This window comes from Pseudomonas ulcerans, assembly GCF_036324125.1.
Classification (GTDB): domain Bacteria; phylum Pseudomonadota; class Gammaproteobacteria; order Pseudomonadales; family Pseudomonadaceae; genus Aquipseudomonas; species Aquipseudomonas ulcerans.
The window spans coordinates 1-57671 of the sequence record NZ_JAZDQN010000014.1 but is presented as its reverse complement, the minus strand read 5'-3'; the positions used below and the strand labels follow the sequence as shown (position 1 = coordinate 57671).

General features: G+C 63.9%; 29 protein-coding genes and 2 pseudogenes (1 of these 31 running past the window's edge). 20 read left to right on the top strand and 11 right to left on the bottom strand.

Going from position 1 to position 57671, the window contains the following annotated elements; translation table 11 throughout:
• From V0R59_RS14920 to V0R59_RS14875, 10 genes are all read left to right on the top strand, one after another.
• Positions 1 to 619, top strand: the 3' end of a protein-coding gene (locus V0R59_RS14920; RefSeq protein ID WP_330075603.1) for an efflux RND transporter periplasmic adaptor subunit. 710 nt of this gene lie to the left of the window's left edge; only the last 619 of its 1329 coding nucleotides appear in the window; its start codon lies off the left edge, out of view; its stop codon occupies positions 617 to 619.
• Positions 616 to 2715 (top strand): HlyD family efflux transporter periplasmic adaptor subunit, encoded by a 2100-nt coding sequence (locus V0R59_RS14915; RefSeq protein WP_330075604.1) that lies wholly within the window; start codon positions 616 to 618, stop codon positions 2713 to 2715. The genes V0R59_RS14920 and V0R59_RS14915 overlap by 4 nt, the downstream gene beginning before the upstream one ends.
• 119 nt (positions 2716 to 2834) lie before the next feature.
• On the top strand, positions 2835 to 3335 hold the full coding sequence (locus V0R59_RS14910) for a GNAT family N-acetyltransferase (RefSeq protein WP_330075605.1): 501 nt from the start codon (positions 2835 to 2837) through the stop codon (positions 3333 to 3335).
• Positions 3332 to 3667: a DUF6916 family protein gene (locus V0R59_RS14905; protein ID WP_330075606.1), complete on the top strand. Its 336-nt coding sequence runs from the start codon at positions 3332 to 3334 to the stop codon at positions 3665 to 3667. The genes V0R59_RS14910 and V0R59_RS14905 overlap by 4 nt, the downstream gene beginning before the upstream one ends.
• A gap of 29 nt (positions 3668 to 3696) precedes the next feature.
• The gene (locus tag V0R59_RS14900) at positions 3697 to 4239 is read left to right on the top strand and encodes a phage tail protein (protein WP_330075607.1); all 543 of its coding nucleotides are present in this window, start codon (positions 3697 to 3699) and stop codon (positions 4237 to 4239) included.
• Positions 4240 to 4272: 33 nt separating this feature from the next.
• Positions 4273 to 4857, top strand: a complete 585-nt coding sequence (locus V0R59_RS14895; RefSeq protein ID WP_330075608.1) for a phage tail protein — start codon at positions 4273 to 4275, stop codon at positions 4855 to 4857.
• 48 nt (positions 4858 to 4905) lie between these two features.
• A complete protein-coding gene (locus tag V0R59_RS14890) occupies positions 4906 to 5451 on the top strand; it encodes a phage tail protein (protein ID WP_330075609.1) in 546 nt (181 codons plus the stop codon).
• A gap of 90 nt (positions 5452 to 5541) precedes the next feature.
• A complete protein-coding gene (locus tag V0R59_RS14885) occupies positions 5542 to 15018 on the top strand; it encodes a DUF4347 domain-containing protein (RefSeq protein WP_330075610.1) in 9477 nt (3158 codons plus the stop codon).
• A 50-nt stretch (positions 15019 to 15068) separates the two neighbouring features.
• Positions 15069 to 16544, top strand: a complete 1476-nt coding sequence (locus V0R59_RS14880; protein WP_330075611.1) for a TolC family protein — start codon at positions 15069 to 15071, stop codon at positions 16542 to 16544.
• Between the two features lie 301 nt (positions 16545 to 16845).
• A complete protein-coding gene (locus V0R59_RS14875) occupies positions 16846 to 18417 on the top strand; it encodes a TerC family protein (protein ID WP_330075612.1) in 1572 nt (523 codons plus the stop codon).
• On the opposite strand, the gene rarD is transcribed toward V0R59_RS14875, so the two are convergent.
• Positions 18380 to 19267 (bottom strand): EamA family transporter RarD, encoded by an 888-nt coding sequence (rarD, locus tag V0R59_RS14870; RefSeq protein WP_330075613.1) that lies wholly within the window; start codon positions 19265 to 19267, stop codon positions 18380 to 18382. The genes V0R59_RS14875 and rarD overlap by 38 nt on opposite strands.
• Before the next feature lie 43 nt (positions 19268 to 19310).
• Positions 19311 to 20891, bottom strand: coding sequence for an EAL domain-containing protein (locus V0R59_RS14865; protein ID WP_330075614.1), 1581 nt, complete (start codon positions 20889 to 20891; stop codon positions 19311 to 19313).
• A gap of 375 nt (positions 20892 to 21266) precedes the next feature.
• Between V0R59_RS14865 and hppD the strand changes: the two genes are divergently transcribed.
• Positions 21267 to 22343 carry a 4-hydroxyphenylpyruvate dioxygenase gene (gene hppD, locus V0R59_RS14860; protein WP_330075615.1) on the top strand — a complete coding sequence of 359 codons (1077 nt, stop codon included), beginning with the start codon at positions 21267 to 21269 and terminating at the stop codon, positions 22341 to 22343.
• A gap of 54 nt (positions 22344 to 22397) precedes the next feature.
• Here the strand turns inward: hppD and V0R59_RS14855 are convergent, their stop codons facing one another.
• Positions 22398 to 23198: a CSS-motif domain-containing protein gene (locus tag V0R59_RS14855; RefSeq protein WP_330075616.1), complete on the bottom strand. Its 801-nt coding sequence runs from the start codon at positions 23196 to 23198 to the stop codon at positions 22398 to 22400.
• A gap of 126 nt (positions 23199 to 23324) precedes the next feature.
• Positions 23325 to 24038, bottom strand: a complete 714-nt coding sequence (locus V0R59_RS14850) for a type 1 glutamine amidotransferase domain-containing protein (protein WP_330075617.1) — start codon at positions 24036 to 24038, stop codon at positions 23325 to 23327.
• A 133-nt stretch (positions 24039 to 24171) separates the two neighbouring features.
• Here V0R59_RS14850 and V0R59_RS14845 point away from each other — a divergent pair, with 133 nt between their 5' ends.
• Both V0R59_RS14845 and V0R59_RS14840 read left to right on the top strand, forming a co-directional pair.
• A complete protein-coding gene (locus V0R59_RS14845; RefSeq protein WP_330075618.1) occupies positions 24172 to 24639 on the top strand; it encodes a nucleoside deaminase in 468 nt (155 codons plus the stop codon).
• Positions 24640 to 24660: 21 nt separating this feature from the next.
• On the top strand, positions 24661 to 26730 hold the full coding sequence (locus V0R59_RS14840) for an ATP-binding protein (protein WP_330075619.1): 2070 nt from the start codon (positions 24661 to 24663) through the stop codon (positions 26728 to 26730).
• Here the strand turns inward: V0R59_RS14840 and V0R59_RS14835 are convergent.
• The 5 genes from V0R59_RS14835 to V0R59_RS14815 all read right to left on the bottom strand — a co-directional run bounded on the left by V0R59_RS14835 (position 26679) and on the right by V0R59_RS14815 (position 32428).
• Positions 26679 to 27647, bottom strand: coding sequence for a lysylphosphatidylglycerol synthase domain-containing protein (locus tag V0R59_RS14835; RefSeq protein ID WP_330075620.1), 969 nt, complete (start codon positions 27645 to 27647; stop codon positions 26679 to 26681). The genes V0R59_RS14840 and V0R59_RS14835 overlap by 52 nt on opposite strands.
• On the bottom strand, positions 27644 to 28858 hold the full coding sequence (gene clsB, locus V0R59_RS14830; RefSeq protein ID WP_330075621.1) for a cardiolipin synthase ClsB: 1215 nt from the start codon (positions 28856 to 28858) through the stop codon (positions 27644 to 27646). The genes V0R59_RS14835 and clsB overlap by 4 nt, the downstream gene beginning before the upstream one ends.
• Positions 28855 to 29625 carry an endonuclease/exonuclease/phosphatase family protein gene (locus tag V0R59_RS14825; RefSeq protein WP_330075622.1) on the bottom strand — a complete coding sequence of 257 codons (771 nt, stop codon included), beginning with the start codon at positions 29623 to 29625 and terminating at the stop codon, positions 28855 to 28857. The genes clsB and V0R59_RS14825 overlap by 4 nt, the downstream gene beginning before the upstream one ends.
• Positions 29622 to 31253: an ATP-binding protein gene (locus V0R59_RS14820; protein WP_330075623.1), complete on the bottom strand. Its 1632-nt coding sequence runs from the start codon at positions 31251 to 31253 to the stop codon at positions 29622 to 29624. Before V0R59_RS14820 ends, V0R59_RS14825 begins: the two co-directional genes overlap by 4 nt.
• A gap of 119 nt (positions 31254 to 31372) precedes the next feature.
• On the bottom strand, positions 31373 to 32428 hold the full coding sequence (locus V0R59_RS14815) for a tetratricopeptide repeat protein (RefSeq protein ID WP_330075624.1): 1056 nt from the start codon (positions 32426 to 32428) through the stop codon (positions 31373 to 31375).
• Between the two features lie 165 nt (positions 32429 to 32593).
• Between V0R59_RS14815 and V0R59_RS14810 the strand changes: the two genes are divergently transcribed.
• The 5 genes from V0R59_RS14810 (at position 32594) to V0R59_RS14790 (ending at position 54291) form a co-directional block, all read left to right on the top strand.
• Entirely contained in the window at positions 32594 to 33007 is a 414-nt protein-coding gene (locus V0R59_RS14810) for a hypothetical protein (RefSeq protein ID WP_330075625.1), read from the top strand.
• A gap of 159 nt (positions 33008 to 33166) precedes the next feature.
• On the top strand, positions 33167 to 34873 hold the full coding sequence (locus tag V0R59_RS14805; protein WP_375547383.1) for a ShlB/FhaC/HecB family hemolysin secretion/activation protein: 1707 nt from the start codon (positions 33167 to 33169) through the stop codon (positions 34871 to 34873).
• Between the two features lie 30 nt (positions 34874 to 34903).
• Complete coding sequence (locus tag V0R59_RS14800) at positions 34904 to 44299, top strand: two-partner secretion domain-containing protein (RefSeq protein WP_330105842.1); 9396 nt, start codon at positions 34904 to 34906, stop codon at positions 44297 to 44299.
• Positions 44300 to 44389: 90 nt separating this feature from the next.
• On the top strand, positions 44390 to 53857 hold the full coding sequence (locus V0R59_RS14795) for a hemagglutinin repeat-containing protein (protein WP_330105841.1): 9468 nt from the start codon (positions 44390 to 44392) through the stop codon (positions 53855 to 53857).
• A complete protein-coding gene (locus V0R59_RS14790; RefSeq protein ID WP_330078272.1) occupies positions 53857 to 54291 on the top strand; it encodes a hypothetical protein in 435 nt (144 codons plus the stop codon). Before V0R59_RS14795 ends, V0R59_RS14790 begins: the two co-directional genes overlap by 1 nt.
• A gap of 13 nt (positions 54292 to 54304) precedes the next feature.
• On the opposite strand, the pseudogene V0R59_RS31940 reads toward V0R59_RS14790, so the two are convergent.
• Positions 54305 to 54460: pseudogene (locus V0R59_RS31940) on the bottom strand (IS4 family transposase); the annotation flags it as partial.
• A 185-nt stretch (positions 54461 to 54645) separates the two neighbouring features.
• On the opposite strand from V0R59_RS31940, the gene V0R59_RS14785 reads away from it, so the two are divergent.
• The gene (locus V0R59_RS14785; protein WP_330078273.1) at positions 54646 to 54876 is read left to right on the top strand and encodes a hypothetical protein; all 231 of its coding nucleotides are present in this window, start codon (positions 54646 to 54648) and stop codon (positions 54874 to 54876) included.
• A 73-nt stretch (positions 54877 to 54949) separates the two neighbouring features.
• On the opposite strand, the gene V0R59_RS14780 is transcribed toward V0R59_RS14785, so the two are convergent.
• Positions 54950 to 55246 (bottom strand): DUF3077 domain-containing protein, encoded by a 297-nt coding sequence (locus tag V0R59_RS14780; RefSeq protein WP_330078274.1) that lies wholly within the window; start codon positions 55244 to 55246, stop codon positions 54950 to 54952.
• Between the two features lie 519 nt (positions 55247 to 55765).
• Here V0R59_RS14780 and V0R59_RS14775 point away from each other — a divergent pair.
• Positions 55766 to 57663 (top strand): annotated as a pseudogene (locus V0R59_RS14775) (hemagglutinin repeat-containing protein).
• Positions 57664 to 57671: the final 8 nt, after the last annotated feature.

The following is a 57671-nucleotide window of genomic DNA, read 5'->3' as shown; positions in this document are numbered from 1 at the left end:
GCTGGTGCGCTTCGACGCCACCAGCCTCAGGGCCCAGGCCGATGTCGCCGAACGTACCCTGGGCGTGGCCGAGGCGGAACTGAAAGCCAATACCCAGCGCGCCTTTTCCGATGCCGACTCCAGTGCCCGCATCGACCTGCTGGCCGCGCGGGTCGAGCAGAAGCGCGCCGAACGCGATTACGCCCGCGACCTGCTGGCGCGCAGCGAAGTGCGCGCCGAGCGCGATGGCATCGCGGTGTTCGCCGATGCCCAGCGCCTGGTCGGCAAGCCGATGCGTACCGGTGAGCGCCTGATGGAAATCGCCGACCCGGCCCAGGCCGAGCTGCGTATCGAACTGCCGGTGGCCGACGCCATCGGCCTGGAGAAGGGCGCCGAAGTGGCGCTGTTCCTCGACAGCGATCCGCTCAACCGGCATGACGCCGTGCTCGAACGCGCCGCCTACCAGGCGCAGAGCAACCCGGCCGGCCAGTTGGCCTATCGTCTCGACGCCAGCTTCGCCAACGCACCGCCACGCATCGGCCTGCGCGGGACCGCCAAGGTCTTCGGTGACCGCGCGCCGCTGGCCCTGTACCTGCTGCGCCGGCCGCTGGCGGCCCTGCGCCAGGCGGTGGGCCTGTGAACCTGCCGGCGCTGCGTCCTGACCTGCAGCTTTCGGCGGGTGCGCCGGGCCTCGACGGCTCGCCGCAATGGACCCTGGCCGATCCCCTGCGCGGGCGTTACTTCAAGCTCGGTGCACCGGCCATGCGCCTGCTGCGCCACTGGGCGCTGGGTGATCCGCAGCGGGTGCTCAATGCTGCCAACGCCGAGCCGGGCATCCCCCTGACCGGGCAGGCAGTGGAGGAGTTGTTGCGCTTCTTGCGCGGGCACGACCTGGTCAGTGCCGTCGACGCCGAGCAGCGTGCCGGTTACGCGACCAAGGCCGCCGCACAGCGCCAGGGCATCTGGACGCAGATCCTGCACAAGTACCTGTTCTTCCGCATTCCGCTGTGGCGCCCGGATGCCTTCCTCAACCGCACCTGGCCCTGGCTCGAACGGCATGGCCCGAACCTGCTGCGCTTCGGCCTGCCGACCGTGCTGCTGCTCGGCCTGTTCCTGGTGATGCGCGACTGGGAACGTTTTCTCTCGACCTTCCCGCACCTGCTCAGCCTGGGCGGCATGGCGGCGTTCGGCATCGCCCTGGGCTTCGCCAAGCTGTGCCACGAATTCGGCCATGCCTACATGGCCAAGCGCGCCGGCTGCCGGGTGCCGAGCATGGGGGTGGCGTTCATGGTCCTGCTGCCGATGCTCTACACCGATGTCAGCGATGCCTGGCGCGTGCAGGACCGCCGCACCCGCCTGCTGATCGGTGCCGGCGGCGTGCTCGCCGAGCTGGTGCTGGCCTGCATCGCCCTGCTGGCCTGGTCGCTGCTGCCGGACGGGGCAGGGCGCACGGCGGCGTTCATGCTTGCCAGTGCCACCTGGATCACCACCGTGGCGATCAACGTCAACCCGCTGATGCGCTTCGACGGTTATTTCCTGCTCAGCGACCTGTGGGGTGTCGACAACCTGCAGGGCCGCGGTTTCGCCCTCGGGCGCTGGCACCTGCGCGAACTGCTGTTCGGCTACGGCGAGCCGATGCCCGAGCGCTGGTCGCCCAAGCTGCGCCGGCGCCTGCTGTGCTGGAGCTATGCCTCGTGGATCTGGCGTGCGGTGCTGTTCTTCGGTATCGCCCTGGCGGTGTACCACCTGTTCTTCAAGGTGCTCGGCATCTTCCTGATGATGGTCGAGCTGGTGTGGTTCATCGGCCTGCCGATCTGGCGCGAGTGGGGGCACTGGTGGAAGCACCGCAGCCAGGCCCAGCCGCGCAAGGTCCTGCTGCTCGGCGGCGGCTTGCTGGCCGTGCTGGCGGTGCTGGTGGTGCCATGGCGCGGCGGCGTCGAGGTGCCGGCGATGCTCGAAGCGGTGCGGGTCAGTGCCTTGCATGCGCCGGTAGCGGCGCGGATCAAGGATGTGCGGGTCAGGGACGGCGAGCCGGTTGCGCAAGACCAGGTGCTGGTGGAGCTTGAGTCCCCGGACCTGACGTCACGCATGAGCATCACCCGGCGCGAGATCGAGATCCTCCAGTTGCAGTTGCGCCGTCAGTCGGGGCGCAGTGCCACGGCGGCCGACAGCGGCATCCTCGAACAGCGCCTGGCCGAAGCGGTGGCCGAGTACCGCGGCCTGTCGGCCCAGCGCGAGCGCCTGAGCCTGCGCGCGCCGCATGCCGGGGTGGTGCGTGACCTGGCGGACAATCTCGTGCCGGGTCGCTGGATAAGCGTGGACCTGCCGCTGGCCCAGGTGGCGGAGGGCGGTTTGCGCCTGCGCGGCTATCTCGCCGAAGCCGACCTGTGGCGCGTGGCGCCGGGTGCTTCGGGGCATTTCGTGGCGGACGACGTGCTGCGCGATTCGCTTCCGGTCACGCTGGAAGATGTCGACGCCAACGGCGTCTCGTTCATCGACCAGGAAGCCCTGGTCTCGGACCAGCACGGGCCTATCGCCGTGCGTCGTGACGAGGACAAGCGGGCACAACCGCTGGAGGCCCAGTACGGGGTGCGTTTCGTGCTCGAAAACAGTGCGCCGCAGGCGGTGTCCCACCCGCTGCGAGGCCTTGTGGTACTTGAGGGAGAGGGTGTGTCGCTTTTGGGATCCGCCTGGCGACGATTGGCCGCTCTGGGCGTAAGAGAAAGTGGATTTTAGTAGTGCGATTGTAAGACAGTTAAGATAATCTGCTGTCAATTAGCCACATTGTTCACTGTGAACTAAGTCACACAAATAGTTTGCCCACCAAGTTATTGATTACAGGGAAGTTTGCTTTGATGTCGAAGTACGCTGTGACACTCCGTGCGCTGGAAACAACCGACATGGCGTTCTCCGAACATGTCTATGCCACCAGCCGTGCCGATGAAATGTCCCATAGCGGCTGGCCAGCCAGCGAGATCGCGGCTTTCCTGAAGATGCAGTTCAACGCCCAGCACACCTACTACCAGGAACACTTCCGTGGTGGTGACTTCCTTATCGTCGAACTCGACGGCCAGCCCATCGGCCGCCTGTACCTGTACGCCGGTGAAACCACCCTCACCATCATCGATATCGCCCTGCTTCCCGAGTTCCAGGGGCAGGGCATCGGAACCGACCTGATCCACCAGCAACTGCAGCGCGCCGACGACCTCGGCCTGGCGGTGGAGCTGTCGGTGGAAACCTACAATCGAGCGCAGCGCTTGTACGCTCGCGCCGGCTTTCACGTGATCAATGAATCCGGGGTCTACCTGCGCATGCGCCGGGAAGCCCTGGACCCTTCCCGAAGGATGGCCTCATGAGTGACCTCGATTTCCGGATTCCCACCCGGGAAGACCTGACCAACGGCGCCGCAGCCGGCGGTTTCACCCTGCAGGTCGGACCCGAGGAACATCTGCCGGTGGAACTGGTGGACCTGCGCGACGGCTCGGCGCTCAACGCCGGGTATGACTGCTACATGGCGACCTTCGCCTTGCCCCAGGGTGTCAACCTGCCGCAAGCGGTGTTCCGCCTGACCGGCCCCGACGCCCGCCAATGGCTTTTGATGTTGACCCCGGTGATGCCTGAGCCCGATGGCCGGCAAGCACTGGAACTGGTGATCCACACCCGCCGTGAGACCGCAGCGGCCAACTGAAAGCCTGTAGCAGGCGAGAAGGACTTCCCATGGCGTTTCCTTTTGTTGGTGAGATCAAGATGTTCGGCGGCAGCTATGCACCGAACGGTTATGCGCTGTGCAACGGCCAGCTCCTGCCCGTCGCGCAGAACAAGGCCTTGTACAGCGTGCTCGGTACCCAGTTCGGCGGCGACGGCGTGAACACCGTCGGCCTGCCCAACTTCAACGGCCGCTCGCCGGTGGGTACCGGTACCCTGGAAGGCAATCCCGTGGCTTTCACCCAGGCCAGCACCGGCGGGGCGGAAACCGCCACCCTGACCACCGCCAACATGCCCGGTCACAACCATACTCTGTATATCTCGACGGGCGAGGGAGACAGCGACAGCCCGATGGGCAACTTCCTGGCCACTGCCAACGACGGCAGCGGTAACCAGTTGCTGATCTACGGCAGCCAGAGTTCCGGCTCCATGGTGCCGATGTCTCCGATGTCGATCAGCACGACCGGGGGCTCGCAGCCATTCAACGTGCGCAATCCGTACCTGGTGGTGACCTTCATCGTCGCGGTCATCGGCGTGGAACCCCAGAAGTCATGAGCGCAGACAGCAGGCACGCAAGGAAGATGCGAAATGAGTGATCCGTTCATTGGTGAGATCAGGCTGTTCGGCGGCAAGTTCGCGCCCAATGGCTTTGCCTTCTGCGACGGCAAGGTGCTGCCCATCGCGCAGAACGTGGGTTTGTGGAGCGTGCTCAGCAGCAACTACGGTAGCGGCACGCCCAGCGGCACCTTCGCCTTGCCCAACCTGTGCGGGCGCATGCCGGTGGGCAGCGACGTCGGTACGGGCAACAACAACTACCCGCCGGGCAGTTCGGGCGGGGTCGAGCAGGTGACGCTGAGCGCCGGCAACATCCCGGCCCACAACCACCTGGTCAACGCCTACAACGGCGCGGCCACGGGAGCTTCGCCAAGCACCGTGTCGGCGGCAGGGGTGCGTACTCCCTATCCGCTGCTGGCCAACTCGACCAACACCGACCACGGCCCGGTGAATATCTACGGTACCGGCCTGGAGGATCCCTCGGTGCTCAACGAGGACGCCCTGCAGCCGGCGGGCAGCGACCTGCCCGTGCCTGCGGCGTTCTCGGTACGTAACCCGTACCTGGCCATCAATTTCATCATCTGCACCTCGGGGCAGGTGCTCGCGCGTGCCAACTGACGGCGCGAAATCAGGAATATCCCAACCACGCAACAAAGGAAGTGTTCGATGAGCGATCCCTTTATCGGCGAGATCAAGATGCTGGCGAGCAACTATGCTCCGCGCGGCTATGCCATGTGCTACGGCCAGTTGCTGCCCATCTCGCAGAACAACGCGCTGTTCGCCCTGGTAGGCACTGCCTACGGCGGCGACGGCCGCACCACCTTCGGCCTGCCGCACTTCGGCGGCCGTTCGCCGATCGGCCAGGGTGCCGCAGCACCGGGCGTGCCAAGCGTCTACCAATTGGGTGAAAGCGGCGGCAAGGAAAGCACCACCCTGCTGCAAAGCAACATGCCTATGCACCAGCACTTGCATAAAGTCTCGACCTCCCCGGCGACCACCGACAAGCCTGATGCGAACAGCTACCTGGCCGCGGCAGTGGATGGCAGCGGCAACGCCGTGAACATCTACGGCACCGACATCTCCGCTCCGACCACCCTGGCGCCGCAGTCCATCGTGCCAACCGGTGGTTCCCAGGCATTCGATATCCGCAACCCCTACCTGGCCGTGAGCTTCGTCATTGCCCTGGTGGGTGAATACCCGAGCCGCAACTAACCGCAGCAATCGGCGACGACCCACGGGTCGTCGCCACTTTTTCCGACCGCCTTGCCAGACGGGCAAGGCGGGCACACCAGGAGGTGCAACATGAAATTCATCGAACGCTTCTCGCGCAAGGCATCCGTACGGCCGGTAGCGGCCGGCGATGGTCAGCCGCCGCTGCTGATGGCCCTTGAACCGCGGATCATGTTCGATGCGTCCGTGGGCGTGGTCGCCCAGGATGCCGCTCAGGCCACCGCCGAGCCGGCCAAGGACAGCACCTCCGCCGATCAGGCGAGCCAGCAGGACAGCCAGGTTTCCGCCAGCGCCGATACCCGTTCCACGCAAAACGACCAGCGCCATGAAGTGGTGTTCGTCGACGGCCAGGTGGCCGATGTCGGCAAGCTGCTCGAAGGCTTGTCGGGCAATGCCGAGGTGGTGATCCTCGACCCGAACAAGGACGGCCTGCAGCAGATGGCCGACTACCTCAAGGGCCGCGAGGGCCTGGACGCCATCCACCTGTTGTCCCACGGTGCCGACGGCACCGTGCAGATGGGCAACCTGTGGCTGGCCACCAACAACCTCGCCGAGCACCGCGAAGCCCTGCAAAGCATCGGCGCCGCGCTCAAGGCCGACGGCGACCTGATGCTCTACGGCTGCAACGTGGGTGAAAGCGGGCAGGGCCAGGCTTTCCTCGACCAGCTGGCACAGATCACCGGCGCCGACGTGGCTGCCTCCGCCGACGATACCGGCGCCGCCAGCCTGGGCGGCAACTGGACCCTGGAGCGCAGCAGCGGCGTGATCGAGACCACTGCTCTTGGCGCCCAGCTCGAAGGCTATGACGGCCTGCTGGCTGCCACCTTCACCGGCGGCTCCAACCCCACCGCGCCGACCCTGCTCTCCGGCCAGTTGCCGCGCTACGTGGTCGGCGACTTCAACAACGATGGCCGCGACGACATCCTGTACCAGATCGGCGGCGACAACACGGCGTGGAAGTTCGCCGCCGGCAACGCCGACGGTACTTTCAGCATCGTCGACCAGATAGCCTCGCCGTTCGCCAACGTGACCCTGATCAACGCTGCGACCAACGGCACCAACTACTACGCCGCCGACTTCGACAAGGACGGCGACATCGACCTGCTGGGCGTAACCGTCACCAGCGGTGCGGCCTACCTGTACCGCAACGTCAACGGCGTGTTCACCCGTGAGGTCGCCACCGGCTTCAACGGCACCCAGTACGGCGTGCGCCTGGTGGTCGGCGACTTCAACGGCGACGGTGCCGCCGACATTCTCTACCAGCCCGGCAACGTCGACGCCGGCAACGCCTGGCGCTATGCGCTGAACAACGGCGACGGCACCTTCACCGACATGGTGCAGTCGGCCTCGCCCTTCGCGGCCTTCACCCTGGCTACCTATTCGTCCTTCAACTACCGGGTGATCGACTTCGACGGCGACGGCGACCTCGACATCCTCTACCAGGCCAACAACAGCACCGGTGCGCTGTATCTGAACAACGGCAACAACACCTTCAGCCAGGCCTCGACCGCAGCCTTCCCGGTGCCGGCCTATGGCCCGCGCACCCTGTGGGGCGACTTCGATGGCGATGGCGACGCCGACGTGTTCTGGCAGGTGGGTGTCAACGGTACCGACTGGAACTACGCCACCAACAATGGCGACGGCACCTTCACCATCGTCAGCCGGGCCAACTCGCCCTTCGCCGGGCTGGTCATGACCGACTACGGGGTCAACAACTTCCGCATCGGTGACTTCGACGGCGACGGCGACACCGACGTGATCGGCAGCTCGCCGACCACGAATGCCTTCGTCTACTACCAGGCCGGCTCGCCGCCGACCCTGGTCAGCGCCACCCCGGCCGACAACAGCCTGAACGTGTCGCCGAGCGCCAACATCGTCCTGACGTTCAGCCAGAGCGTGACCAAGGGCACCGGCAACATCTACATCGTGCGGACCTCCGACAACCAGATCGTGCAGACCATCCAGGCCAGCAGCAGCCAGGTCACCGGCTCCGGCACCACCTGGACCATCGACCCGAGCGACCTGGACCAAGGCACCGCCTACGCCGTGCGCATCGACAACAAGGCGTTCGCCAACGCCGACGGCAAGGTGTTCAAGGGCATCAGCAACAACACCACGCTGAACTTCACCACCTCCACCGTGCAGCCGCCGGTGATCGGCAACTTCAATGGCGACGCCGTTGCCTACAACGAAGGCGCGGCCTACGTGCTCCTCGATGACGGCGGCAACGCCACCGTCACCGATGCCGACTCCGCCAACTTCAGCGGCGGCAAGCTGACCGTGCAGGTCACCACGGGCCTGGCCAGTGGCGAAGACGTGCTGTTCATTCGCGACGAGGTCGCCGGCGCCAACAAGATCATCCTGTCCGGTGCCTCGATCATGTACAACGGCCTGGTGATCGGCACCTACACCGGCGGCAGCAACGGCAACCCGCTGGTGGTCACCTTCACCAGCAACGCCAACCCGACCACCGTCGCCGCCCTGGTGCACAACCTGGCGTACCGCAACTCCAACGGCACCGAGCCGTCGACCACGCCGCGGACCGTGTCGGTCAGCATGGACGACGGTGCCGGTGGCAACAGTACCGTCTCCACGATCCTCATCGAGGTGCATCCGGTCAACGATCCACCGGTGGTCAACGTTTCCGCCAGCAACCCGACCTACACCGAGAACACCTCGGCGGTGCAGCTGTTCAGCGGCGCGACGGTCAACACCGTCGAGTCCGGGCAGAAAGTGATCCAGATGACATTCAGCGTCAGCGGCGTCGCCAACGGTGCCGCCGAGAAGCTGGTGATCGATGGCAGCGACGTGACCCTGATCAACGGCACCAGCCTGGTCACCAACGGCAATAGCGTCACGGTTACGGTCTCGGTGACCAGCGGCACCGCCAACGTCACCCTCAGCACCAGCGCCGGCCTCGACGCGGCGACCGCGCAGACCATCATCAACACCATGGCCTATCGCAACGACAGCGAGAGCCCGAACACCGCCAACCGGGTGGTGACCCTGAACACCCTGAGCGACAACGGTGGTACGGACAACGGTGGCATCCCCACCATCGCCGTGGGGATCGCCAGCACCGTGACCGTGGTCGGAATCAACGATGCGCCGGTCCTTGCCGGCGGCCCGTACAGCCTGCCGAGCATCAACGAGGACACCACCAGCAGCGGTACGCAGATCTCGACCCTGCTGACCAACTACACCATGGTCGACCCTGATGTTAGCGCCCTGCGCGGCATCGCGGTGATCACCAAGTCCGGCAACGGCATCTGGCAGTACTCCACGGACAACGCCAACTGGACCGACTTCGGTGCCGTGTCCAGCACCAGCGCGTTGCTGCTGGCTTCCACCACCTACATCCGCTACGTTCCCGATGGCGCCAACGGCGAGACTGCCAGCCTGACCTTCCGCGGCTGGGACCAGACCACTGGCATGGCGTCCGTCAACGGTATCCGCGGCACTGCCGATACCAGCAGCAACGGCGGCACCACGGCGTTCTCCACCGTCACTGCGGTGGCCAACCAGCCGGTCACCTCGGTCAACGACGCGCCAGTCATGGTCGCGACACTCCCGACCCTGACCGGATTGAACGACACGTCCACCAACAACGCTGGCAACCTGGTCAGTTCACTGACCGGGGGCATCACCGATGTCGACACCGGCGCGTTGAAAGGGATCGCCATCACCGGACTGACCGGCACCTATGGCAAGTGGCAGTACAGCACCGATGCCGGCACCAGCTGGACCGATATCGGCTCGGTCTCGAACACTACGGCGCTGGTCCTGAACACGACCAACAAGGTCCGTTATGTTCCGGATGGCGTCCACGGTGAAACCGCGACCATCATCTACAAGGCCTGGGACCAGACCGGCGGTACCGCCGGCCTCGAAGGGACCAAGCGCGATACCACCATTTCCGGTGGCGTCTCGGCCTATTCCACGGACACCGACACCGCCAGCGTTGTGGTCACCGCGGTCAACGATGCGCCGGTGGTCACCGTGAGCGGTGGTTCGGCCTCCTGGACCGAAGGTAACAACGTGGCCTCCACCCCGGTCGTGGTGGACGCGGGCCTGACCCTGGTCGATGCGGACGGTCCGAATCCGCTCAGTGCCAGCGCGCGCATGCTCACCTACTTCAGCGCCCAGGACACCCTGAGCTTCGTCAATGACGGGCTGACCATGGGCAACATCGTCGGCACCTGGACCGTCGGCACCGGCACCCTGACCCTGACCTCCGCCGGCAACCAGGCGACCGTGGCCCAGTTCGAGGCCGCGATGCGGGCGATTACCTACAACAACGCCTCGAACAGCCCGAACAGCACCACCCGTACCGTGCAGTTCATCGTCACCGATGGCAGCAATGCCCAGTCGACGGCCGTGACCCGTGACGTCACCATCACCGCGGTCAACGATTCGCCAACCATCAGTGCCGTGGCCTCGCTGCCGATCACCGAAGACACACAGACGGCGCTTGGCCAGATCACCTTCAGCGATGTCGACACTACCCTTGGCGTCGCGACGTTCTCGGTCGGCAGCGGCACCCTCAGCGCCATCGGCGCGGGCGGCGTGACCGTGGGGGGGACGGCGACGGCCCTGACCCTGAGCGGCACCCTGGCCAACATCAACAACTTCATCGCCGCCAACCGCCTGCTCTACACCCCGGCGGTCAACGCCAGCGGCGACGTGACCCTGACCATCAACATCAACACCACCAGCGTGTCCGACGCCACCACCACCGTGACCCTGCAGGTCGCCGCGGTGAACGACGCACCGGTGATCAGCGCACCGGCGTCCATCTCGGTGACCGAAGATGTGTCGAGCGTGATCAGCGGCTTCAGCTTCACCGACGTCGATGCCGGCATCAACACCGTCACCGCGACCTTCTCGGTGCCGAGCGGCACCCTGAGCGCGACCACTGGCATGGGTGTCACCGTTGCCGGCTCGGATACCGGCGAACTGACCCTCTCCGGCAGCCTGGCCGATATCAACTTCTTCGTCGCGGCCAACGGCGTGACCTTCAAGACCGCCCAGGACTCCACCGCCAGCGTGACCCTGACCGTGACCCTCAACGACAAGGGCTTCAGCGGCAGCGGCGGCGAGAAGACCGATACCAAGACCGTCACCCTCAACGTCACCGCGGTCAACGATGCCCCGGTCAACAACGTGCCGGGCGCGCAGACCGCCTCGCAGAACATTGCCCTGGGCTTCAACACCGCCAACGGCAACGCCATCTCCATCACCGACGTGGACGCCGGCAACGGCCTGATGACCGTGACCCTGACGGCGACCAACGGCACCCTCAGCCTGGGCAGCCTGAGCGGCATCACCGTGCTGCTGGGCACCGGCACCAACGACGCGAGCATTATGTTCGAGGGCAACCGCGCCAACATCAATGCCGCGTTGCAGACCTTGAGCTTCAAGTCCGGCAGCTCCTTCCTCGGCGCCGCCAGCCTGACCATCGAGACCAACGACAACGGCAACTCCGGCAGTGGCGGGGTGAAGACCGATGTAGACACCATCGCGATCAACGTGATCCCGGTGAACCCGAAGGTGGTCAACGTCGCCGCACAAGGCCTGGACCGCAGCGTGAAGATCGGCGACGAAGTGCTGGTCAGCATGACCTGGGACCAGGTGGTCAACGTCGATCTCAGCAACGGCAGTCCGACCCTGCTGCTGGAAACCGGCCTGGTCGATCGCGATGCGGTCTACGTCAGCGGTTCGGGCAGCAACACCCTGGTGTTCAAGTACACCGTGCAGGCCGGTGACCTCAGCGCCGACCTGGACTTCCAGAGCGCTGCGGCATTGCAGCTGAACGGCGCGGTGATCAGCAACAACACCAGCGACCTGGCGGTCCTGACCCTGCCGACCGTGGGCGGCGCCGACTCCCTCGGCGGGCGCAGCAATATCGTGGTCGACGGCGTGGTACCGGTGGTGGCGAGCGTCCAGGCACCGACCGACGGCACCTACATCGTCGGCCAGAACCTCGACTTCACCGTCAACTTCAGCGAGAACGTGGTGGTCGACAGCAGCGGCGGCGTGCCGCGCATCGCCGTGACCCTGGACACCGGCGGCACCGTGTATGCCGAGTACGTCTCCGGCTCCGGCGGCAGCGCCCTGGTGTTCCGCCTGACCGTCGCCAGCGGCCAGCTGGACAGCAACGGCGTGACCCTGGGCAGCTCGGTACAGCTCAACGGTGGCAGCATCCGCGACACGGCCGGCAACGACACCGTGGTGACCCTCAACGCCGTGGCCAGCACCGCCGACGTCAACGTCGATGGCGTGGTGCCGGCGGTGGTCAGCGTCACCACGCCGCTGGATGGCAACTACAAGGCCGGCGACGTGCTGACCTTCACCGTCAATGGCAGCGAAGCGCTGCTGACCGGCGGACTGCCGCCGCGCCTGGTGCTCGACGTGGGCGGCGTGACCCGTTACGCGACCTATGCCTCCGGCAGCGGCAGCGCGGCGCTGGTGTTCCAGTACATCGTGCAGGCCGGCGACAACGACGGCGACGGCATCACAGTCAACAGCCTCGACCTGCGGGGCGAGCAACTGACCGACCTGGCCGGCAATGACATCAACCTGACCTTGAACGGCGTGGGCAGTACGGCGGGCGTGGTGGTGGATACCGCCGCTCCGCTGGTCAGCAACATCGTTCTGCTCGATCCGGCGGTGAACAACCTTGATTCGGTCCGCTTCAACGTCATCTTCTCGGAAAAAGTCAGCGTTCTTGATCCGGCGTCCTTTGCAGTGTTCTTCAATGGATCGACCAGGTTAGCCATCGACAGTATCACCAGCCTCGATGGACAGACCTACACCCTGGTCGTCAGCGGTATCACGGGGCAGGGCAGCGTCGGCCTGGTAGTCTCGGGCAGCGGTATCGTCGATGTCGCTGGCAACGCGCTCAGCGGTGCTGTAGGCCCCATCCTCTACACCATCGACCGCGTCGCGCCAACCGTGACCAGCGTCGATGCTCCGGGCAATGGCACCTACGTCGCCGGGCAGAACCTCGACTTCACCGTGCACCTGGACGAGGCCGTGCAACTGGACACCAGCAATGGCACGCCGCGTATTGCCGTGACCCTCGATGACGGTACGGTCGTCTACGCGACCTACCTGTCCGGCGCGGGCAGCAATGCCCTGGTGTTCCGCATGACCGTGGCCAACGGCCAGCTGGACACCGATGGCATCGCGCTCGGCAGCGCCATCGACCTCAACGGCGCGACCCTGCGTGACGCGGTCGGCAACGACGCCAACCTGGCGCTGAACAATGTCGCCAGCACTGCCGGAGTCAAGGTCGATGCCGTGGCCCCTGTGGTCGACTCGGTGACCTTGCCGCCGAACGGCAGCTACCGCATCGGCGACGTGCTCAGCTTCACCGTCAACACCAGCGAGCACCTGGTGCTCGACACCAGCGCCGGCACGCCGTACCTGCTGCTCAACGTCGCCGGCATTCCGCGCTACGCCATGTACGTCTCCGGTGGCGCCGATGGCGCCATGGTGTTCCAGTACACCGTGCAGCCCGGGGAAAACGCCACCGGCCTCGGCATCACCAGCCTGAACCTCAACGGTGCCACGGCCCGTGACGCAGCAGGCAACGCCATGGCGCTGGACATCAATGGCGTGGGCGACAGCAGCGGCATCGTCATCGATAACATCGATCCGATCTTCAATGGCATCAACCCGCTGACCTCCTCGCCGACCGGCGCGGCTAGCGTCGAGTATTCCGTGGCCTTCAACGAGAAGGTCAGCGGCCTGGACCTCAGCGCCTTGACCCTGACCTTCGGCGGCACCCTGCAGGGCGCCATCGAAAGCATCACCTCGGTCGATGGCAAGATCTACGTGGTCAAGGTCAGCGGCTTGACCGGCGAAGGGACCGCACGTCTGGCGATCAACAATACGAACAGCATCAAGGATGTTGCCGGCAACTCGCTGCGGCCGGTCTCGGGCTATTACGAGTACCGTGTCGACCGTGTCGACCCGACCGTCGCCAGTGTCAGCGTACCGGCGGCCGGTACCTACGTGGCCGGACAGAACCTCGACTTCACGGTGACGATGGACGAGAACATCCAGATGCTCACCAACGGCAACACGCCGACCATCGAGGTGAGCCTGGGCAATGGCCAGACCGCCCTGGCCACCTATGTGAGCCAGACCGGCAGCCGTACCTTGCTGTTCCGCATGACCGTTGCCAGCGGCCAGATCGACACCGACGGCATCACCCTCGGTTCCTCGATCAACCTCAACGGTGCGGTGCTGCGCGACAGCGTACGCAACAATGCCGACACCACCCTCAAGGGCGTGGGTGATACCAGCCAGGTCCTGGTGGATGCCGTGGCGCCGACCGTCACCGCAGTGGACCTGCCAGCGACGGGCAACTACACGGTGGGTGGGGTGTTGCGTTTCGAAGTCGCGGTCAGCGAGAACGTCAACGTCGATACCAGCACCGGCACGCCACGCCTGATCGTCGACATGGGCGGCGTACCGCGTTACGCCACCTACGTTTCCGGCAGCGGCAGTGCGCGGCTGGTGTTCGAATACACCGTGGTGGCGGGCGACAACGCCAGCGGTATCGGCGTGGTGAACAGCATCGACCTGAATGGCGGCAGCCTGCGTGACGCCGCTGGCAACAACCTCGATCCGGCACTGAACGGACCGGCCGGCAACGCCGGGGTGATCGTCGATACCGCGCCGCCGGTGCCATTGAGCATCGTGGCCGACGGCGCCTACCAGCCTAGCGATCGCAGCCTGAGCTTCACCCTGACCTTCAACGAAGCGGTAAGTGGCGTCGATACGACCGACTTCACCCTGCTGGGCAGCCAGAGCGCCACCGGTGTGGTGCAGTCGGTGCAGCAGATCGATGCGCGCACCTACCGCGTCGTGATCGGCAACATCACCGGCCAGGGCAGCTTGTCGTTGGGCCTCAATGCAGCGGGCAGCGGTATTCAGGACAGTCTGGGCAACCAGATGAGTGAATCGCTGGCCAGTGCGGCGCAGGCCATCCCGAACCAGGATATCGGCGATCTGGAATACCGCCTCAACCCGCCGGAAACCCTGGGCATTCCACAAGCCCCCCTGGTTCAGCCGCAGGTGCCGGGTATCGTCATCAACGAAAGCATCTCGCCGCTGGTCCCGGGCTCGCTGTTCGAAGTGCGCACCGTGGGCGGCGACCTGAAGCCGCTGGGCACCATCTTCCTTGGCCAGGCCGGCAGTGCGCCAAGCTTCATCGCCCAGGTGTTCGGCAGCAGTGACAGTGGCCTGGGTGGCGGCGACGGCCAGGGCTTCCTCGGCTTCGGCGGCGGCAACGGCGGCATCTTCGGCGGCAGCACCTTTGCCACCATCTTCGGTCGCGAGGTACCAGGCGTCACCGAGATGAACGTGTTCACCGGCAGCCAGTGGAAACAGAGTGACCTCAACCAGGGGCTGCGCGGAGTGTTCGGCGTACCGACCTTCGGCCAGCAACTGCAACAAATCAACGAAGCCGACCAGCGCCATGTGCGCGAGTTGGCCAAGGCCCTGGCCAAACCGGCAGAGATCGGACAACGGGCATGAAAAACAGCACAACTCTTGAGAATCGAGCCGTACCAGGGGGCGGCCCAAGGATGAATAAAAAGCACAAACTGTTTGCCGCCAGTCTGTTGGCATTGGCCATTGGCGGCTGTGCCGTCAAGACCGACCCGATCGAGCGCAGTGCCAGCGAGGAGCGCGCCCGTGCCGACATGGCGCAGATCTACAAGGACCAGGAGCCCCTCAGCGGGCCCCTGACCCTGCACCAGGCCATGGCCCGCGCGGTCAAGTACAACCTGGAAGCGCGCCTGAAAGTGATGGAAGAAGCCCTGGGCCAGCGCCAGCTGGACCTGGCTCAGTTCGACATGCTGCCGCGCATGGCCCTGTCCGCAGGCTATGCCGGTCGCAACAACCAGAGCGCCTCCAGCAGCCAGAGCATCCGCACCGGTACCCAGTCCCTCGAACCTTCGACCTCCCAGGACCGTGACCGCGAGGTGGCGGACCTGACCATGGTCTGGAACGTGCTGGACTTCGGCGTCAGCTACCTGGGCGCCAAGCAGCAGTCCGACCAGCGCTACATCCTCCAGGAACGCAAGCGCAAGGTGATCCACACCATCACCCAGGACGTGCGTTCGGCCTACTGGCGCGCAGTGGCGGCCGAGCGGCTGCTGAACCAGATCGACACCCTGATGGGCCGCATCAACCAGGCGCGCATCAACAGCCAGCTGATGACCGCCCAGCGTATCGGTGACCCGGTGCAGACCCTGAGCTACCAGCGCGCCCTGATCGAGGCGACCCGCCAGCTGGAAGAGCAGCGTCGCGCCCTGACCCTGGCCAAGACCGAACTGGCTGCCCTGGTCAACCTGCCGATGAACAGCGACTACAAGCTGGCGCTGGACGAGAGCTATGCCGTGCCGGAGTTCCATGGCGACTTCGCCAAGCTGGAGCAGCAGGCCCTGTCGAGCCGTCCGGAGCTGCGCGAGCAGGACTACCAGTCGCGCATCAGCGCCACCGAGACCCGCAAGGCCATGCTGCGCATGCTGCCGGGCCTGGAGTTCTCGGCCGGCGGTCACTACGACAGCAACTCCTTCCTGACCAACCAGAGCTGGGCCGACTACGGCCTGAAGGTCACCTGGAACCTGTTCAACGTGCTCTCCGCACCGGCGGCGATCAAGGTTGCCAAGGCCGGCGAAGACGTTGCCGTGGCACGCCGCCAGGCCATGTCCGTGGCCGTGCTGGCGCAGCTGTACGTGGCCCGTGCCAACTACCAGGAAGCCAGCCGCCAGTTCAAGACCAGCGAGGAGATGGCCAAGCTCGACGGGCAGATTGCCGAGCAACTGCGCAATCGCTTCCAGACCAACAACATCGGCGAGCTGGAACTGATCCAGGGCGAGCTGAACAACCTGCAGACCCAGCTCAAGCGCGACCTGTCCTACGCCGAGCTGCGCAATGCCTACGCGCAACTGTTCGTCAGCACCGGCGCCGAGCCGCTGCCGGCCAGCCTGCCGGACGACAAGGTGCAGACCATCGCCAACGCCTTGCAGACCAGCGAGGACAACTGGAATCGTTGATTCCAGGCTGAAGCACGTGCCCCCTGTAGGAGCGGGGTCACCCGCGATGACGATGGTGAATTCACCATAGCAATCGCGGGTGAACCCGCTCCTACAGGGGGCGCGTCGCTCTGGAGGGCTTTGCTACAGATTGAAATACTTTCCTTCTGTAGTAAAACGCCGCTACAACTGTAGGATCAACGTCCCTTTTGTGATCTCAGGTTGATATGACTTCCTTCTCCTCGGAGCCCCCCAGTACCAGGCCTTCATGGCCTGTCTCGTTTTCCCGTCCCCGTGACGTCTCCTGCATGAGTGCCCATCCATGGAATGGCTAGCCGATCCCACCGCGTGGCTGGGACTGGCCACGCTGATTGTCCTGGAACTGGTCCTGGGCATCGACAACCTCGTCTTCATCGCCATCCTCGCCGACAAGCTGCCGCCTCATCAGCGCGACCGCGCGCGGGTGATCGGGCTGTCGCTGGCGCTGATCATGCGTCTCGGCCTGCTGGCCTCGATCTCGTGGATGGTGACCCTGACCGCGCCGCTGTTCGAAATCTTCGGCAAGTCGTTCTCCGGGCGTGACCTGATCATGCTGTTCGGTGGCGTGTTCCTGCTGTTCAAGGCCACCATGGAACTGCACGAACGCCTGGAGGGTCATGTGGTCCAGGCCGGCGGCCCGGTGCGTCATTCGGCGTTCTGGCCCATCGTCATGCAGATCGTGGTGCTCGACGCGGTGTTCTCCCTCGACGCGGTGATCACCGCCGTGGGCATGGTGGAAGAGCTGTCGATCATGATGATCGCGGTGATCTTCTCCATCGGCATCATGATCGTCGCCAGCAAGCCGCTGACCCGCTTCGTCAACGCCCACCCGACGGTGATCATGCTGTGCCTGGGCTTCCTGATGATGATCGGCTTCAGCCTCACCGCCGAAGGCCTGGGCTTCCATATTCCGAAGGGCTACCTGTATGCGGCCATCGGTTTCTCCCTGCTGATCGAGGCGTTCAACCAGCTGGCCCGACACCGGCGCAAGCGCAGCCTGCAGCAACACCGCCCGCTGCGCGAGCGCACTGCCCACGCCGTGCTGCGCCTGCTCGGCGGACGCCGGGTGGAAGCCGACGAGGTGGGCGAGGAAATCGCCGACCTGGTGGGCGAGGGCAGCGAGGAAGTGCTGTTCGACCGTCGTGAGCGGGTGATGATCAGCGGCGTGCTGAACCTCGCCGAACGGCCGATCAGGACGGTGATGACGGTGCGTGCCGAGGTCGACGCCATCGACCTGGCACAGTCGCCGGAGGCGATCCGCGAGGCGCTGGTGAATTCCTCGTACTCGCGACTGCCGCTGATTCGCGACGGCCGCATCGAGGAACCGCTGGGCTACGTGCACAAGAAGGAACTGCTCAAGGAACTGCTGGCCGGCGCCGAGCCGGACCTGGAGCAACTGATGCGGGCGCCGTTGAACCTGTTGGAAAGCTTCAGCATCCTCAACGCCCTGGAGCAGATGCGCAGCGAATCGACCCACATCGCCTTCGTGGTCAACGAGTTCGGTGACTTCACCGGCGTGCTGACCATGACGGACATCCTTGAGTCGATCGCCGGCGAGCTGCCTGACGCCAGTGAAGTCGAAGGCCCGGGCATCGTCGTCGAACAGGACGGCTACCTGGTCAGCGGTGCGCTCAACCTGCGTCAGGTCCAGGCCCAGACCGGCTTCGCCGCCAGGCCCACCGACGATTACCAGACCCTTGCGGGGCTGGTGATGAGCCTGCTGGATCGCCTGCCGATGGTAGGCGACCAGTTGAGCTGGGAAGGCTGGTCGATGACCGTGGTCGCGGTGGAGGAACGCCGCGTGCGTCAGGTCCGGCTCAAACAGCCGGTCGACGCTGACGCAGCAGGTGCGTGACGCCTTCGATGACCAGCACCAGGACCGCCAGCCAGATCGGCAGGTAGGTCAGCCACTGGTCCCGGGCGATGCTCTCGCCCAGGACCAGTGCCACCATCACCAGCAGCACCGGTTCCACATAGCTCAGCAGGCCGAACAGGCTGAACGCCAGCAGCCGGCTCGCCAGCAGGTAACTGATCAACGCCAGTGCACTGATCGCCCCCAGCAGCGGAATCAGCCCATAGAGCTGCGGGTGGCTGGCCAGGTCATTGGCGTTCAGCGGTCCGCTGACCACGAAATACAGGGCTGCCGGCGACATCAGCAGCATGTCGGTCCACAGGCCGCCCAGATGGTCGGTGCGCAGGTGCTTGCGCAGGACGAAATACACCGGATAGCCACCTGCGACCACCAGCACTTCCCAGGCGAAGCTGCCGTGCTGGTACAGCTCGTGGCCGACACCGGTTGCCGCCAGGGCAACGGCGACCTTCTGCAGGCGTGACAGGCGTTCGCCATAGACCAGGCGACCGGTCAGGACCATGGTCAGCGGCAGCAGGAAATAACCCAGCGACACTTCCAGGCTGCGTCCTTGCAGCGGTGCCCAGAGAAACAGCCACAACTGCACGCCCACCAGCGCGGAGGTCGCGCACAGGCCGAGGAACAGCGCGGGCGTTTGCCGCACCCGCTGCAGCAGCCCGGTCACCAGCGACCAGTCGCGGGTAACGATCATGAACAGCGTGGCGCAAGGCAGGGTCAGGAGCATGCGCCAGCCGAAGATTTCCTCGCCATCGAGCGGGGCGAGGAGGGAGGTGTAGTAGTACATCACGGCGAAAAGGCAGGACGCCATCACCGATAAAGCAATGCCTCTGGACAAGGGGGCCTCGAACAACAGTAAAGCGGGGGGAAGGTTTGCCCGCTCATGATCTCAGGGGCACCGTCGGTTGGGCAACCTCGACGGCCCGCGGCTGTTCGGCCAGGGCTTTGACGAAGTCGCCCAGGGGCATGGGCCGACCGAACAGGTAGCCTTGCTGGTAGTCGACGCCGAAGCCGGCCAGGTAGTCGCGTTGCTCGGCGGTTTCCACCCCTTCGGCGACCATGCCCAGGCCGAGCTTGGCGGACAGTTCGATGATGCTGTCGAGAATGTGCAGCGACAGGGCATCGACGCCGATCATGGCGACGAAGCTCTGGTCGATCTTCAGGTAGTCCACCTTGAACTGGCGCAGGTAGCTCAGGCTCGACTGGCCGGTGCCGAAGTCGTCGATGGCCAGCAGCACGCCCATCTCGCGCAGGCGCTCGAACAGGCTGTCGGTGGTGGCGCTGGGGATGATCGGGGTGCGCTCGGTGAGTTCCAGGGTGAGCTTGAGGCGGCCTGGCGGGAAGGCGTCGAGCAGGGCCTGGCAGTCGTCGCACAGGCTCAGGTCCTGGCAGTGCGCCGCGGTGATGTTGATGCCGAGGTGGAAGCCATCCTCGAACATGTCGGCATAGGGCGCCAGGTCGCTGGCCAGTTTCTCCATCAGGCGCCGGGTCATGGGTACGATCTGCCCGCTGTGCTCGGCGAAGGGGATGAACAGGTCGGGCCGTACCAGGCCTTCCCGGGGGTGATGCCAGCGCATCAGCACCTCGGCCCCGGACCAGCGGTAGTCGCCATGGCGTACCACCGGCTGGAAGTACGGCACGAATTCATCGGCTTCCAGCGCACGCTGCAATTCGGCCCGTGGCGAAGAGACGCGGCGCAGTTGCCAGTGGCAGGCGGCGCCGGCGGTGGCACCGAGAAACAGCAGGAGACCGAACAGGGCCGGGTATTCGTCGCGCATCAGGCGCCAGGCCTGGCCCGCAGCGAAGCCGCTGTGCACGGAGAAGGCATACTGGCTCGACTGCAGGACCTGGCCGGCGACGGCATAGCCGGGGACCGGTGCGTCGCTGACCTTGCCCTGTCGGTCGAGCCAGTGCGGACCGACCTGCAGGCGCAGGTCGATGTCCGGGGCGACCAGGCGCAGGGCGCTGACCAGATGGGTGCCGTCGACCGTGGCGATGGCGCCCCTGTCGCCGTCACTGGCCCGGTACACCAGCAGCGGATGGCCGGGGGTGACCGAGTTGCCGTCCATCAGCCACAGGCTGCCATCGGTGTAGTCGGCGGGGTCGACCTGTTCGCTGAAGTCGCCGAACAGCGAGCTGCAATACAGCTGGTTGGCATGGGTCAGGTTGGTGGAGCGCACGAACGGGCGACGGGTCACCTGTTCGCGCAGGGCCAGGGTAACCTCGGCACAGGGTTTGTCGGCCAAGGGAAGGAGGGCCCTGGCGGCGCCGGCTATATTGTCCAGGACCTGGTCGAGGTGGACGACGGCCTGGCGGGCGCTGTTCAGGGCGCGCGCATCGAGCTCGCGCTGGGCCTGCCAGTGCATGATCGCCAGGCCGCCAAGCACCGGCAGGGCACCCACCAGCCAGGGCAGCACGCGGCGCAGGACGCGGCGGCGGTTTCGGGTTTTCTGCAGGGGCATGCCGGGTCCGTCCGTGAAGGTTTCCGCACAGCATAGCGGGTGCCAATAGCTTTCTTCCGGCTGCTGATCGGGAACCGGGACCGCTGCGCGGTCCTTCGCAGGCAAGCCAGCTCCTACAATTCGATGTGACACGCGACAAATCGATTTACGCTCTGTAGAATCGTTTTACGCATACAACAATAAGGTTCCCCAAGCCGTGGGGAGTCAAGCCCGCCGAAAATGGGTCCTCTATGAAGTGTCATGGATTCAAACTGATTCTTGGTGACTACCTTGCCCGCAGTACCCGGGGCATTTCCTGCGCGCCACCACGTTCACTCGCATCGACCGCCTGGTAACGAACGTTATTGCACCGTTTTGATGATGAGGAATACGAACATGGCAGATCTCTTCGACAACCCGATGGGCCTGATGGGCTTTGAATTCATCGAGTTCGCTTCGCCAACCCCCGGCACCCTGGAACCGATCTTCCAGATCATGGGCTTCACCAAGGTCGCGACCCACCGTTCCAAGGACGTCCACCTGTATCGCCAGGGCGGGATCAACCTGATCCTGAACAACGAGCCGAAAAGCGTCGCGTCCTACTTCGCTGCCGAGCACGGCCCGTCCGTCTGCGGCATGGCCTTCCGCGTGCGCAACGCCCATGAAGCCTATGCCCGCGCCCTCGAACTGGGCGCCCAGCCGGTGGAAATCGAGACCGGTCCGATGGAACTGCGCCTGCCGGCGATCAAGGGCATCGGCGGTGCGCCGCTGTACCTGATCGACCGTTTCGAAGAAGGCAGCTCGATCTACGACATCGACTTCAACTGGATCGAAGGCGTCGACCGCAACCCCGCCGGCGCCGGCCTCAAGATCATCGACCACCTGACCCACAACGTCTATCGCGGGCGCATGGCCTACTGGGCCGGCTTCTACGAGAAACTGTTCAACTTCCGCGAGATCCGCTACTTCGACATCAAGGGCGAGTACACCGGCCTGACCTCCAAGGCCATGACCGCGCCGGACGGCATGATCCGCATCCCGCTGAACGAGGAATCGTCCAAGGGCGCCGGGCAGATCGAAGAGTTCCTGATGCAGTTCAACGGCGAGGGCATCCAGCACGTGGCCTTCCTCACCGACGACCTGCTCAAGAGCTGGGACGCGCTGAAGAGCATGGGCATGCGCTTCATGACCGCGCCGCCGGAAACCTACTACGAGATGCTCGAAGGCCGCCTGCCGGGTCACGGCGAGCCGACGGCCGAGCTGCAGTCCCGCGGCATCCTGCTGGACGGTTCGTCCAACCCGGACGACAAGCGCCTGCTGTTGCAGATCTTCTCGGAAACCCTGATGGGCCCGGTGTTCTTCGAATTCATCCAGCGCAAAGGCGACGATGGCTTCGGCGAGGGCAACTTCAAGGCCCTGTTCGAATCGATCGAGCGTGACCAGGTTCGCCGCGGCGTATTGGCCACCGAGTGATCGGTTGCCGCACTCCAGCATGAAGAAAGCCAGCGAATGCTGGCTTTTTTCGTTTCAGGCCGTCCGCCCGACGGCTCGCCGCCGCCGATGCATGGCCCAATAGCTCGCGGCCGCCGTCAGGATACCCACCAGCAAAAGCGACGGTACGACCACCTGGCTGTTGTCGAGCAGTTGCCGCGCGGCGTGCCCCGGGGGATAGGTGACATGCAGGCTGTAGCCATACAGGGGCGAGACCTGGCTGACGTAGGCATGTGCATCGAGAAGCACGGCGCTGTCCTGCACGTCACCAGTGGCACCGATCAGCGTGGGACCGAACTGCAGGCGAACATTGTCGGCGGCGCGGGTGCCCTGCAGGACGCGCTGCAGCACCTTGCCGTCCGCCACTGCCAGGACGCCATAGGGATACTCCTGCAGGCGGTAATAGAGGATTGCCGAGTCCGGGGTGTTGTCGTTGCCCGGCTCCAGGCGCAAGCGGTGGTTGAAATAGTCGCCGGGCATCACCAGCAGGCCGGACTCGCCGCGCAGGGTGCTGCAATAGGCGCGGTTCTCGCGCACAAGGGTCAGGGAGCGCAGTTCCGGATTGGCCACCACCTCGCTGTACAGCGCGGGCAGGGCCTTGCCGCAGTCATATTCGGCGAGGTTGATCACCTTGTTGCTGGCTCGGTGCAGCTCGTCGATCACCTCGTCGACACCCTGCCGGGCTTCGCGCAGCGCCGCCGAGGCGGATTCGTCGAGCTGCCTGTTCACCTGCCAGGTCATCACCAGCAGGCCGAAGGCGACGGGCGCCACACCGATCAGCAACAAGGTCAGCAGGGTGAGCAGTGCGTGGCTGGAGCGAGAAGTACGAGGGGGCATGTTTCACCTATGAGGGGAGGCAGGGCCCGGCCGAAGGAGGCCGGACCGAAGCCGGTCAGCATAAGTGAGGGCAATACCCGCTTCCTGTACGAGCGGCTGACATGGCGTGTCGGATTCTTCGTTTCGTCATGCCGCCGGTCCCTTGCGCCCGGCGTTCAGCGCCTCCACCACCAGGCGGCCCACCTCAGCGCCAGAGGCCGGATTCTGCCCGGTGATCAGGCGGCCTTCCTTCTGGTCGGCCAGGGCAAAGGCTTGCCACGGGTCCTCGGCCTTGCGATAGAGACCACCACGGGCGGCAAGCTCGGTCTCGGTCAGGAACGGAACGACCTTGTCCAGCTCCGCCAGTTGTTCCTCGATATTGGAAAAGCCGGTCACTTCGCGGTCGCGCAGCAGCAGCGAGTTGTCGCTGAGCTTGATGTTCAGCAGGCCCACCGCACCGTGGCAGACTGACGCCACCACGCCACCGTTTTCCCAGATCTGCCGGGCGATGTCCTGCAGGTCGTGGTTGTCCGGAAAGTCCCAGAGCACGCCGTGGCCGCCGGCGTAGTAGATCGCCTGGTAGTCCCGTGCGCGGACCTGGCCGGGGGCCAGGGTGGCGCCCAGGCGATTCATGAAGGTCTTGTCGTTGTACCACTGCCAGTCGATATCCTGCGCCATGCTCAGGCTGTGCGGATCGATGGGCACGTAGCCACCGGCCGGGCTGAGGTAATCGACGCGGTAACCGGCCTGTTGCACAACGTCGGCGAAATGTACCGCTTCCCCCAGCCACAACCCGGTGGCGCGCTTGAGGGTGGGGTATCTGGCCGTGTTGGTCAGCACCACGAGAACTTGCTTGCTCATTGCGGCGATCCTCTGGAAGAGGGGCAAGGTGGATATTTTGAACCTGTACAGCATAGACCCCAGGGAAAACGCCGCACGGTACATGGCTATGTGCTAGCTTTCTGGAATGATTCCCGTCTTCAAGGAGACCGACATGGTCGATGCAACGCAGCAGTCGCAGTTCATGCAGGCCGCCATCGACGAGGCCCGCCAGGGCCTGGAGGAAGGGGGCATTCCCATCGGTTCGGTGATCGTCCATGCCGGGCGGGTCATCGGCCGCGGCCATAACCGCCGGGTGCAGCAGGGCAGCGTGGTCCTGCACGGCGAAATGGATGCCTTCGAGAATGCCGGCCGTCAGGACGCGCGGATCTACGCCGAGGCCACCCTCTACACCACCCTGTCGCCTTGTGCCATGTGCAGCGGGGCGATCCTGCTGTACGGCATCCGCGAGGTGGTGGTTGGGGAAAACCAGACGTTCATGGGCGAGGAAGCCCTGTTGCGTGAGCGCGGCGTGCGCGTCACGGTGCTGCAGGATGCGCAGTGCATCGAATTGATGAGCCGCTTCATTCGCGAGCGGCCCGCGCTCTGGAACGAAGACATAGGACAGGAGTCCGACTGCTGACAGCAGTCAAGGAAGCGTGCGATGCACATCATTCACGTGGCACCCCGGCCGGTCCAGCAAGGCGGCATGAGCGAAGCGGTTCGCCAGCACGACTGGGGCAAGACCTCGCTCGGGCCGTTGCACCGCTGGCCCAACTCCCTGCGCATCGCCGTGGACCTGATGCTCGCCTCGCGGTTTCCCGGCTGCCTGGTCTGGGGCAGCGACATGCCGATGCTGTACAACGATGCCTTCGTGCCGATCCTCGGCACCAAGCCCGCGCCGCTTGGGCGGCCGTTCCACGAGGTGTGGAGCGATGTCTGGGCTGAACTGGGCGCGCTGGTGTTCCGGGTCATGGAAGGCGAGGCGGTGTTCCTCGAAGATTTCCCGCTGGTGACCAGCCGCAGCGGCGTACTCGAACAGGTGTACTTCACCTTCTCCTTCAGCCCGGTACGCGACGAAAACGCCAAGGTCGCCGGTTTCCTCGCGACCGTGCTGGAAACCACCAGCAGCGTCGAATCCGAGCGGCAATGGCGCGAGCTGGCCTGCTCCTTCGAGCGCCAGGTGCAGGAACGCACGGCCGACCATCATCACCTGTGGGAGCAGTCCAGCGACCTGATGGTGGTGGTCCAGGACGATCTCAAGCTGCGGACCTGCAATCCGGCCAGCCGGCAGTTGCTGGGCTGGGACGAAGGCCTGCACGGCCAGTCGTTGCTGGCGGTGCTGCACCCGGACGACGGCGCCGAGGTCCGGCGTGTCCTCGACGGCACCCAGGCCAGCGGCGAGGGCCGCTTGCGCCATGCCGACGGGCATTACCGGCGCTTCACCCTGAGCGCCATGCCGGGCACCGACTTCGTCACCCTGCTGGGCCATGACATCACCCTTGACCATGAGCGCGGCGAGACCCTGCGCCAGGCCGCGGAGTTGTTGCGCCATGGACAGAAGATGGATGCCGTGGGCCAGTTGACCGGCGGCATTGCCCACGACTTCAACAACCTTCTGGCGGAAATCGGTGCCAGCCTGGAAATGCTCGAACGCCGCTTGGCCCAAGGCCGCACCGAGCAACTGGACAAATACCTGCACGCCGCGCGCCAGGCCTCGACTCGCGCCGCCGACCTGACCCAGCGCATGCTTGCCTTCGCCAGGCGCCAGCCTCTGTCGCCACGGCCGGCCGACCTCAACGAACTGCTGATCGGCATCGAGCCGCTGATTCACCAGGCCATCGGGCCGGATATCGAGCTGCAACTGCAGGTCGACCCGCGGCCCTGGTTGGTGCAGGTGGACATCAGCCAGATGGAAAACGCGCTGATCAACCTCTGTTCCAATGCCCGCGACGCCATGCAGCGTCGCGGCCGCCTGAAGATCAGCACCTGCAATGAACGCCACTACAGCGAGCTGCCCGGCATCGACCTGCCGCCCGGCGACTACTGTTGCCTGCGGGTGGAGGACACCGGCCAGGGCATGTCGCGGGCGGTGGTCGAGCGCGCCTTCGATCCGTTCTTCACCACCAAGGCATCCCACCAGGGCAGTGGCCTGGGCCTGTCCATGGTGTATGGCTTCGTGCGCCAGTCCGGCGGCAGCATTCGCCTGCTGTCCGAGGAAGGCCGGGGTACCTGCGTCGAGTTGTTGTTGCCGCGTTTCATCGGCCCGGCACTACCCCAGCCGCAGCCGCCGGAGGTGGTGGTGGCTGCGCCGATGCAACTGCGCAATGAGCGGGTGCTGCTGATCGACGATGAACCGATGCTGCGCATGCTGATGCGCGAGGCCTTGCAGGACCAGGGCCTGGAGGTGCTGGAGGCGGTGGACGCGCAGAGTGGCCTGGCCTTGTACGACAGTGCAGGGCCCATCGACCTGGTGGTCTCCGATATCGGCCTGGGCGGCGGAGTAAGCGGCATCGAGGTGGCCCGGACGTTGCGCCGCCGTGCGCCGGAGCAACGCATCCTGTTCATCACCGGCTTCACCGAGGAGTCCATCAACGCCAGCGGTGCCCTCGAACCGGGCCTGGAACTGATCACCAAGCCGTTCGGGCTCGACGTGTTGGTGAACAAGGTCACCGCGATGCTTCAGCCACCGGCCTTGCCGCCGACTGCCGAAGGGGCCGCGCCGCCGCGCTGACGAGCGGCAACGCGCTCCAGCAACAGGTAGACCACGCAGGCCAGCAGCAGCGGCAAGAGGAAGTACACCGCGCGGTAGCCGATCAGCGCCGCCAGCAGCGTGCCCTGGCTGTACTGCCCCTGCAGCAGGGTGATGAACACGCTTTCCAGCACGCCCAGCCCTGCCGGGATATGGGTGATGACCCCGGCAATGCTGCTCACCAGCAGGATCGCCAGGATGGTCGGATAGCCCGCCTTGTCCGGTAGCAGGGTGAACACCACCAGGCCCATCAGGCACCAGTTGCCGGCGCCCATCAGCGCTTGCAGGGCGGCCAGGCGCCAGCCGGGCAGGGTGATGGCGTGTCCGCGCACCTGCCATTCGCGGCGGCTGGCGAAGCGACAGGCCAGCAGGTAGGTGACGGCCACGACGAGCATGCCGGCGCCTATGAGTCGCAGCCCCGTGGTGCCGATTTCCAGGCCCGCCGGCAGCTTGGGAAAGCCCAGGGCGAACAGGCTGCCGGCCACCAGCAGATAGCCCAGCCAGTTGGTGACCAGGCCGAAGCCGAGGAGTCGTGTGATGGTCGCTGTCTCCAGCCCCAGCCGCGAATACAGGCGGTAGCGCAGGGCAACCCCGCCTACCCAGGCGCTCAGGTTGAGGTTGAACGCATAGCAGACGAAAGCCAGCGGCAGTACCTGCCGTGCCGGCAGGTGGTGTCCGGTGTAGCGCCGGCCGAGCAGGTCGTAGCTGCTGAACAGGGCGAAGCTGCAGGCGGCAATCGCCAGTGCCGTCAGCAGCACCCCCGGACGGTAGGAGGACAGCGCATGCCAGACCTCACCCCAGTCCTGGTTGCGCAGGAGCATGAACAGCAGCACCGGGACCAGGATGAAGAACAGCACCGTCAGCGCCTGGCGCGCGCGTTTCCACAGCGGGTGCTTCATGACAGGCGCTCCTGGATCACGTCCGCGTCGCGGTACAAGGGTTTCAAGCGCGGCTTGTGCGCCGGCAGGGTGCCGAACAGGCGCGGGAAATAGCGGGTGAAGTGGAAGGTCAGGAAGATCAGCGGCGCCCGCCACCAATAGCCGCGCAGGATGCGTTGCAGGGTCACTGTCTTGCAGCGCTGTTTCCGTAGCTCGTCCAGGTGTTCGTAGAGGCGCTGGTTGAAGGCCGCGTCACGGATCACCAGGTTGGCCTCCAGGTTCAGCGACAGGCTGAGCGGGTCGAGGTTGCTGGAGCCCACGGTGGTCCATTCCCGGTCCACCAGCGCCACCTTGCCGTGCAGCGGCCGCTCGCAGTATTCGTGGATCTGCACGCCGTCGCGCAGCAGGTAGTTGTAGAGCAGCCGCGAGCACAGGCGCACCCAGGGCATGTCCGGCATGCCCTGCAGGATCAGGGTCACCTCGACGCCGCGCCGCGCGGCATTGCGCAGGGCGCGCAGCAGGCGGTAGCCGGGGAAGAAATAGGCGTTGGCGATGACGATGCGTTCGTGGGCGCTGACGATGGCCCGCAGGTACTGCTGCTCGATATCCGTGGGGTGCTCGTTGTTGTCGCGGATGAACAGGCGCATCCGCGCCTGGTCGCTGTCGGGGTCGAGCACCGGCGCGCGGCGCCACCAGGCGCGGCTGCGCCGGCCAACCTGGGCATGGCTGTCGAGCAGCGTCAGGGTGGCCCGGCGCAGGTCGTCGACGATCGGCCCGCGCACCTGCACGGCATAGTCCTGCTTGGCCTGCGGGCCGAAGTCGCCGAGGTGGTCGGCGCAATAGTTGATCCCGCCGATGAAACCGATGACCCCATCGATCACCAGGATCTTGCGGTGCAGGCGGCGGAACAGGTTGGTGCGCACGCCCAGGCGCATCGGGCTGGGGTCGAAGGCCTGCAACTGTACGCCAGCCTCGAACAGGGCCTGCAGGTAGGCGTGGCTGAGCTCGGCAGTGCCGTAACCGTCCACCAGCACCTGCACGCGCACGCCGCGGCGGGCCGCCTCGATCAGCGCCTTCTGCAGCTCCAGGCCGACCTTGTCCTCGTAGATGATGAAGGTTTCCAGCAGTACTTCTTCCCGGGCCTGGCGGATGGCCTCGAACGCCGGCGGGTAGTAGCCCTCGCCGTTGATCAGCAGTTGCACTTCGTTTTCCGCGCGCCATTCGGTGTTCATAACAGGACCTCGACACAGAGTGGCAGGTGGTCGGACAGATGCGACCAGGGTTTGCGCGCCATCACCCGTGGCTCGCGGGCCCGGGCGTTGCGCAGGTAGATGCGGTCCAGGCGCAACAGCGGCCAGCGTGCCGGAAAGCTGCGGGCGGGCGCGCCATGGGCCTGGCTGAACACCTCGAACAGCCCGCGGCTGGCGAGCAGGGCATCGGCGCGCTGGCGCCAGTCGTTGAAGTCGCCGGCGATCACCACGGGCGCCTCTTCCGGCAGGCCGTCGAGCAGTTGGCAGAGCAGGGCCAGTTGCTGCCGACGCTGGCGCTCGTCCAGGCCCAGGTGCACGCACACCGTGTGCACCTGGCGCTCGCCGGGAAGGGCCAGCACCGCGTGCAGCAGGCCGCGCTGCTCGCTGCCATGGACGCTGACATCCAGGTTGCGGTGCTCCAGGATCGGGAATTTCGACAGCAGCGCATTGCCGTGCTCGCCCTCCGGGTACACCGCATTGCGGCCATAGGCGAACACCGGCCACAGGCTGTCGGCGAGGAACTCGTACTGCGGCAGCGGCGACCAGCCGGGATAGCGTTCGGCATGCCGGCTGTGGCTGCCCAGCACCTCCTGGAGAAACACCAGGTCGGCGTGATGACTGCGCACGGCCTCACGCAGTTCCGGTAGCACGTAGCGCCGGTTCAGTGGGCTGAAACCCTTGTGCACGTTGACCGTCAGCACCCGCAGCGCGGTCACGGTCGCCACTTCGCTCAACTCGATCTGGCTCATGCCGGGCCCTCGCCCGCCAGCATCCGCGCCACGCGCTCCTTCAACTGCTCGAAGCTGAACGGCTTGTTCAGTACCTGCATGCCCGGGTCGAGGTGGCCGAGTTGTGCCGACGCCTGTTCCGCATAGCCGGTGATGAACAGCACCCGCAGGCCGCTGCGTCGCTTGCGTGCGATGTCCGCCAGCTGGCGGCCGCTCATGCCCGGCAGGCCGACATTGCAGATCAGCAGGTCGTAGGGTCGCTCGCTGCGCAGCAGAGCCAGGGCGGTGGCCGCGTCGGCGACATCCTGGCAGCGGTAGCCTTGTTCGACGAGGTTGTCGCGTACCAGCTGGCGCACCGTGGCGTTGGACTCGACGACAAGGATGCGGCTGGCATTGGCATCGCGGGACGGGCTGGCGGATGCCACCGGACTGCTCGCGTCCTCCGGATGGTGCCGGGGCAGCAGCAGTTCCACCTCGGTGCCCTGGCCAACCCGGCTGTACAGGCTGACATGGCCATGGGACTGGCGGCTGAAGCCGTACACCATCGACAGGCCCAGGCCGGTGCCCTGGCCGATCGGCTTGGTGGTGAAGAAGGGGTCGAAGGCGCGGTCGACGATGTTCTGTGGCATGCCGCAACCGTTGTCGCTGACGCTGATGCGTACGAAATCGCTGCCATTCAAGGGATGGGCCTCGGGCAGGGGGCGCTGCAGGTGGCGGTTGCTCACCTCGATGCGCACCTCACCGCCCTCGGGCAGGGCATCGCGGGCATTGACCAGCAGGTTGTCGAGGGCTTCCTGCAATTGCCGGGCATCGGCCTGCGCCGGCCATAGCTGCTCGTCGATGCGCAATTGCAGGCGGATGCCGGGACCGAGCAGGTCTCCCACGCGCTTGCGCTCCAGCAGGGCCGCCAGTTGCACCGGGCGGCCGTCGAGCGACTGGCGGCTGGAGAAGGCCAGCAGCCGATGGGTGATGCTGGCGGCGCGTTGTACGGCGTTGAGGCCCATGTCCACCAGCCGTGGGATGTCCTCGAAGCGTTGCTGGCCGACGCGCTGGCGGATCAGCTCCAGGCTGCCGCCGATGCCGGTGAGCAGGTTGTTGAAGTCGTGGGCGACGCCGCCGGCGAGCTGGCCGATGGCTTCCATCTTCTCGTCATGGCGCAGGCGCTGTTCGTCTTCGCGCAGGTGACGCACCCGTTCCTCGGTCTGCTGTTGCAGGCTGGCCAGCTCCAGGCCTTGCTGGCAGCTGTAGTACTGGCGGCGGCGGGCGCGCAGCGACGAGTGGGTCAGGTCGAGCAGGTCTTGCTCGGGAAAGGGGCAGGGCAGGATGAACAGGTTGCCCAGGGCCAGGCATAGCTCCGGGCTGCTGCTGATGGAGTGCTCGCCATCGCCGAGGATCACCACCGGCAGGTCCGACCACTGCGGCTGGCTGCCCAGGTAGCTCTTGAGCAGGGAGTCCTCGAAGCCGCCGAGGCAGGTATGGGCGATGATCGCAAGGCCGGCGCCGTTGTCCAGCGCGTCGGCCAGTTCCGCCAGGTTTTCGGTGGCGAGGGCGCTGACCCCGGCCTGGTCCAGCAGGCTCAGGGCGACGCCACTGATCGGCGGGGGGGCCAGGATCAGTGCGCGTTCGCTGTTGGCAGACGAGTGGTTCACGGTCGATCTCCTTTGACAGTGCCACACCCGCGGGCAATGGCCCATGCGGGGTGCACTCTCTCTGGACCACACCGTGAAAGGCGGGGTTCAACCGGGTTTGTCGGGTGGTAAAAAAGGCCTCAGAGGCCCTGCTGGACCAACGGATCGTCGGGGTTCTGCTGTTCCAGCTGGGCGAGCAGGATCTGCACGTTCTGCAACTGCCCGCTCTCCTTCCAGTACTCGATCAGCAGCACCCGCGCCTTGCGGTTCGCCGGCTGGCGCGAAAGCAGGTTTTCCAGCTGCTTCTGCGCCGCATCCAGCTGTTCGAGGCGGTGCAGGCTGATGGCCAGGGTGTAGCGGTAGTCGCTGTTGTCAGGCTCCAGCTCCACCGCCCGGGAAAAGGCCAGCAGCGCGTATTCCTCCTGCTTGTGGCGCAGCAGCCACTGGCCCAGCTCGAACTGCAGGAAAGCCGAGTCGGGATGCCGTTGCAGGGCCTGGGCCAGTACTTCGCGGGAGCCGTCGGTCTGGCCCTGGCTGTCGAGCAGGCGTACCCGGGCGGCGAGGGCGTCGGGGTTGTCCGGCTCCAGCGCCAGGGCCCGGTCGAGGGTGCTGGTGGCGGCCGCGAAATCCCGTTCCTGCATGTACAGCCGGGCCAGGTGCACCTGGTCGGCCAGGGTATCGCCGCGGGCCTGGAGCGCCAGCTGGTACTGGTCGAGAACGCCCTGCAGGGGGCCGAAGTACAGGCCGACCTCATCCGGGGTCAGGCCCATCAGGGCATCCACGGTGGCGAAGCGTACGCTGTCGTCCTCGTCGTCCAGCATCGGCCCCAGCAACAGGCTGCGCTGGCTGGCGGGGACCATGGCGGCGATGGCGCCAAGGGCGGCGCGGCGCACCAGCGGGTCGTCGTGCTGCAGGTCCTTGCTCGCCAGTTTCAGGGCCAGTGGCGAAGGGTAGTTGGGCAGTTCGGCATACAGGCTGGCGCGGCGGATCGCCGAGAGGTCATCGCGGCCCAGTTGCTGGTACAGCACCCGCGCCGCACCGGGCAGGCCGTTGTGCGCCTGGGCCAGGGCCTTGGCATAGGCGTGCTTGAGGGCCGGATTGGGCGGCGGACCGTTGTCGCGCGACAGATAGCTGCCCAGCCCGAGCAACAGCAGCAGGACGAGGCCGACGAACAGGTAGAGACGCGGTTTGGGCATGCGTGAGCCGGTCAAGGACGTGCGGAAAGGGGGTCAAGCTTGGGTCAGGGTGAAGGTCGAGTCAATCCGTGGGGGATAATGGCCTTTGCGCATCGGCGCTCTGGACAGCTGCCGGCACTGGGCTACCTTGCACGCAGCGGCACATCATGGACAGGGAGGTTGCGGATGCTTGCGAGAGTGCTGGTAACGGTAGGAATCGTCTTCTATGCGGTGGTCGTGCCGATCCTGGAGATCAACGACACCCATGTGTTCAACCCGGCCTGGACACCCCATGCCAGGCTGCATGAAACCTGGCAGTTGTTCACCAACACGGCGCTGGGCGCCTTCAGCGTCTGGCTGGTATGGGGCAGGGACGACCTGCGGCTTGCCAGCCTGCTCACCACCTTCGTCACGGGCGGGTTCCTCATGGCCTACTGTCTGCGGGATGGCTATGGCGGGTCGATGGTGCTGACGGATGGGTCGGAGAAGATGATCTTCGGGCTCAACCTGGGGTTGGTGGCTTATACCCTGGCGATCGTCCTGGCGGGGCTGGCGCTGTTGATGGACCGGCGTCAGCGCCAGCTTGGCGTAACTCCTTGATTTTGCGAGGGACCTGTGGGAATGAGCTTAAACGCTCCCACAGGACCGCTCGGCACTTCGAAATTTCACCGGCTCGTCATCCGCTTGACGTCATTTTTCCCCCTCTCTAATATCGCCCAGCCGTTGATGGCATAGTGATATCGACAGGGATTTCGGATCATGCATTTCCACCACCACCTCGCGATGAGGTTGTGCCTTCTGGCCGCGAGCCTGGGCGCTGCAGTACCTGCCCTGGCGGCCACTCCCGGTGAACAGGACCTGATCCGCGACCGCCAGGACCGCCTGCTCCAGGAACAGCAGCGCCGCCTCGACGAACTCCGCGAACTCCCCGGCAAGGCCGCGCCGCCAAGCGAACCGGGCACCACGCCGGACACCCGCTGCTTCCTCATCGATAGCATAGAGATCAAGGGTGCCGACCACCTGTCCCAGGCCGACCGCGAACGCCTGGTCAAGCCGTGGCTCAGCCAATGCCTCGGCGTGACCGAGCTCAATGCCCTGCTCAAGGCCATTACCGACCACTACCTGGCCCTGGGCCTGGTCACCAGTCGCGCCTATCTGCCGCAGCAGGACCTGTCCAGCAAGCACCTGGAAATCCAGGTGGTGGAAGGGCGCCTGGAAGGCCTGGACAGCAGTGATGACAGCGGCCTGTCGCCGCGCGAGCTGAGCATGACCTTCCCCGGCAAGGTCGGCGAACTGCTCAACCTGCGCGATATCGAGCAGATGGTCGACCAGCTCAACCGCCTGCCGTCCAACCAGGCGAAGATGGAGCTGGTGCCCGGCGGCAGCGTCGGCGGCAGCACCGTGCAGGTGGCCAACACGCCGAAGAAACCCTGGCGCGCCAGCCTGTCGCGCAACAACGACGGCCAGCTGGCCACCGGCGAGCAGCAGTGGGGCTACGGCCTGGAATGGGACAGCCCGCTGGGCATCGCTGACCAGTTGCTGCTGCGCGGCGGCCGAGACGCGGTCAGCGACCATCAGCGCACCTCCCACAGCGAGATGCTGTTCTACAACCTGCCCTGGGGCTGGTGGAACTTCAGCTACTCCTACAGCCAGAGCGCCTACCGTTCGCAGGCCGAGGCCAACACCTTCACCTTCAAGCAGACCGGCGACACGCAGAACCACCAGTTGCGCGCCGAGCGGGTGATCCACCGCGACAGCGTTTCCAAGACCGCGCTCAACACCGGCCTGGCCTACCTGCGCTCGAACAACTACATCGAAGACAGCCGCCTGGAGAACAGCAGCAACCGCCTGAGCGAAGCGCAGTTCGGCTTCAACCATGGCCGGCGCATCGGCAGTGCCTTCGTCAACCTGGATGCGGGCATGCAGCAGGGCATCGGTGCCTTCGACGCCCAGTCCGGGCGTCGTATCCTGCGCAGCGACCCCGACGCCCGCTACCGCAAGTACACCCTGACCCTGAGCTACCTGCAGCCGTTCAGCCTGTTCGGCGAGAACCTCAGCTTCAGCAGCCTGCTCACCGGCCAGCGCAGCGAGGACCCGCTGTACAGCCCGCAGCGCCTGAGCCTGGGCGGCCTCTCATCGATTCGCGGCTACAAGGACCAGAGCCTTACCGGCGACAGCGGTGGCTACTGGCGCAACGACCTGCGCTGGAGCCGCCCGCTCAACGCCGAGTGGCTGCGTCCACTGCTGGCCGAATACGGTGCCGCTGTCGGCTACGACCAGGGCGTGATCCGTGGCGACCGCTACAACGCCGAGCAGCACGGCCGGGTTTCCGGCAATGCGCTGGAACTCTTTGCCCGTGGCCAGCACCTCTCGGCCAGCGTGACCTTTGCCCATTCCCTGGAGCGGCCGGATGCCGTTGCCGAAGGGGAGTCGCCCATCTACTTCCGCGTGGAGCTGCTGCTGTAAGCCCCACGCCCGCTGAACCGAGACCACGACATGGATGTCCGTCAATTCGCTTTCCTGGCCCGCCTGCCTTCCGCCACCGTGCAGCCGCGCGAGACCTTCTGTGGCCTGCCCAAGCGCGCGCTGGCGTTCCTGCTGGCCAACGTCATGTTCTGGCAGCCGATCTGGGCCCAGGCGGACGGTATCGCGGTCAGCGCCGGCACGACCGGCCTGGCCCAGGCGGGCAATGGCGTGCCGATCGTCAATATCGCCGCGCCCAATGCCAATGGCCTGTCGCATAACCAGTTCAAGGACTACAACGTCGATGCCAAGGGCCTGATCCTCAACAACGCCACGGAACGCACGCAGAACACCCAACTGGGCGGGATCATCGTCGGCAACCCGAACTTCAGCGGGCGCGCGGCGGACATCATCCTCAACGAAGTGAATGGCGGCAGCCCCAGCCAGTTGCGGGGTTACACCGAGGTGGCGGGCAAGTCGGCCCATGTGATCGTGGCCAACCCCTATGGCATCAGTTGCGATGGCTGCGGCTTCATCAACACGCCGAAAATCACGCTGAGCACCGGCAAGCCGGTGATCGAGAACGGCCAGTTGAGCCGTTACCAGGTCGACCAGGGCAGCGTCTCGATCCAGGGCGCGGGCCTCAACGCCAGCAACGTCGACCAGTTCGAGATCATCACCCGCGCCACGCAGATCAACGCGCAGATCCAGGCCAACAAGCTGGATATCGTCGCGGGTCGCAACGATGTGGATGCGCGCACGCTGGCTGCGACGGCCCGTGCCGCCGATGGTAGCCAGGCCCCCGAGTTGGCTATCGATTCCTCGGCCTTGGGCGGCATGTACGCCGGGGCGATCCGTCTGGTGGGCACCGAGGCAGGTGTGGGGGTACGGATGGCCGGCAATCTGGCCGCCAGTGGCGGCGATATTCAGCTCGACGCCAACGGCCACCTGAGTGTGACGCAGACTGCCGCAAGTGGTGCCGTTACGGTCAGGGCCAATAGTGCTGAAGTCAACGGCCCGGTCTATGCGGGCTCGACACTGGCCGTCACCACCGCGGGTGACCTCGTGACCCGCCAGAACCTCGCTGCACGCGATGCGCTGACACTGTCCGCAGGCGGTCAACTGAATAACTCGGCAGTGATCGAAGCAGGCGTCAATGCCGATAACAGTCGCACCGGTTCAGGTGATGCGACGCTGTCTGCCAACGGGCTGAGTAACAGCGGCAGCATTTCCGCCGGTCGTGCGTTGCAAGTCACGGTTACCCAGACCCTGAGTAACCAGGGTGCGACGCTGAACGGGCAGTCCAGCACGCGGATTGCGGCTACCTCGGTAGACAATCGCCAGTCGGGCAGAATACTCAGCCAAAGTGGCAGTGTGGATATCAGTGCACCCCAGGTGCTGAACAGCCAGGGCGGCTGGATCAGTAGCAGCGGGAGCCTGACGATCAGCGCTGGGTCACTGGATAACAGCCAGCAAGGCAAACTCTCCAGCAGCAGCGCTTTGGCTGCGCGTATCTCCGGCCAGTTCCTCAATCAACTGGGCCTCGTCAGTGCCAACGGTGATCTGCTGCTCAACGCCGCGACGCTGGACAACCGCAATGCAGAAATTTCCACTCTCGCCAACCTCACCTCGACTGTGGGGCAGTTCAACAACAGCGAGAAAGGCCGTCTGCTCGCCAATGGCGCGGTGCAACTGAGCTCCGACAATCTGAGTAACCAGAATGCCGGTTCAATTGCCGGGCAGCAGAGTGTGCAACTGACGTTGGGGCAACTGAGCAATACCGGTAGCGGTAGCGTTTATGCCAGAAACAGCCTGGACGTGAGCTCCAGTGGCACGTTGAACAACGATCAGGGCGTATTGCGTAGTGACGGCACGCTGGATGTGCGTGCTGCCTCGCTGAGCAGCATTGCCGGCAGCGTAACCAGCGCCGGCACGGCGTCGATCGGCACCGGTGGTGCAGTCGTCAACCAGGGCGGACAGATCCTGAGCGATGCCGGCCTGACGTTGAACAGTGGCTCGCTGGACAACAGCCAGAGCGGACGAATTGCCGGCAACGGTGTTGTGCTGAATACCGGCGCGTTCAACAACCGACACAGCGGCAATCTGTCGAGCACCGGGGCGATGCGCCTTGGCGCAGCACAGGTCGACAATAGCGATGCCGGTCGCATCGCCGGCGCCATGGCCCTGACCGCCGTAGTTACTGGCCTGGATCAAACCAATGATGGTCGCCTTTACAGCAATAGCGATGTCAGCCTCGACCTGAGCAACGGTGTACTCACCAACCAGAGCGGCCTGATCAATGCGCCAGGCCAGCTGTTGCTGAAAAACCTGAACGTCGTCAACAACCAGAGCGGCACGATCTCCAGCGCCAACGGCTTCACGCTGGTGGCGACGTCGCTGGACAACACCGAAGGTTCGTTGCTCAGCGACAAGGCGCTCGTTGTGCGGGTCGGCCAGTTGCTGACCAACCTGCGAGGCCTGGTTTCTGCGACCGGTCTTGAGCTGACAGCCGGCTCACTGAACAACCGCAATGGCGAAGTCTCCAGCCTTGGCAGCCTGACGGCGTCCATCGGGCAGTTCGATAACCTTGAAAAAGGCCGCCTGCTGGCCAACGGCGCATTGCTGCTGACAGCCGACACCTTGAACAACCAGGGTGGTGTGGTGTCCGGGCAGCAGGGCGTGCAACTGAACCTGGGCCAACTGACCAACACCGCTGGTGGCAGCGTCTATGCCAGGAACAGCCTCGGCCTGACCCTCGGCGGGGCGTTGCACAATGATCAGGGCGTGCTGCGCAGTGACGGTTCACTGAGCGTCAGTGCTGGGTCGCTGAGCAACAACGCGGGCAGTCTCGGCAGTGCTGCGGTCGCCTCGATCAGTATCGATGGCAGCGCCGTCAACCGGGGCGGGCAGATCCTCAGCGATGCACAACTGACGCTTGCCAGCGGTAGCCTCGATAACAGCCAGGGCGGACGCATCGCCGGTAATGGCCTGGTGCTCGGCACTGGAGCCTTTGACAACCATCAGGACGGTCGCCTGACCAGTACCGGGGCACTGCAACTGACCGCCGGGCTGGTCAACAACAGTGATGCCGGTCGCATCGCCAGCGCCATGGCCCTGACGGCGGTGGTCACTGGCCTGGACCAGACCAACGATGGTCGTCTGTACAGCAACAGCGATGTCAGCCTCGACCTGAGCAACGGTGTACTGACCAACCAGAGTGGCCTGATCAATGCGCCGGGCCAGCTGCTGCTGAAAAACCTGAACGTTGTCAACAACCAGAGCGGCACGATCTCCAGCGCCAACGGCTTCACGCTGGCGGCGATGTCGCTGGACAACACCGAAGGTTCGTTGCTCAGCGACAAGGCGCTCGTTGTGCAGGTCGGCCAGTTGCTGACCAACCTGCGAGGCCTGGTTTCTGCGACCGGTCTTGAGCTGACAGCCGGCTCATTGAATAACCGCAATGGCGAAGTCTCCAGCCTTGGCAGCCTGACGGCGTCCATCGGGCAGTTCGATAACCGTGAAAAAGGCCGGCTGCTGGCCAACGGCGCACTGCTGTTGACAGCCGACGCCCTGAATAACCAGGGTGGTGTGGTGTCCGGGCAGCAGGGCGTGCAACTGAGCCTGGGCCAACTGACCAACACCGCTGGTGGCAGCGTCTATGCCAGGAACAGCCTGGGCCTGACCCTCGGCGGGGCGTTGAACAATGATCAGGGCGTGCTGCGCAGTGACGGTTCACTGAGCGTCAGTGCTGGGTCGCTGAGCAACAACGCGGGCAGTCTCGGCAGTGCTGCGGTCGCCTCGATCAGTATCGATGGCAGCGCCGTCAACCGGGGCGGGCAGATCCTCAGCGATGCACAACTGACGCTTGCCAGCGGTAGCCTCGATAACAGCCAGGGCGGACGCATCGCCGGTAATGGCCTGGTGCTCGGCACTGGAGCCTTTGACAACCATCAGGACGGTCGCCTGACCAGTACCGGGGCACTGCAACTGACCGCCGGGCTGGTCAACAACAGTGATGCCGGTCGCATCGCCAGCGCCATGGCCCTGACGGCGGTGGTCACTGGCCTGGACCAGACCAACGATGGTCGTCTGTACAGCAACAGCGATGTCAGTCTCGACCTGAGCAACGGTGTACTGGCCAACCGGGGCGGCCTGATCAATGCGCCGGGCCAGTTGCTGCTGAAAAACCTGAACGTCGTCAACAACCAGAGCGGCAAGATCTCCAGCGCCAACGGCTTCACGCTGGTGGCGACGTCGCTGGACAACACCGAAGGTTCGTTGCTCGGCGACAAGGCGCTCGTTGTGCGGGTCGGCCAGTTGCTGACCAACCTGCGAGGCCTGGTTTCTGCGACCGGTCTTGAGCTGACGGCCGGCTCATTGAACAACCGCAATGGCGAAGTCTCCAGCCTTGGCAGCCTGACTGCCAGCATCCGCCAGTTCGATAACCTTGAAAAAGGCCGGCTGCTGGCCAACGGCGCATTGCTGCTGACAGCCGGCACCCTGAATAACCAGGGCGGTGTGGTGTCCGGGCAACAGGGCGTGCAACTGAACCTGGAGCAACTGACCAATACCGGGGGTGGCAGCCTTTACGCCAAGGATTCCCTTGGCCTGACGCTGGGCGGAGTGTTGGCAAACGATCAGGGCGTGGTGCGCAGTGATGGCGCGATGGACCTTGAGGCAGCCGGTCTGGCCAACACCAATGGTCGCGTGACCAGTGCCGGAACAGGCGTACTCAACTTCAATGGTGCGGTGGTCAATCAGGGTGGGCAGATTGTCAGTGATGCACAACTGACGCTTAGCAGTGGCCGCCTGGACAATAGCCAGAGCGGGCGTATTGCCGGCAACGGTGTTGTGCTGGATACCGGCGCATTCAACAACCGGCAGGGCGGCAGCCTGTCGAGTATCGGGGCCATGCGCCTGACGGCAGCACAGGTCGACAACAGCGATGCCGGTCGCATCGCCAGCGCCATGGCCCTGACCGCTGCAGTTACTGGCCTGGATCAAACCAATGATGGTCGCCTGTACAGCAACGGCGATGTCAGCCTCGACCTGAGCAACGGCGTGCTGAACAACCAGGGCGGCCTGATCAATGCGCCGGGTCAGTTGCTGCTGAAAAACCTGAACGTCGTCAACAACCAGAGCGGCAAGATCTCCAGTGCCAATGACTTCACGCTGGCGGGTACATCGCTGGACAACACTGACGGCTCTCTGATCAGCGATAAAGCGCTGATCGTGCGCATCAATCAAGCGCTGACCAACCTGCGCGGACAGATTTCCGCCAATGGCGTCAATTTGAGCGCCGCAACGCTGGACAACCGCAATGCCGAACTGTCCAGTCTTGGCAGCCTGACTGCCAGCATCGGGCAGTTCGATAACCGTGAAAAAGGTCGCCTGCTGGCCAACGGCGCATTGCTGCTGACAGCCGACACCCTGAACAACCAGGGTGGTGTGGTGTCCGGGCAGCAGGGCGTGCAACTGAGCCTGGGCCAACTGACCAACACCGCTGGTGGCAGCGTCTATGCCAGGAACAGCCTCGGCCTGACCCTCGGCGGGGCGTTGCACAATGATCAGGGCGTGCTGCGCAGTGACGGTTCACTGAGCGTCAGTGCTGGGTCGCTGAGCAACAACGCGGGCAGTCTCGGCAGTGCTGCGGTCGCCTCGATCAGTATCGATGGCAGCGCCGTCAACCGGGGCGGGCAGATCCTCAGCGATGCACAACTGACGCTTGCCAGCGGTAGCCTCGATAACAGCCAGGGCGGACGCATCGCCGGTAATGGCCTGGTGCTCGGCACTGGAGCCTTTGACAACCATCAGGACGGTCGCCTGACCAGTACCGGGGCACTGCAACTGACCGCCGGGCTGGTCAACAACAGCGATGCCGGTCGCATCGCCAGCGCCATGGCCCTGACGGCGGTGGTCACTGGCCTGGACCAGACCAACGATGGTCGTCTGTACAGCAACAGTGACGTCAGCCTCGACCTGAGCAACGGTGTACTGACCAACCAGAGTGGCCTGATCAATGCACCGGGCCAGCTGCTGCTGAAAAACCTGAACCTCGTCAACAACCATGGCGGCGAAATCTCCAGCGCCAACGGCTTCACGCTGGCGGCGACATCGCTGGACAACACCGAAGGTTCTCTGCTCAGTGACAAAGCGCTCGTTGTGCGTATCGATCAGTTGCTCACCAACCTGCGTGGCAAGATCTCCGCCAACGGCGTCAACCTGAGTGCAGCAACACTCAGCAACCGTCATGCCGAGCTGTCCAGCCGGAGTACTCTGACCGCCACCATCGGCGAAATCGACAACAGCGAAAAAGGTCGCTTGCTGGCCAACGGCGCGCTTTTGCTGACAGCCGACATCCTGAATAACCAGGGCGGTGTGGTGTCCGGGCAGCAGGACGTGCAACTGAATCTGGGCCGGCTGAGCAATACGGGGGCTGGCAGTGTCTACGCAAAAAACACACTGGGCCTGACGCTGACGGGTGCGCTTGATAACACCCTTGGCGTGCTGCGCAGTGATGGCGCAATGAACCTGAAAGCGGCCTCTCTGACCAATACCGGCGGTAGCGTGACCAGTGCTGCCGCTTCAGCCCTGGCAACCGACGCTGCAGTGCTCAACCAGGGTGGGAAAATCCTCAGCGATGCGACCCTGACGCTCACCAGCGACCGCCTCGACAACAGTCAGAGCGGGCGTATCTCCAGCAACGGCCTGGTGCTCAGTACTGGCACCTTCGATAACCACCAGGACGGGCGCCTGACCAGTACAGGCACGCTCCGGCTCAACGCCGGGCTGGTCAACAACAGCGATGCGGGACGTATCGCCAGCACCATGGCCTTGACTGCCGTAGTGACAGGCCTGATCCAGACCAATGACGGTCGGTTCTACGGTGACGCTGACGTCAGCCTCGACCTGAGTAACGGCGTGCTGGACAACCAGGGCGGCCAGATTTTTGCCCCTGGCCAGCTGCTGTTGAAAAACCTCGCGTCGGTCAACAACCGCAGCGGCAGAATCTCCAGCACCAATGGCTTCACACTGGCCGCGACCACGCTGGATAACACCGCCGGTTCGGTGGTCAGTGACAAAGCCTTGATCGTGCGCGTCGACCAGTTGCTGACCAACCTGCGCGGCCTGATTTCCGCCACCGGCGTTGAGCTGAGCGCTGCGACGCTGGACAACCGAAATGCGGAGCTCTCCAGTCAGGGCTACCTGACCGCAACCGTTGGCCAGCTCGATAACAGCGACAAGGGCCGCTTGCTGGCCAACGGCACATTGCTGTTGAAAGCCGGCACCCTGGACAACCAGAGCTCTGGTGCCATTTCCGGCCAGCAGAATGTGCAGCTTGATCTGGGGCAGTTGAGCAACATCGGCAGCGGCAGCATCTACGCCCGGAACAGGCTGGGCCTGACGGTCAGCGGTGCCCTGAATAACAACCAGGGTGTCTTGCGCAGTGCTGGCGCACTTGATCTGAGTGCCGCGTCCCTGGCCAACACGGTGGGTAGCATCAACGGCTCCGGCGTTTCGGTCCTGAAGGTCGATGGCGCTGTGGTGAACCGTGGCGGCCAGATTCTCGGTGATGCCGCCTTGACGCTCGCCAGCGGCAGTCTCGACAACAGCCAGAACGGTCGTATCGCCGGCAAGGGTGTGAGCCTCGACACAGGCGCTTTCGACAACCGGCAAGGCGGGCGCCTGACCAGTACCGCAACCCTGAAAATCAATGCCGGGCTGGTCAATAACAGTGATGCCGGGCGTATCGCCAGCGCCATGGCCCTCACCGCCGTGGTCACGGGCCTTGATCAGCGCAACGATGGCCGACTGTACGGCAACGGTGACGTCAGCCTCGACCTGAGCAACGGCTTGCTTGACAACCAGGACGGCCTGATCACTGCTCCCGGCCAATTGCTGCTGAAGAACCTTGCCGCGGTCAATAACCAGAACGGGGAAATCTCCAGCGCCAACGGCTTCACGCTGGCCGCCACTTCGCTGGACAACACGGCGGGCTCGGTGCTCAGCGACAAGGCGCTCGTTGTGGGTATCGACCAGTTGCTCAATAACCTGCGTGGCCTGGTGTCTGGCGACGGTGTCGATCTGGCTGCCGGTGAACTGAACAACGACCTTGGCAGCGTGAGCAGTGATGCCGATCTGCTGCTGACCGTTGCCGGCAAGCTTTCGAACCAGAGTGGCGAGCTGACCAGTGCTGCCGACACTACCCTCAACGCGTTGAGCCTGCGCAATGGCAACGGCCAGGTCATGGCGGACCGGTTTCTGAAACTGGTGATTACCGATGCCATCGACAACCAGGCAGGAACACTGGGCGCAGGGAAGGGGGCCGACATCCGCGCGGTGAGTCTGGACAACCGACAAGCCGGTGCGCTCGTCACGGATGGCCAGCTGGACCTCAAGCTGACCGGCGCACTGGACAATCGCGCCGGTGGCAGCCTGCAAGCCAAGGGCCCGATCAAGCTGACCAGCCAGACGCTGGATAACCGTGGCGGCCGTGTCACTGCGCAGAACCTGCTGGTGCTGCGCAGTGAGAGCCTGGACAACCGTGGCGGTGCGATTCGCGCCGAAAAGGGCCTGCAATTGTTCGTCGATGCACTCGACAACAGCCAGACAGGCCTGAGCAGCAATCAGAAAGGTCTGATCAACAGTAACGCGGGTCTTGAGCTGGTCGGCACCCGTCTGGATAACCGCAGCGGCCTGCTCAACGCCGCTGGCCTGATGCAACTGCAGGTTGACAGTGTTCTCAACGGCAGCGGCCGTATCGCCAGCCAGTCTGCCATGGTCGCCACTATCGGCGATCTGTCCCAGCAAGGCGGCGAACTGGTTGCACAGGGCAATCTGACCTTGAGCGGCAACACTCTCGACAACCAGTCGGGTGGCCTGGTGGGTTCGACAAAAGCGCTGAAAATCGATGTGGCCGACATCGACAACAAGGCCGGTGAGCTCTCCAGCCAGGTCGGCGTGGACATCATCGCCCAGACACTCGACAACAGTAGCGGCGGCAAGGTGCTGGCGGGCACGGCGCTAGGGTTGCACGTGGCGCGGGTGATCAACCTGAACAAAGGCCTGGTGTTCGGTAATACCCTGCGCCTCGACGGCACTCGTCTGGATAACGCAGGCGGTACGCTGGCCAGCCAGCAAGACCTGGATGTGAGCCTGTCCGGCGCGCTGGACAATAGTGGCGGTCTGCTCAGCAGTGAGTCGGCCATGACCGTCAGCGCTGCTTCTTTGCAAAACGCCTCGGGCAGCCTGTCCAGTGCCGGTGCCCTGAGCGTCACAACCACCGGCGCCTTGAGCAACCAGGCGGGCTCGATCACCACCGATGCAACACTTACGCTGAGCAGTGCAAGCCTGGACAACAGCAAGGCTGGCAGCCTCTCTGGCAAGGGCGCCACGCAGGTCACCACCGGCACGTTCGACAACAGTTAGAACGGTCGTCTGACCAGCAACGACACCCTGCGACTGACGGCAGGCAAGGTCATCAACCAGAACGCCGGGCGCATTGCCAGTGCGCTGGCCTTGACCGCCAGCGTCACCAGTCTTGACCAGATGGCTGGCGAGTTGTTCAGCGACACCTCGCTGAGCCTCGATCTGAACCACGGCCAGTTGAACAACCAGGGGGGCTTGATCAATGCCCCTGGCCTGTTGCTGCTGAAAAATCTCGGTGGCGTTGCCAACCAGAGCGGTGAAATCTCCAGCGCACAGGCGTTCAACCTGAACGCCACCAGCGTGGACAACAGTGGCGGCAAACTGCTCAGCAGCCAGGCCCTTGCGCTGGTTGTGAGCAAGGCCCTGAGCAACGTCAAAGGCACCCTTTCCGGCGCGGCGCTAAGCATCGGCAGCGGCAGCCTGGACAACACCGAAGGCATGATCAGCAGCCGCGCAGGCCTTGACGTGACAGCAAACACCGCCCTGATCAATGCCAAGGGCACGCTGATTGGCGACGGTGATGTGAACGTGACCGCTGCAACAGCAGACAACCGCCTCGGGCAGCTGGCGAGCAAGCAAAACCTCGACGCGCACATTGGCAGCCTTCAGCAGCAGGGCGGCCAGATGCTTGCCCAAGGTGCATTGACCTTGCGCGGCGACGCGCTGGATAACCGCCAGAACGGTTTCATCGGTTCCACCAAAGCGCTTGCCATCGATGTCACCAGCATCGACAACCGCGGCGGCGAGCTGTCCAGCCAGGACACGATGACCCTGAGCGGCCAGCAACTGGATAACAGTGACAAGGGTCAGGTTCTGGCGCAGAACGCGTTGAGTCTGAACGTTGCGCAGACCATCAACCGTGGCAACGGCTTGCTCTCCACCCAGGCAGGCCTTGTACTGGCCGGCAGGACGCTGGACAACGCCGGCGGCGCACTGAGCGCACTCACGGCCTTGCGCATCGACCTGTCGGCAGCGCTCGATAACAGCCAGGGCCTGATCAGCGGTGAAGGCACGCTGACGTTGAACGCCGGTAGCCTCATCAACGTCGCGGGCAGCGTCTCCAGCGCTGGAGCCCTGACAATCGACAGCGCCGGCGCAATCGGCAACCAGGGTGGCAAACTGCTGACTGATGGTGCGCTGGGCCTTGAAAGCGCCAGTCTTGATAACAGCCAGCGCGGCACGATCAGCGGCAAAGGCCTGCTGACCCTCAGCACCGGGAACTTCGACAACAGCCAGAACGGCCGCGTCAGCGGCGGCGATCGACTGGAACTGACCAGCGCGCAACTGAACAACAGCGGCGGCGGGAGTATTGGCAGCAGCCTGGCACTGACCGCCAGCGTCAGCCGTCTCGACCAGCAAGGCGGCAAGCTGTTCAGCAACACCGCCCTGAGCCTGGATCTGAACAACGGCCAGCTGGACAACCGAAACGGCCTGATCAATGCGCCGGGCGCACTGGTGCTGAACAACGTAAACGAAGCCCTGAACCAGGGCGGCGAAATCTCCAGCGCCCAGGCGCTCACCGTCAATGCTCAACAACTCGACAACAACGGCGGCAAGTTGCTCAGCAACCAGATACTGACCTTGCGCATCGCCCGTGCATTGAACAACGTCAAGGGCATGATCGCCGCAGCCGGTATCGACGCGACTGCCAATGCGCTCGATAACACCGGCGGTACGCTGACCAGCCGCAACAACCTGGAACTGACCATCGACGGCCTGCTCTCCAATCGGGACCAGGGCCTGATCATTGCTGCCCAGGAACTCAAGGCCAGCGCGGGCACCCTCGATAACCAGAACGGTCAAGTGCTGGGCGGGAGCCGCCTGATCCTCGATGCAGCGTCGATCGACAACACCGTCAAAGGCCTGATCAACAGCACCGGCACCCTTGACCTGACGGCTGGCCGTCTGGATTCCGGCAGCGGTGGCGAAGTGTCGGCCGCAGACGACATGACCCTGGTACTCAAGGCGCTGTCGCTGAACTCGGGGCGTGTTATGGGCAATGCCGGGTTGTCCATCGACATGCTCGGCAACGACCTCGATAACCTCGGCGGCCTGATCACGGCCGATGGTGCGCTGACCCTCACGCGAATCCGCGACTTGAACAACCACTCTGGCGAGGTGTCCAGCGCGCAGAGCTTCACCTTCAGCGGCCGTACCCTCGACAACGACAGCGGCACGCTGATCAGCCGCAACGTGCTGACGGTCAACGCGACCAACTTGCTCAACCAGAACGGCCTTGTTTCCGGCTGGCAGGGCCTGACCGTCTCCGGCGGCCGTCTTGACAACCGCAACAGCGGTACATTGTCCAGCCGCAGTGGCAACCTGGTTACAACCCTGACCGGTGAGTTGCTCAACAGCGGCAACGGCGCACTGGTCAGCCAGAACGCACTGAACGTTACCGCTGCCAGCGTCGACAACAGCGGCGGCATCCTGTCCAGCGGCATGGGCCAGACCCTGACCGTGGCGGGTTTGCTGAACAACGGCCAGAAAGGCCTGATCGACAGCGGCGCAGGATTGACCGTTGTAGCCAATGCCCTGAGCAACACGTCCGGCAACCTGGTGGCTCAGCAGGACTTCAGCTTTGAAGGCGGCAGCCTTGACAACAGCGCTGGCAACCTGAGCAGCAAGGGCGCAATGACTCTCGACCTGTCGGGTAGCCTGACCAATACCGGTGGCAAGCTGGGCAGTGCCGGCACCTTGCTGTTGCGGCGCAGCGCCGCAATCAGCAACCAGGCAGGGGAACTGCTCAGCCAACGCCTGATGACCCTCAACACCTCGGGGCAGTTGGACAATCGCAACCTTGGCACTCTTGCGGCCAACAGCACGCTGGTTCTGAGTGCGGGTGGGAGCTTCCTCAACGACGCCGGCGTGATCTACAGCCAGAGCGCCGATGTGCGGGTACAGGCGGCAAGCCTGTCCAACCTGCGTGGCACGGTACAGAGCGTCGGTGCGCTGCGCGTCGATATCGCCGGTGACATCGACAACCAGAACGGCCGGATCATCGCTCAGAACGATGACCTGAACCTGAGTGCCGGCAACCTCTACAACCAGGGCGGCGTGCTATCCAGCCTGCAGGGCCTGTTCACCGCGACCGTGACCGGCGTCCTGAACAACGGCTATGACGCCAGCCGTCAGGCCGGCGTGATCCAGGCACAGCGTCTGAACCTGACCGCGCTGGGCAGTTTCGACAACCAGGGCGGGCGAGTCTCTGCACGCACCGGCGAAGCACTGATCAACACCGCACGTTTCGACAACCGTAACGGCGGCCTCTACGGCAAAGGCCTGATACGCGTCACCGGTGGCAGCTTCGACAATGCTGGCCAGGTCGCAGGCGGCCAGGTCGAGCTGAACCTGAGCGGTGCATTGAGCAACCACCTCGGCATCATCGAAAGTGACAGCACCCTGGCGGTAACCGCCGAAAGCCTGGACAACCAGGCAGGGCAACTGCGTGCGCTGGGAACCGCTGGCGCTACGAACCTCCAGGTCAGCAACCTCTTCGACAACCGTAGCGGCACCCTGGAAAGCGCCAACGGCGACCTGACCGTCAACGCTGGCCGCTTCCTCAATGGGAGCGGGACGCTACTGCATACGGGCAACGGGACGTTTGATATCTCCACCACCAATGTTTCGGGTGCCGGTGGTTCGATCGTGACGCGTGGCGGCCTGACCCTCAACGCCGACAGCTGGAGCAACAGCAACGTCATCCAGGCCGGGCGCCTCAGCGTCAACGTCAATGAGTTCAGCCAGACCGCCAGCGGTCAGTTGCTGGCCTCCACCAGCTTCGTCGGCAGCGGCGGCAACTGGAACAATGACGGACTGATCGCCAGTAACGGCTCTCTGAACATCACCCTCGGTGGAACATACGGGGGCAATGGCCGGCTCAGCAGCGCCGGGACGCTCCAGCTGAGAGCCGGGCAAGTCAACCTGAACGCCGTTTCGACCATCGCTGGCGGCGGTGACACCACTGTCCTGGTGGCGGGGGCGCTGAACAATGCCGGTCGCCTGACCTCGGCCAGCAACCTGACGGTCAATGCGGGGGGCATCAACAACCAGGGCACGCTGGGCAGCGGGCAGGCACTGACCGTGACCACCGGCGCGCTGGTCAACGATCGCGGGTTGGTCTTCAGCGGCGGCGACATGGGCCTGCGGGTAGGTGCGCTGAACAACAGCTACGCCGACATCTACAGCCTGGGCAACCTCAGGATCGACCGTAACGGGCAAGGCGCCCTGGCCGACAGCATCGTCAACAGCTCGGCATCGATTCAAAGCGACGGCAGCATGAGCCTGGCGGCGAGCACGATACGCAATATCCGTACGGTTCTGACTACCAGCAATGGCGGGATCTATACCGCCAGGATCGACGAGGGCGCGTGCAACCGGCCGTACTACAACAACGACTGCGGCAGCGGCAAGAACACTCATACCTGGGACATCATCCAGCGTCAAAAACTGGAAGTGACGGCCGCCAGTGCGGCGTCCAGCATCACCGCTGGCGGCAATCTGAGCATCAACGGTGGCGATCTGTTCAACCAGAGCAGCAACATCATCACCAGCGGCAACCTCACCGCCACGCTGAACAACCTGACCAACACCGGCGTGGAGGCCAGCGATACCGAAACCTTCCGCTCGTTCCGCAGCGCGCGCGTCTACAGCGCCAGCGACCTGGTCGATGCTGCCGCCAGCTTCACTGCACAGTACTGGTCTGCCAGCAGCGGTTATGACGCCAACAATCTCGGTGGGCTGGAAGGGGCACTGGCGAGCTTCATCGGCCGAACCGAAACCGAGATGCCTGAGTTCCGCAAGGTTACCCAGTTGTCCAATGGCGATCAGAGCTATGCCGCCATCATCCAGGCCGGCGGTGCAGTCAGCGTCAACGCCAGCAACAACATCGGCAACGACGTCGTACGCGCTGGCTACAGCTACGTGAGCGGTGGCTCGCGTACTGACACCAACGCTTCGGGCGGCCAATTCTCCACGCGGGTGACGGTTAACCAGCAACTGCCGCCAGATCTGGCCCAGCAACAAGTCAACCCGTTGAGCCTGCCAGGCTTCAGCCTGCCGGACGACCGGAGCGGCCTGTTCCGCCTGAGTGGCCAGAGTGGCACCGCTGCCACGGCGGCCCAACCCGTCGGCCTGCCACAAAGCTGGACGCTTGGCAGCGCGGCAGTCTCTGTCGCGCAGCGCGAGCAAACCGTCTTTGATACGCAGGCAAGCACCATCCAGATCGGCTCGGTTGGCCAGATCGCCAACGCCACTCGCCAGCTTGCTGCGGTTACCCGGCAAAGCGCGGGCGTGAGCGCCAACGCATCGGTTTTCGACACCAGTGCGCCAGGTGCTGGACCTATCGGCGGGCTGGTACTGCCGGGTCATACCTCTGACTCCACGGGTGTCACCAATGTCGATAGCGTGACCGGAATTGCCACGGGCAATCCGGACAGCGGTGTATTGCTGCCTGTGCAGAATGCAGGTTCGACCAGCGGCTTGCCGGCCATCACCTCTGTTTCTTCCGGCAGTTCGGCAGGCCAGAACGCCGGGATGGTGCAGGGCACCCAGGTCAGCACGGCCGACCAGGTGGTCGCCGGTACGCAGGGTAACCTGGCCAGCGCTGTCAATCAGGCGACGACAGGTGCCCAGTCCGGCGTGACTGCAGCCGTTACCCAAGTGGTGGTGACACCTCAGGGCGGCTCCGTCATTGCCCCTGTCCGTGACTCTGTGACCACCCAGGGCGGTCATGTCGTTACCGCTGACATCGACCCGACGATTTCTCAAGGTGTCTCGGTAGCGCCATCTGTTCGTGACCCGGTAGCGACCCAGGGTGGCCCGGTCGTCACTTCTCCAGGCAGCCCCGCAGTTGCCCAGGGCGTTTCGGTAGCACCGCCTGTTCGCAGCACGCTTGATACCCAGGGCAGCCCTGTCACGGGTGCCGCTCTGATCCCGGTGGGCACTGCTCAAACCAACGCCATTACGCCCGGTGTCTCTGCGGCGGTGCAAACGATCACCCGGGTAGAAGGGTTGCCCAGCAGCACATTCATTTCCCAACCGCACAAATACCTGGTCGAAACCAACCCGGTCCTTACCGAGCTCAAGCAGTTCATGAGCTCCGACTACCTGCTCGCCGGCCTCGGCTACAACCCCGACGACAGCGCCAAGCGCCTGGGCGATGGCTTCTACGAGCAACGCCTGGTCCAGCAAGCCATCGTCGCCCGGACCGGGCAGGCATTCCTTGAGGGCCAGACCTCGAACGAGGCCCAGTTCAAGTACCTGATGAACAACGCCATCGCCAGCAGGCAGCAGCTGAACCTGGCAGTTGGCGTGTCGCTGAGTTCGCAACAGGTCGCCGCGCTGACCCACGACATCGTCTGGCTCGAAGAGCATGAAGTGAATGGCGAAAAAGTGCTGGTGCCGGTGCTGTACCTGGCGCAGGCCAACAACCGTCTTGGTCCGACCGGGGCGTTGATTGCCGGTAACGATCTCTCGCTGATTGCCGGGCAGAACCTCGACAACGTCGGCACCCTGCGTGCCACCAACAACCTCTCGGCGATGGCCGGCAACGACCTGGTCAACAGCGGCCTGATCGAAGCCGGCAACCGTCTTGACCTGCTGGCGGGCAACAACATCGTCAACAAGGCCGGCGGCATCATTGCCGGCCGCGATGTCAGCCTCACGGCGGTTCTCGGCGACGTCATCAACGAACGCACGGTGACCAGCCATCAGAGCGCCGCAGGTGATGCGACCTGGCGGCAAGACTTCGCCGACAGCGCGGCGCGCATCGAAGCGGCCAATGACCTGAGCGCGCAAGCCGGCCGTGACGTGAAAAACACGGGTGGAGTGCTGCAGGCGGGTCGTGACGTGAGCCTCTCGGCAGGCCGCGACGTCAACCTCGACTCGGCCCAGACCGAGGAAGGCCAGAGCCGCGGTACGAACTTCAGCACCTCCAGCACCGAGCAACTGAGTGGCACGGTCAGCGCGGGACGTGACCTTACGGCCCAGGCCGGCCGCGATATCAACGTGATCGCCAGCAGCATCGACGCCAAGCGTGACATCGCGATGACGGCGACGGAAAACCTGACCCTGTCCTCGGCGGCGGACGAGCTGCATTCGTACGCAAAAAGCAAGAAGGTGACGGAGCAGGAAGACCACGTCAGCCAGGTGTCTGCGGAGTTGAACGCGGGTGGCAGCGTGGCGCTGAAGGCCGGCCAGGACCTGGCCATGATCGCCAGTCGCATCAGCGCGGGTGACAGCGCGTACCTGGTGGCCGGTGAGCGCCTGGGGTTGCTGTCGGCGGAAGACAGCGACTACTCGTTGTACGACATGAAGAAGAAAGGCAGCTTCGGCAGCAAGAAGACCCAGCGGGATGAAGTGACGCAGGTCACCAATGTTGGCAGCGAGATCATCACTGGTGGTGACCTGACACTGGAGAGCGGCAGCGACCAGGTGTACCAGGCGGCCAAGCTAAACAGTGGTGACGACCTGACCATCGATAGCGGTGGTGACATCACCTTCGAGTCGGTCAAGGACCTGCACCAGGAAAGCCACGAGAAGAGCAAGTCCAACGCGGGCTGGTTCAGCATGAAGGGCAAGGGCAGCACGGACGAGACCGTGCGCCAGACCGAGATGGTGGCCCAGGGTGAGTTGGTCATCAACGCCGTGGGCAATATCAAGGCCGACGTGCTGCAGGTGAACCAGCAGACGGTGCATGAATCCATCGAGGCGATGGTCAAGGCAGATCCGAAGCTTGAGTGGTTGAAGCAGCTGGAAGCGCAGGGCGGGGTCGACTGGCGGCAGGTGCAGGAGATTCATACCAGCTTCAAGTATTCGAACTCGGGTTTGGGGCCGGCGGCGCAGATCATTATTGCGATCATCATGGCTGCGGTGGTCGGGCCGGCTGCGATGGGCGCGCTGGGAACTGCTGGAGCAAGTACGGCGGTAGCAGCGGCTGGAGGTGCGGTTGCTGCGGGTGCCGCGACTACTGCTTCGATCAGCGTGATCAACAATCGCGGCAATCTGGGCGCGGTGCTCAAGGACGTGACTTCCAGCGATGCGCTCAAAGGCTACGCTATCTCGGGAATTACGGCAGGCTTGACCTCTGGATATTTCGACGCCTGGACTGGTACGACCACCGATCCTGTCACCGGTAAGATCACTTCCAATCTGAGCACCTGGAAAGATATTGGTCAGTTCGCGGCCAAGCAGGGCCTGCAAAATGCCACATCGACTGCCCTAGGCAAAATCTTGGGGCAGGGCGGTGAGTTGGGCGATGTCTTGCAGAACACATTGTTCAACACACTGGCTGCGGCCAGCTTCAACGCGGTCGGCGACTACACCCAGGGGCTGTATGCCGACGGCAGCCTGCAGAAAATCGCGATTCACGCTGTGGTCGGTGGTCTTTTGGCCGAAGTCAGCGGTGGTGATTTCCGTGCTGGCGCGCTGGCAGCGGGCGCCAATGAGGCGATGGTTGAGCAACTCAACACCTGGGTGGGCGGCGACAAGAACCTGCTAAGCATGAGTTCGCAGTTGGTGGGGGTGCTGGCCGCCGCTACGCAGGGTGATGCAGACGCCGAGAGTCTGCAGAAAGGCGCCTGGGTGGCGCAGAACGCCACGCAGTACAACTACCTGAATCACGATCAACTGGCGCAAGCAGCCAAGGAACTGCGTGCGTGTGCCGATGCTGGCTGTCGAGAAGAGGTAGTGACTCGCTATAAGGACTTGAGCTTTGCTCAAGACCTCGAAGCTGCCGCAGCATGCTCGGCCAATCCTGCAAGTTGCGCTGCTTACTCCAGAGAAGTGGCCAATACCATGGCCAATCTGGACGACGTTTACCAGATCCTCGGTGATGGCCCGACCAAAGAGTGGGAGCTTCTTCGTCAATCCAACCTCGAGTTTCAGGAGATGCTCGCAACGTTTACTGCCGGACACAGTTCGGGGGCTATTGCGGGTGCGATGCAGCAAAAATGGGGGCTATCGGACGAGAAAACTAGGATTATTGCTGAGAGTCTAGTATTAGTAGCTGCCGGCGGCGTATCAGCTATTGCTGCGAAAAAGGCACTGGCTTCAGTGCTTGGCTCAAAAGGGACAGATGCAGGAAAGGCGCCATACTCCTCGACTGTCTCGGCGGATGCTGAAGCTGGCATGCCGCACACCCGTCCGGTGAAGGAGACCGGTGCAGAAGGGACAGGCGAGATTGTGTCTCCAGCGCCTGTTGTATCTTCCGGTACCACTCGAACAGGTGTTGTTCGTACGAATGCTGCTGACTGGCGAGCATTGCGTGATAACTGGGATGACCTTGGGTATGGCCAAATATTAAGCACTGAGAACCGGGCCGCCATTGCTAAAGGGCGTACTCCGAAAGTTGACGATGCATGGATTAAAGTCTTTCCGGAAGATGCAGGGTTAAAGGGAGAGAGAATTCCTATGCATCATATTCAAGGGTCACCGCTTACTGTGCCATTACCTGACACCAGACATTTGGATGCACACATGCCTGGAGGGTTTAGATATAACCCTGGTGGTCCTGGCTCAGCCCTTCCGGCATACCCTCCAAAGCAAGGAACTGAGTAATGCATACCATGCCGCTAGATCACTCTAAGCAGAGGATGATTTTCTACGTAGCTCAGGATTTGGATCAGTCTATTAGAACTGGCGTTCAGCGGCTTGTGAGTGAGCTTGCTGCGTCAAGAATATGGAGTATTGCGCCGCCTAGTTTTATTGATGAAATGGACGAAAATGCCTTAGAAGTAGTTGGCGGGATGCTGGAAGTATATTCGGCTTTACCGCCGAATATACTTCCTCTTGATGTTGACGCGAAAAACCTAGAAGAAGTTGAGGTTTTGATTGATGCTGTTAGAGCCTTGTCCGAAAAGGAAGGTCTATCCTTTGAGTTTCAATTGGATGATACTTATGTTGGCAGTATTGAGGATGGTGTCGTTGACCGACTTCTTCAGGAAGGCTTGCTTGCGCCGTGGCGAGATAATCTCAGCGGGGAAAGTCAGTAGATTTGAATGGCACTTACTTAACATGCTTCGGGTGCCCATATGTTCTGACCTCCGCCCTTGCTGATCGAAGTGGTTTGGTCAGCAAGGGGTAAGCCTGCGGTCTTCGTTTTATCGCCCGAGGCTCGATACGCCCAGGCCATTTGCCCACACGCCTCTGCGCAATCAGCAACGGAAAAGGGTACAGATTTATTTTTCTTGATCAGCTGCCTTGGAAAATAAATCTGTCCCTCCGAGTTGAAAGGAATGTTTCCTAATGGTTTTTTTATGAGTTAAGCGCTGTAGGCAACTAAAATATCTTAAATTTATCGGTCAACTGACTGATAAAGTGCGGAATTTTCAAGGAAGAGTCGCACCATGTATTACCCACGCGAAGCCGAAAAAGATCATCTATACAACCGAGTCATTCTGCTCACGTTTGCTTGCTGTGTACTACTAGGGCTGGCCGCTATGGCCAGGCAGCAGGGGGCTGTCTATGCCGCCATCCAGTGGAGCGCGGTCGAGGTCACGGGTACCGTCACCCAAGTGGAATCTATCCAGGAAAAGGGGACAGATTTATTTTTCTTGAGCAGAGGTCTTGGAAAATAAATCTGTCCCCTTTTCTGTCCCTTTTTGAGCAGATGCGGGGCCGCATGAGCGGCCCGGCAATCAAATCACGAACTCACCCTCCAGCCTTCTGCTGAGCCAACCCACTCAACAACGACTCCACCAACGCCTGTGAAATCTCCAGCGAGTGATAGGTCGCCCAGGCCAGCCCACCGACAGAGCGATCAGCCTGCTCGCAGACCTGCGTATTGGTTTCGAACGCGGATTTCAGGGTCATGGACAGGTGCACGAGGGCATCTTCGATATCGACGCCATCACAGACGGCGAACAGCGGTTTGTGGCTGTTGTTGCAGGCACTGAAATGGGTATGGACCGTGGTCAGTCGAGGGGGATCGGGAACGATCTTGATCATTGTGCAACTCCTTGGTCAAAAAGGACTGCCAAGCATCGCTGCTAAACGAAAGGGTGGCAGTTGTACGCGGGTTAGCAGACCAGGGACCAAGGAACCCGGCGCGCTCGAAAGCGCCCCGCGCACAACCGCCATGACACACAACGACCCATCCGGAAATTGGTCGAGTGAGTAGAGGGCGCTTGATGCACCTTGGATTGAACGAGCTGCTAAACCCGGTCACCGAACAGTCAGCGACCGGCGAAGGGTAGGCACCGTTTCCCAAGAGCGCAACGCCAGAAAAGGCGGCGCAGTATGATTGGGAAATGGCCTACAAGAAAGTCGGACCGAGAAGAAGTTTTGTAGCGCTATGCAACACCTGATCGGCATAGAAAAGCCCATCGACGACGACTGACATCACCCATCACGATCGATCGCGTCCAGGCCCTGCCTGACCGCAATGCCGCTTCGCAATCGCAAAAATACCTGGTCGAAACCAACCCGGTCCTCACCGAGCTCAAGCAGTTCACGAGCTCCGACTGCCTGCTCTCAGGCCTCGGCTACAACCCGGACGCATCGTCTGGCTCGAAGAGCATGAAGTGAATGGCGAAAAAGTGCTGGTGCCGGTGCTGTACCTGGCGCAGGCCAACAACCGTCTTGGTCCGACCGGGGCGTTGATTGCCGGTAACGATCTCTCGCTGATTGCCGGGCAGAACCTCGACAACGTCGGCACCCTGCGTGCCACCAACAACCTCTCGGCGATGGCCGGCAACGACCTGGTCAACAGCGGCCTGATCGAAGCCGGCAACCGTCTTGACCTGCTGGCGGGCAACAACATCGTCAACAAGGCCGGCGGCATCATTGCCGGCCGCGATGTCAGCCTCACGGCGGTTCTCGGCGACGTCATCAACGAACGCACGGTGACCAGCCATCAGAGCGCCGCAGGTGATGCGACCTGGCGGCAAGACTTCGCCGACAGCGCGGCGCGCATCGAAGCGGCCAATGACCTGAGCGCGCAAGCCGGCCGTGACGTGAAAAACACGGGTGGAGTGCTGCAGGCGGGTCGTGACGTGAGCCTCTCGGCAGGCCGCGACGTCAACCTCGACTCGGCCCAGACCGAGGAAGGCCAGAGCCGCGGTACGAACTTCAGCACCTCCAGCACCGAGCAACTGAGTGGCACGGTCAGCGCGGGACGTGACCTTACGGCCCAGGCCGGCCGCGATATCAACGTGATCGCCAGCAGCATCGACGCCAAGCGTGACATCGCGATGACGGCGACGGAAAACCTGACCCTGTCCTCGGCGGCGGACGAGCTGCATTCGTACGCAAAAAGCAAGAAGGTGACGGAGCAGGAAGACCACGTCAGCCAGGTGTCTGCGGAGTTGAACGCGGGTGGCAGCGTGGCGCTGAAGGCCGGCCAGGACCTGGCCATGATCGCCAGTCGCATCAGCGCGGGTGACAGCGCGTACCTGGTGGCCGGTGAGCGCCTGGGGTTGCTGTCGGCGGAAGACAGCGACTACTCGTTGTACGACATGAAGAAGAAAGGCAGCTTCGGCAGCAAGAAGACCCAGCGGGATGAAGTGACGCAGGTCACCAATGTTGGCAGCGAGATCATCACTGGTGGTGACCTGACACTGGAGAGCGGCAGCGACCAGGTGTACCAGGCGGCCAAGCTAAACAGTGGTGACGACCTGACCATCGATAGCGGTGGTGACATCACCTTCGAGTCGGTCAAGGACCTGCACCAGGAAAGCCACGAGAAGAGCAAGTCCAACGCGGGCTGGTTCAGCATGAAGGGCAAGGGCAGCACGGACGAGACCGTGCGCCAGACCGAGATGGTGGCCCAGGGTGAGCTGGTCATCAACGCGGTGGGCAATATCAAGGCCGACGTGCTGCAGGTGAACCAGCAGACGGTGCATGAATCCATCGAGGCGATGGTCAAGGCGGATCCGAAGCTTGAGTGGTTGAAACAACTGGAAGCGCAGGGCGGGGTCGACTGGCGGCAGGTGCAGGAGATTCATACCAGCTTCAAGTATTCGAACTCGGGGTTGGGGCCGGCGGCAAAGATCATTATTGCAATCATGATGGCCGCTGTACTGGGTCCGGCCGGACTGGGTCTGACTGGCGCTCCCTTGGCCGGCGCCGCCAGCCTGGCAACCACCGCGACGGTTAGTACTATCAATAACAAGGGCAATCTGGGAGTTGCCCTGAAGGAAACGCTGAGCAAGGACAGCCTGAAAAACGCCGCTACTGCGATGGCCACCGCAGGTGCTTTGCAGTACGCGGATCAGACTTGGTTCAACGCTGGCGATGCGGCCAACAACGGCGCTGTTCAGGCGAGCAATGGGCAGATTGTTCCGGCTACTTCAACGCCTAAGGAAACTCTGAAGAGGGCTTCCAGCTTTGGCAGAATGCCTGATCTCAACCGCAGAGACGCCTGATGAAGCAG

Coding starts and splice junctions, on each gene's coding strand:
- V0R59_RS14785 (WP_330078273.1), top strand. CDS start 54,646: ATGTATTACCCACGCGAAGCCGAAAAAGATCATCTATACAACCGAGTC.
- V0R59_RS14805 (WP_375547383.1), top strand. CDS start 33,167: ATGCATTTCCACCACCACCTCGCGATGAGGTTGTGCCTTCTGGCCGCG.
- V0R59_RS14780 (WP_330078274.1), bottom strand. CDS start 55,246: ATGATCAAGATCGTTCCCGATCCCCCTCGACTGACCACGGTCCATACC.
- V0R59_RS14840 (WP_330075619.1), top strand. CDS start 24,661: ATGCACATCATTCACGTGGCACCCCGGCCGGTCCAGCAAGGCGGCATG.
- clsB (WP_330075621.1), bottom strand. CDS start 28,858: ATGAACACCGAATGGCGCGCGGAAAACGAAGTGCAACTGCTGATCAAC.
- V0R59_RS14880 (WP_330075611.1), top strand. CDS start 15,069: ATGAATAAAAAGCACAAACTGTTTGCCGCCAGTCTGTTGGCATTGGCC.
- V0R59_RS14875 (WP_330075612.1), top strand. CDS start 16,846: ATGGAATGGCTAGCCGATCCCACCGCGTGGCTGGGACTGGCCACGCTG.
- V0R59_RS14900 (WP_330075607.1), top strand. CDS start 3,697: ATGGCGTTTCCTTTTGTTGGTGAGATCAAGATGTTCGGCGGCAGCTAT.
- V0R59_RS14895 (WP_330075608.1), top strand. CDS start 4,273: ATGAGTGATCCGTTCATTGGTGAGATCAGGCTGTTCGGCGGCAAGTTC.
- V0R59_RS14825 (WP_330075622.1), bottom strand. CDS start 29,625: ATGAGCCAGATCGAGTTGAGCGAAGTGGCGACCGTGACCGCGCTGCGG.
- hppD (WP_330075615.1), top strand. CDS start 21,267: ATGGCAGATCTCTTCGACAACCCGATGGGCCTGATGGGCTTTGAATTC.
- V0R59_RS14910 (WP_330075605.1), top strand. CDS start 2,835: ATGTCGAAGTACGCTGTGACACTCCGTGCGCTGGAAACAACCGACATG.
- V0R59_RS14850 (WP_330075617.1), bottom strand. CDS start 24,038: ATGAGCAAGCAAGTTCTCGTGGTGCTGACCAACACGGCCAGATACCCC.
- V0R59_RS14905 (WP_330075606.1), top strand. CDS start 3,332: ATGAGTGACCTCGATTTCCGGATTCCCACCCGGGAAGACCTGACCAAC.
- V0R59_RS14810 (WP_330075625.1), top strand. CDS start 32,594: ATGCTTGCGAGAGTGCTGGTAACGGTAGGAATCGTCTTCTATGCGGTG.
- V0R59_RS14835 (WP_330075620.1), bottom strand. CDS start 27,647: ATGAAGCACCCGCTGTGGAAACGCGCGCGCCAGGCGCTGACGGTGCTG.
- V0R59_RS14800 (WP_330105842.1), top strand. CDS start 34,904: ATGGATGTCCGTCAATTCGCTTTCCTGGCCCGCCTGCCTTCCGCCACC.
- V0R59_RS14845 (WP_330075618.1), top strand. CDS start 24,172: ATGGTCGATGCAACGCAGCAGTCGCAGTTCATGCAGGCCGCCATCGAC.
- V0R59_RS14815 (WP_330075624.1), bottom strand. CDS start 32,428: ATGCCCAAACCGCGTCTCTACCTGTTCGTCGGCCTCGTCCTGCTGCTG.
- V0R59_RS14890 (WP_330075609.1), top strand. CDS start 4,906: ATGAGCGATCCCTTTATCGGCGAGATCAAGATGCTGGCGAGCAACTAT.
- V0R59_RS14865 (WP_330075614.1), bottom strand. CDS start 20,891: ATGCCCCTGCAGAAAACCCGAAACCGCCGCCGCGTCCTGCGCCGCGTG.
- V0R59_RS14855 (WP_330075616.1), bottom strand. CDS start 23,198: ATGCCCCCTCGTACTTCTCGCTCCAGCCACGCACTGCTCACCCTGCTG.
- V0R59_RS14790 (WP_330078272.1), top strand. CDS start 53,857: ATGCATACCATGCCGCTAGATCACTCTAAGCAGAGGATGATTTTCTAC.
- V0R59_RS14885 (WP_330075610.1), top strand. CDS start 5,542: ATGAAATTCATCGAACGCTTCTCGCGCAAGGCATCCGTACGGCCGGTA.